Source organism: Geodermatophilus sp. SYSU D00708, from assembly GCF_054050115.1.
In genome coordinates this window covers 1-45124 of sequence record NZ_JBJGYS010000035.1, presented here as the reverse complement: position 1 = coordinate 45124, position 45124 = coordinate 1, and the positions used below count along the sequence as shown (strand labels likewise).

General features: G+C 74.3%; 38 protein-coding genes and 1 tRNA gene. 10 read left to right on the top strand and 29 right to left on the bottom strand.

What is annotated here, in order from left to right:
- Positions 1 to 341 precede the first annotated feature (341 nt).
- Positions 342 to 1802, bottom strand: a complete 1461-nt coding sequence (rpsA, locus tag ACI79D_RS21880; protein WP_456920612.1) for a 30S ribosomal protein S1 — start codon at positions 1800 to 1802, stop codon at positions 342 to 344.
- Positions 1803 to 2016: 214 nt separating this feature from the next.
- Here rpsA and ACI79D_RS21875 point away from each other — a divergent pair, with 214 nt between their 5' ends.
- Positions 2017 to 2865 (top strand): class I SAM-dependent methyltransferase, encoded by an 849-nt coding sequence (locus tag ACI79D_RS21875; protein WP_456920611.1) that lies wholly within the window; start codon positions 2017 to 2019, stop codon positions 2863 to 2865.
- A 46-nt stretch (positions 2866 to 2911) separates the two neighbouring features.
- Here ACI79D_RS21875 and ACI79D_RS21870 read toward each other — a convergent pair whose 3' ends face one another.
- Positions 2912 to 3769 carry an FAD-dependent monooxygenase gene (locus tag ACI79D_RS21870; RefSeq protein ID WP_456920610.1) on the bottom strand — a complete coding sequence of 286 codons (858 nt, stop codon included), beginning with the start codon at positions 3767 to 3769 and terminating at the stop codon, positions 2912 to 2914.
- Positions 3770 to 3892: 123 nt separating this feature from the next.
- Entirely contained in the window at positions 3893 to 6637 is a 2745-nt protein-coding gene (gene polA / locus ACI79D_RS21865) for a DNA polymerase I (protein WP_456920609.1), read from the bottom strand.
- A gap of 98 nt (positions 6638 to 6735) precedes the next feature.
- Here polA and ACI79D_RS21860 point away from each other — a divergent pair, with 98 nt between their 5' ends.
- Positions 6736 to 7152, top strand: a complete 417-nt coding sequence (locus tag ACI79D_RS21860; RefSeq protein ID WP_456920608.1) for a PaaI family thioesterase — start codon at positions 6736 to 6738, stop codon at positions 7150 to 7152.
- Positions 7153 to 7172: 20 nt separating this feature from the next.
- Here the strand turns inward: ACI79D_RS21860 and ACI79D_RS21855 are convergent, their stop codons facing one another.
- Together ACI79D_RS21855 and ACI79D_RS21850 are read right to left on the bottom strand one after the other, a co-directional pair.
- A complete protein-coding gene (locus tag ACI79D_RS21855) occupies positions 7173 to 7568 on the bottom strand; it encodes a VOC family protein (protein WP_456920607.1) in 396 nt (131 codons plus the stop codon).
- A 55-nt stretch (positions 7569 to 7623) separates the two neighbouring features.
- A complete protein-coding gene (locus ACI79D_RS21850) occupies positions 7624 to 8265 on the bottom strand; it encodes a GNAT family N-acetyltransferase (RefSeq protein WP_456920606.1) in 642 nt (213 codons plus the stop codon).
- 322 nt (positions 8266 to 8587) lie between these two features.
- Here ACI79D_RS21850 and ACI79D_RS21845 point away from each other — a divergent pair, with 322 nt between their 5' ends.
- The 5 genes from ACI79D_RS21845 to ACI79D_RS21825 all read left to right on the top strand — a co-directional run bounded on the left by ACI79D_RS21845 (position 8588) and on the right by ACI79D_RS21825 (position 13288).
- Positions 8588 to 9814 (top strand): ABC transporter permease subunit, encoded by a 1227-nt coding sequence (locus tag ACI79D_RS21845; protein WP_456920605.1) that lies wholly within the window; start codon positions 8588 to 8590, stop codon positions 9812 to 9814.
- A gap of 3 nt (positions 9815 to 9817) precedes the next feature.
- Positions 9818 to 10816, top strand: coding sequence for a branched-chain amino acid ABC transporter permease (locus ACI79D_RS21840; RefSeq protein WP_456920604.1), 999 nt, complete (start codon positions 9818 to 9820; stop codon positions 10814 to 10816).
- The gene (locus ACI79D_RS21835; RefSeq protein WP_456920603.1) at positions 10806 to 11855 is read left to right on the top strand and encodes an ABC transporter ATP-binding protein; all 1050 of its coding nucleotides are present in this window, start codon (positions 10806 to 10808) and stop codon (positions 11853 to 11855) included. The genes ACI79D_RS21840 and ACI79D_RS21835 overlap by 11 nt, the downstream gene beginning before the upstream one ends.
- Positions 11852 to 12709 (top strand): ABC transporter ATP-binding protein, encoded by an 858-nt coding sequence (locus tag ACI79D_RS21830; protein ID WP_456920602.1) that lies wholly within the window; start codon positions 11852 to 11854, stop codon positions 12707 to 12709. The genes ACI79D_RS21835 and ACI79D_RS21830 overlap by 4 nt, the downstream gene beginning before the upstream one ends.
- A 159-nt stretch (positions 12710 to 12868) precedes the next feature.
- A complete protein-coding gene (locus tag ACI79D_RS21825) occupies positions 12869 to 13288 on the top strand; it encodes a DUF7712 family protein (protein ID WP_456920601.1) in 420 nt (139 codons plus the stop codon).
- A 91-nt stretch (positions 13289 to 13379) separates the two neighbouring features.
- Here ACI79D_RS21825 and ACI79D_RS21820 read toward each other — a convergent pair whose 3' ends face one another.
- Together ACI79D_RS21820 and ACI79D_RS21815 are read right to left on the bottom strand one after the other, a co-directional pair.
- On the bottom strand, positions 13380 to 14717 hold the full coding sequence (locus tag ACI79D_RS21820) for an ABC transporter substrate-binding protein (protein WP_456920600.1): 1338 nt from the start codon (positions 14715 to 14717) through the stop codon (positions 13380 to 13382).
- A 191-nt stretch (positions 14718 to 14908) separates the two neighbouring features.
- Positions 14909 to 15508, bottom strand: a complete 600-nt coding sequence (locus ACI79D_RS21815; protein ID WP_456920599.1) for an ANTAR domain-containing response regulator — start codon at positions 15506 to 15508, stop codon at positions 14909 to 14911.
- 81 nt (positions 15509 to 15589) lie between these two features.
- On the opposite strand from ACI79D_RS21815, the gene ACI79D_RS21810 reads away from it, so the two are divergent.
- Positions 15590 to 15663: transfer RNA gene (locus ACI79D_RS21810), tRNA-Leu, on the top strand.
- 375 nt (positions 15664 to 16038) lie between these two features.
- Positions 16039 to 17742, top strand: coding sequence for a pyridoxal-dependent decarboxylase (locus ACI79D_RS21805; protein ID WP_456920598.1), 1704 nt, complete (start codon positions 16039 to 16041; stop codon positions 17740 to 17742).
- Between the two features lies 1 nt (position 17743).
- On the opposite strand, the gene ACI79D_RS21800 is transcribed toward ACI79D_RS21805, so the two are convergent.
- From ACI79D_RS21800 to ACI79D_RS21720, 17 genes are all read right to left on the bottom strand, one after another.
- Positions 17744 to 18628 carry an acyl-CoA thioesterase gene (locus tag ACI79D_RS21800; protein WP_456920597.1) on the bottom strand — a complete coding sequence of 295 codons (885 nt, stop codon included), beginning with the start codon at positions 18626 to 18628 and terminating at the stop codon, positions 17744 to 17746.
- Positions 18625 to 20040, bottom strand: coding sequence for a pyruvate kinase (pyk, locus tag ACI79D_RS21795; RefSeq protein WP_456920596.1), 1416 nt, complete (start codon positions 20038 to 20040; stop codon positions 18625 to 18627). Before pyk ends, ACI79D_RS21800 begins: the two co-directional genes overlap by 4 nt.
- A gap of 180 nt (positions 20041 to 20220) precedes the next feature.
- The gene (locus ACI79D_RS21790; RefSeq protein ID WP_456920595.1) at positions 20221 to 21708 is read right to left on the bottom strand and encodes a glutamate synthase subunit beta; all 1488 of its coding nucleotides are present in this window, start codon (positions 21706 to 21708) and stop codon (positions 20221 to 20223) included.
- Positions 21701 to 26392, bottom strand: a complete 4692-nt coding sequence (gene gltB / locus ACI79D_RS21785; RefSeq protein WP_456920594.1) for a glutamate synthase large subunit — start codon at positions 26390 to 26392, stop codon at positions 21701 to 21703. The genes ACI79D_RS21790 and gltB overlap by 8 nt, the downstream gene beginning before the upstream one ends.
- A gap of 320 nt (positions 26393 to 26712) precedes the next feature.
- On the bottom strand, positions 26713 to 27684 hold the full coding sequence (gene lgt, locus ACI79D_RS21780) for a prolipoprotein diacylglyceryl transferase (protein WP_456920593.1): 972 nt from the start codon (positions 27682 to 27684) through the stop codon (positions 26713 to 26715).
- Positions 27681 to 28481 carry a tryptophan synthase subunit alpha gene (gene trpA / locus ACI79D_RS21775; protein WP_456920592.1) on the bottom strand — a complete coding sequence of 267 codons (801 nt, stop codon included), beginning with the start codon at positions 28479 to 28481 and terminating at the stop codon, positions 27681 to 27683. Before trpA ends, lgt begins: the two co-directional genes overlap by 4 nt.
- Positions 28478 to 29827 (bottom strand): tryptophan synthase subunit beta, encoded by a 1350-nt coding sequence (trpB, locus tag ACI79D_RS21770; protein WP_456920591.1) that lies wholly within the window; start codon positions 29825 to 29827, stop codon positions 28478 to 28480. The genes trpA and trpB overlap by 4 nt, the downstream gene beginning before the upstream one ends.
- Positions 29828 to 29904: 77 nt before the next feature.
- Positions 29905 to 30714 carry an indole-3-glycerol phosphate synthase TrpC gene (gene trpC / locus ACI79D_RS21765; protein ID WP_456920590.1) on the bottom strand — a complete coding sequence of 270 codons (810 nt, stop codon included), beginning with the start codon at positions 30712 to 30714 and terminating at the stop codon, positions 29905 to 29907.
- A 128-nt stretch (positions 30715 to 30842) separates the two neighbouring features.
- Positions 30843 to 31487: a Trp biosynthesis-associated membrane protein gene (locus tag ACI79D_RS21760; protein WP_456920589.1), complete on the bottom strand. Its 645-nt coding sequence runs from the start codon at positions 31485 to 31487 to the stop codon at positions 30843 to 30845.
- Positions 31484 to 32992 carry an anthranilate synthase component I gene (locus tag ACI79D_RS21755; protein ID WP_456920588.1) on the bottom strand — a complete coding sequence of 503 codons (1509 nt, stop codon included), beginning with the start codon at positions 32990 to 32992 and terminating at the stop codon, positions 31484 to 31486. The genes ACI79D_RS21760 and ACI79D_RS21755 overlap by 4 nt, the downstream gene beginning before the upstream one ends.
- The gene (gene hisI / locus ACI79D_RS21750; protein WP_456920587.1) at positions 32979 to 33353 is read right to left on the bottom strand and encodes a phosphoribosyl-AMP cyclohydrolase; all 375 of its coding nucleotides are present in this window, start codon (positions 33351 to 33353) and stop codon (positions 32979 to 32981) included. Before hisI ends, ACI79D_RS21755 begins: the two co-directional genes overlap by 14 nt.
- 36 nt (positions 33354 to 33389) lie before the next feature.
- Positions 33390 to 34037, bottom strand: coding sequence for a hypothetical protein (locus ACI79D_RS21745; RefSeq protein WP_456920586.1), 648 nt, complete (start codon positions 34035 to 34037; stop codon positions 33390 to 33392).
- Positions 34034 to 35686, bottom strand: a complete 1653-nt coding sequence (locus tag ACI79D_RS21740; RefSeq protein WP_456920585.1) for an FAD-binding dehydrogenase — start codon at positions 35684 to 35686, stop codon at positions 34034 to 34036. The genes ACI79D_RS21745 and ACI79D_RS21740 overlap by 4 nt, the downstream gene beginning before the upstream one ends.
- A gap of 9 nt (positions 35687 to 35695) precedes the next feature.
- On the bottom strand, positions 35696 to 36205 hold the full coding sequence (locus tag ACI79D_RS21735; protein WP_456920584.1) for a hypothetical protein: 510 nt from the start codon (positions 36203 to 36205) through the stop codon (positions 35696 to 35698).
- A gap of 29 nt (positions 36206 to 36234) precedes the next feature.
- Positions 36235 to 36678, bottom strand: a complete 444-nt coding sequence (locus ACI79D_RS21730) for a hypothetical protein (RefSeq protein WP_456920583.1) — start codon at positions 36676 to 36678, stop codon at positions 36235 to 36237.
- Between the two features lie 46 nt (positions 36679 to 36724).
- Positions 36725 to 38542 carry an ABC transporter ATP-binding protein gene (locus tag ACI79D_RS21725; RefSeq protein WP_456920582.1) on the bottom strand — a complete coding sequence of 606 codons (1818 nt, stop codon included), beginning with the start codon at positions 38540 to 38542 and terminating at the stop codon, positions 36725 to 36727.
- A complete protein-coding gene (locus tag ACI79D_RS21720) occupies positions 38539 to 40314 on the bottom strand; it encodes an ABC transporter ATP-binding protein (RefSeq protein ID WP_456920581.1) in 1776 nt (591 codons plus the stop codon). The genes ACI79D_RS21725 and ACI79D_RS21720 overlap by 4 nt, the downstream gene beginning before the upstream one ends.
- A gap of 102 nt (positions 40315 to 40416) precedes the next feature.
- Between ACI79D_RS21720 and ACI79D_RS21715 the strand changes: the two genes are divergently transcribed.
- Positions 40417 to 41019, top strand: a complete 603-nt coding sequence (locus ACI79D_RS21715) for a TIGR03085 family metal-binding protein (RefSeq protein WP_456920580.1) — start codon at positions 40417 to 40419, stop codon at positions 41017 to 41019.
- A gap of 42 nt (positions 41020 to 41061) precedes the next feature.
- On the opposite strand, the gene ACI79D_RS21710 is transcribed toward ACI79D_RS21715, so the two are convergent.
- The 5 genes from ACI79D_RS21710 to ACI79D_RS21690 form a co-directional block, all read right to left on the bottom strand.
- Entirely contained in the window at positions 41062 to 41898 is an 837-nt protein-coding gene (locus tag ACI79D_RS21710) for a class II glutamine amidotransferase (protein WP_456920579.1), read from the bottom strand.
- 67 nt (positions 41899 to 41965) lie between these two features.
- Positions 41966 to 42760 carry an imidazole glycerol phosphate synthase subunit HisF gene (gene hisF / locus ACI79D_RS21705; RefSeq protein ID WP_456920578.1) on the bottom strand — a complete coding sequence of 265 codons (795 nt, stop codon included), beginning with the start codon at positions 42758 to 42760 and terminating at the stop codon, positions 41966 to 41968.
- A 79-nt stretch (positions 42761 to 42839) separates the two neighbouring features.
- A complete protein-coding gene (locus tag ACI79D_RS21700) occupies positions 42840 to 43232 on the bottom strand; it encodes a RidA family protein (protein ID WP_456920577.1) in 393 nt (130 codons plus the stop codon).
- The gene (priA, locus tag ACI79D_RS21695) at positions 43229 to 43960 is read right to left on the bottom strand and encodes a bifunctional 1-(5-phosphoribosyl)-5-((5-phosphoribosylamino)methylideneamino)imidazole-4-carboxamide isomerase/phosphoribosylanthranilate isomerase PriA (RefSeq protein ID WP_456920576.1); all 732 of its coding nucleotides are present in this window, start codon (positions 43958 to 43960) and stop codon (positions 43229 to 43231) included. Before priA ends, ACI79D_RS21700 begins: the two co-directional genes overlap by 4 nt.
- 96 nt (positions 43961 to 44056) lie before the next feature.
- Positions 44057 to 44980, bottom strand: coding sequence for an SDR family oxidoreductase (locus ACI79D_RS21690; protein WP_456920575.1), 924 nt, complete (start codon positions 44978 to 44980; stop codon positions 44057 to 44059).
- Positions 44981 to 45124 lie beyond the last annotated feature (144 nt).

The following is a 45124-nucleotide window of genomic DNA, read 5'->3' as shown; positions in this document are numbered from 1 at the left end:
GGGGGGGGGGGGGGGGGGGGGGGGGGGGGGGGGGGGGGGGGGGGGGGGGGGGGGGGGGGGGGGGGGGGGGGGGGGGGGCGGGGGGGGGGGGGGGGGGGGGGGGGGGGGGGGGGGGGGGGGGGGGGGGCGGGGGGGGGGGGGGGGGGGGGGGGGGGGCCCCTCGGGGGGGGGGGGGGGGCGGGTCCCCCGCCGGCGGCGCGCGGGGGCCCCCCCCCCCCCCCCCCCTCTCTCGCGCCTGCCGTCCGCCCCGCCTGCCGGCAGGCCTGCGGACGACGGAGGCCCGGGACCCCGCAGGGTCCCGGGCCTCCGCCTCAGGTGTCGCTCAGCTCAGCCGAGGACGGTCACTCGCCGCCGGCCAGCTTGGCGCGCAGCGCCGCGAGCGCCTCGTCGCTGGCGAGCGTGCCGCCGGAGGTGTCGCTCGGAGCGGTGTCGCCGCTGGAGTAGTTCCCACCGGCCGCAGCCTCGGCGTCGGCCGCGCGGGCGTCGGCGATCTGCTTGCGGTGCGCCTCGAAACGAGCCTGGGCCTCGGCGTACTGCCGCTCCCACTCGTCGCGCTGCGTCTCGAAGCCCTCGCGCCACTCCCCGGTCTCCGGGTCGAAGCCCTCGGGGTAGATGTAGTTGCCCTGCTCGTCGTACGACGCGGCCATGCCGTACGCCGCCGGGTCGAACTGGTCCTCGTCGCCGATGACGCCCTCGTTGGCCTGCTTGAGCGACAGCGAGATCCGGCGCCGGTCGAGGTCGATGTCGATGACCTTGACCAGGATCTCGTCGCCGACCTGCACGACCTGCTCGGGGATCTCCACGTGGCGCTCGGCCAGCTCGGAGATGTGCACCAGACCCTCGATGCCCTCGTCGACGCGGACGAACGCACCGAAGGGCACCAGCTTGGTGACCTTGCCGGGGACGACCTGGCCGATCTGGTGGGTCCGGGCGAACTGACGCCACGGGTCCTCCTGGGTCGCCTTCAGCGACAGGGAGACCCGCTCACGGTCGAGATCGACGTCGAGGACCTCGACGGTGACCTCCTGGCCCACCTCGACGACCTCGGACGGGTGGTCGATGTGCTTCCAGGACAGCTCGGAGACGTGCACCAGGCCGTCGACGCCGCCCAGGTCCACGAACGCACCGAAGTTGACGATCGAGGAGACGACGCCGGTGCGGACCTGGCCCTTGGCGAGCTTGTTGAGGAACTCGCTGCGGACCTCGGACTGGGTCTGCTCCAGCCACTGGCGGCGGGAGAGGACGACGTTGTTGCGGTTCTTGTCGAGCTCGATGATCTTGGCCTCGAGCTCGCGGCCCACGTAGGGCTGCAGGTCGCGGACGCGGCGCATCTCGACCAGCGAGGCAGGGAGGAACCCGCGCAGGCCGATGTCGAGGATGAGACCGCCCTTGACGACCTCGATGACGGTGCCGGTGACGACCTCGTCGGCTTCCTTCTTCGCCTCGATCGTGCCCCAGGCGCGCTCGTACTGGGCGCGCTTCTTGGACAGGATCAGGCGGCCTTCCTTGTCCTCCTTCTGGAGGACGAGGGCTTCCACCTCGTCGCCGACGGTCACGACCTCGTTGGGGTCGACGTCGTGCTTGATGGACAGCTCCCGCGAGGGGATGACGCCCTCGGTCTTGTAGCCGATGTCCAGCAGCACCTCGTCGCGGTCGACCTTGACGATGACGCCTTCGACGATGTCGCCGTCGTTGAAGTACTTGATCGTCTGGTCGATGGCCGCGAGGAAGTCCTCCTCGGTGCCGATGTCGTTGACGGCGACCTGGGGAGTGCTGTTCGGACGGACCTGGGTGGAGGTCATGTGGTCGAGTGCTCCGGACGGGGGTGGAGTAGGGACAGGACGACCCGCGGCCGGGTGACCGCAGGGAGCGGGGAGACCGGCGCGCGCCGACCCCCGACGGGGACAGCACTGACAGACCTCTGGCGCATTCCCCATGGTACGGACGTCCGGAGGAGTGGGTCCACCTGGGTGCGCGCCCCCTCCCGGGACCCCGGCGTGTCACGATCGGCGTGTCATGGAGATCCCGCCGCAGCCCTCCGGTCTGCCGCTCGCCGAGGACGGCTACCCGGCTCCGGGCGGCGTGACCCGGCGGCCGGCCGGTGCCGCGGAGTCGGTCCGGGCCAACCGCCGCTGGTGGGACGCCGCCGCGCCGGCCTACCTCGCCGAGCACGGCGCGGACCTCGGCGACGTCGACTTCCTCTGGTGCCCCGAGGGGCTGCGGGAGAGCGAGGCGCACCTGCTCGGCGACGTCGCGGGCCGCCGGGTGCTCGAGGTCGGCTGCGGGTCGGCGCCCTGCTCGCGATGGCTGCGCCGGGCGGGCGCCGAGGCCGTCGCGCTGGACCTCTCCGGCGGCATGCTGGCCCGCGCCGCCGAGCTCAACCGGTCCACCGGCACCCCCGTCCCGCTCGTCCAGGCCGACGTCGGCGCGCTGCCGCTGACCTCGGCGAGCGTGGACCTCGCCTGCTCGGCCTACGGCGGGCTGCCGTTCGTGGCCGACGTCGAGGGCGCCCTGGCCGAGGTGGCGCGGGTGCTCCGCCCGGGCGGGCGCTTCGTCGCGTCGGTGAACCACCCGATGCGCTGGCCCTTCCCGGACTCCCCCGACCCCGAGGACCTGCGCATCGTCTCCTCCTACTTCGACCGCACCCCGTACGTGGAGACCGACGACGACGGGCGGGCGGTGTACGTGGAGCACCACCGCACGGTCGGCGACTGGGTGCGCGCCGTCGTCGGCGCCGGCTTCGTGCTGGCGGACCTGGTCGAGCCGGAGTGGACACCGGGCCGCACCCGGTTGTGGGGGCAGTGGTCGCCGGAGCGCGGGGCGCTCGTCCCGGGCACGCTGGTCCTGGTCTGCCGCCGACCCTGACCCTGCACCTCAGCTGGAGGGGGCGGCGGGGGGGCGTCTCCGCGAGTCAGGCGGCGACCACTGCCCAGCTCTGCGCGTTGTCGGCCTCGGCGGCGAAGCCGTGCCCGTTGCCCGGAACCCCGTGCGCGGCGTCGCCGGCCAGCAGCGCCCGTCCCTCCCGGAAGCGGGCCGCGGCGCGCTGGTGCATGCGGTACGGCGCGAACTCGACCAGCTCAGGGCCGTCCCCGTCCCCGAGCACCGCGTCGAAGAAGCGCGGCATCCGGTCGCGGACGCTCTCCTCGGGCAGGGCGTCGTCCTCGCAGTACGTGTACCGCCACACCCCGCCGCCGTGCGAGCCGTCGATCTTGGCGATCACGGCGCCGAACTCGTCGTCCACGACGAAGGTGGTCTGCGCGAAGCCGCCGTCCTGGAACGGGTAGCGGACGTTGGTCGCCACGAACCGCTCCGGCCAGGTGAAGCCCTCGAAGTCGATGCCCAGGGCGCGGCGCACGCCGCTGCGGGCGCCGTCGGCCCCGATCAGCCACCCGGCCCGCAGCGATCGGCGCCCCTCCGGCGTCTCCGCGACGACGGTCACCCCGGTGTCGTCCTGGGCCACCTCGACGACGTCGTGCTGCCACAGCACCGTGGCCGAGTCGTACGCGGCGAGCTCGGCGAGCACCAGCTGCACGAGGGCGCCCTGGCCGAGGTGCAGGTTGTACGGCCGGTGGACGACGCCCTCCAGTGGCTGCAGCCCGAAGCGGACCCGCTCCCCCGTCCGGTGCGCCCGGTACTCGTAGTCCTGCTCGAGGAAGCCGCGGGCGGCGGCCTGCTCGTAGACGCCGAGCCGGTCCAGCCCCTCGAGCACCGCCCAGTGGTAGACGGCCGCGCGCGGCGACATGACGACGTCGGGCGTGCGATCGAGCACCGAGGGGGCAGCGGGGGGTCAACCCCGCCCTCCGCCCCCCGGAAGCAGCAGGACCCCGTCCTCGGCCCCGGTGCAGGGTCCCGCGCCGAGCCTGCGAGGCGCGGGGGGCACCGGGGTCCTTCATCAGTGCGCGGCGGCGTCCCAGCTGGCGCCGAAGCCGACCGAGACCTCCAGCGGCACCGAGAGCTGCGCGGCACCGGCCATCTCGCGGCGGACGAGCGCCTCCAGGGCCGCCTCCTCCCCCGCCGCCACCTCGAGCACGAGTTCGTCGTGGACCTGCAGCAGCATCCGCGAGCGCAGCCCCTCGGCGGCGATGGCCTTCTCCACGTTCAGCATGGCCACCTTGATGACGTCGGCGGCCGAGCCCTGGATGGGCGCGTTGAGCGCCATCCGCTCGGCCATCTGGCGCCGCTGCCCGTTGTCGCTGGTCAGGTCGGGCAGGTAGCGGCGCCGGCCCAGCGTCGTCTCGGTGTAGCCGGTCTGCCGGGCGTCGTCGACGACGCTGTCGAGGTAGTCGCGGATGCCGCCGAAGCGCTCGAAGTAGGCGTGCATCTGCTCGCGCGCCTCCTCGGTGGAGATGCGCAGCTGCTGGGACAGGCCGTAGGCCGACAGCCCGTAGGCCAGGCCGTAGCTCATGGCCTTGATCCGCCGGCGCATCTCCGGGTCGACGTCCTCGATCGGGATGTTGAACGCCCGGGCGGCGACGAAGGAGTGCAGGTCCTCCCCCGACGTGAAGGCCTCGATCAGGCCCGCGTCGCCGGAGAGGTGGGCCATGATCCGCATCTCGATCTGGCTGTAGTCCGCCGTCATCAGCGTCTCGTAGCCGGATCCGACGACGAACGCCTGCCGGATCCGGCGGCCCTCGGCGGTGCGGATCGGGATGTTCTGCAGGTTCGGGTCGGTGGAGGAGAGCCGCCCGGTGGCGGCGATCGTCTGCTGGAACGTGGTGTGGATGCGGCCGCCGTCGTCGACCATCGGGATCAGGCCGTCGATGACCGTGCGCAGCCGGGTGACGTCCCGGTGGCGGAGCAGGTGCTCGAGGAACGGGTGACCGGTCTGCTCGAGCAGCCAGGTGAGCGCGTCGGCGTCCGTGGTGTAGCCGGACTTGATCTTCTTCGTCTTGGGCAGGCCGAGCTCGTCGAAGAGCACCGCCTGCAACTGCTTGGGCGACCCCAGGTTCACCTCGCGGCCGATGACCGCGTAGCACTCGGCGGCCGCGGCCGCGACGCCCTCGGCGAACTCCCGCTGCAGCTCCTGCAGGAACTCCAGGTCGGCGGCGATCCCGCGCTGCTCCATGCGGGCCAGGACGAAGGTGAGCGGCAGCTCCATCGCGCCCAGCAGGTGGTCGCCGCCGCGCTGGCCGAGCACCGACTCCAGCGCGTCGGACAGGTCGTTGACCGCGACGGCCTTGAGCACGTCGGCGGTGGCCGCCTCGCGGGCGAGGTCGTCCTCCGACGGACCCATCCCGTCGAGGGTCAGCTGCGATTCCTCGGCGGCGGCGTCCTTGAGCTCCCGGCGCAGGTAGCGCACCGCCAGGTCGGCGAGGTCGAACGAGCGCTGGCCGGGCATCGCCAGGTAGGCGGCGAGCGCGGTGTCGCTGACCACGCCCTCGAGCTCCCAGCCGCGGGCCCAGACGGCCAGCAGCGGGCCCTTCACCTCGTGCACGACCTTGGGCCGGTCCGGGTCGGCGAGCCAGGCGGCGAGCGCCTGCTCGTCTGCGACGTCGAGGCCGGGGCCCAGGTCGACGAAGGTGGTGTGGTCGTCGGCGGCGGCCAGCGCGAGACCGGTGAGCTCCCCCGTGCCGCGGCCCCACGTGCCGCGGAAGATGACGCCGGTGCGCCCGGTCCGGGCGTGCTCGTCCAGCCAGGCCCCGAGCCCGCCGGCCGGCACCTCGTCGACGACGACGTCGAAGCCGCCCTCGACCTCCGGCTCGGCGCTGGTGAGCGTCGCGAACAGCCGCTCCCGCAGCACCCGGAACTGCAGGTTGTCGAAGAGGGTGTGCACCTCGTTGCGGTCCCACGGCTGGACGGCGAGGTCGGCCGGGCCGAGGTCCAGCGCCACGTTCCGGTCGAGCTCGGTCAGCCGGCGGTTCTGCAGCACCGAGGACAGGTGCTCGCGCAGCTTCTCGCCCACCTTGCCCTTGACCGTGTCGACCCGGTCGACCAGCGCGTCGAGCGAGCCGTACTCGCGCACCCACTTGGCGGCGGTCTTCTCCCCCACGCTCGGGATGCTCGGCAGGTTGTCGCTGGGGTCGCCCCGCAGCGCGGCGAAGTCCGGGTACTGGGCCGGCGTGAGGCCGTACTTGGCCTCGACCTCCTCCGGCGTGAACCGGGTGAGGTCGGAGACCCCCTTGCGCGGGTAGAGCACCGTGACGTGCTCGTTGACCAGCTGCAGCGCGTCGCGGTCGCCGGTGGCGATGAGCACGTCCATGCCCTGCTCGACCGCCTGCACCGTCAGGGTGGCGATCACGTCGTCGGCCTCGAAGCCCTCGGCGGTGATGACCGGCACGCGCAGCGCCCCGAGCACCTCCTGGATCAGGCTGACCTGGCCGCGGAAGTCCGTCGGGCTCTCGGCCCGGTTGGCCTTGTACTCCGCGTAGATCTCGCTGCGGAACGTCTTGCGGCCCACGTCGAAGGCGACCGCGAGGTGCGTCGGCTGCTCGTCGCGCAGGATGTTGATCAGCATCGACGTGAACCCGTAGACGGCGTTCGTCGGCTGGCCCGTGGTGGTGGAGAAGTTCTCCACCGGCAGGGCGAAGAAGGCGCGGTAGGCCAGGGAGTGCCCATCGAGCAGCAGCAGCCGCGGGCGCACCCCGGCATGTGTCGGAGCGGCGGGGCTGGACGCGGGGGCGGAGACCGGAGCGGACATCGGGGCCGATCCTAGGTCCGGCCACCGACGTCACCGCCGTGCCTCGCAGGCTCGGGTCGCGCCCCGGCAGCGAGGCCGCCGCCGGTTACCGTGCCGGGGTGACCCTCGCCCGCCCCGACTGGCTGCCGCCCGGGTTCTCCAGCCCGCTCGACGAGAAGATGGGCATCGAGATCACCGACTACGACCCCGACCACCTGGTCGCGACGATGCCGGTCGAGGGCAACCAGCAGCCGGCCGGGCTGCTGCACGGCGGGGCCACCTGCGCGCTGGTGGAGACGGTCGGCTCGTGGGCCGCCGCGCTGGGCGCGGGCCCGGGGCGCCGCTGCGTCGGCGTCGAGCTCAACGTCAGCTACCTGCGGGCGGCCACGAGCGGGACGGTCACCGCCGTCGCCACGCCGGTGCGGCGGGGCCGGACGCTGGCCACCTTCCGCGTCGAGGTCAGCGACGACACCGGCCGCCCCACGGCGACCGCCCGGCTGACCTGCATGCTCGGCGACGCGACGCCCTCCCGGTAGCGGCGGGCGGCACCTGGCTCCTACGGGAGGTTCAGCTGCCAGGAGACCCCGAAGCGGTCGTTCACCCAGCCGAAGCGGCGGCTGAAGCCGTAGTCGTCCAGCGGCATCAGGACGGCGCCGCCGTCGGAGAGGCCCGCGAAGAGCCGGTCGAGCTCCTCGGCCGATGCCGCGTCGACGAAGATCGAGAAGGACGGCGTGAAGGTGAAGGCGTGCACCGGGGGGCTGTCGAAGCAGCGGAACACCTGGCCGGCGATGGCGAAGGTGGCCTGCTCCACCGTCCCCTCGACGCCCTGCCCGTCGGCTCCCCAGCGGGTGAGGGTCAGGACGCGCGCGTCGTCGAACAGCGACGTGTAGAGCTCGAGGGCGCGCTCTGCCTCGCCCGTGAACATGAGGAAGGGGGTCACCTGCTCCGGCATGGCGGCAGGCTAGCGGCGGCCGCCGACAGGGCCGGCCGCGCGAGCGGTGGCCTCCTCAGCCCTCGGCGGCGTCGGCGAGCGGCACCACCCTCGCGAGCGGCCGGCGGCGCACCGGAGGACGGCGGGGCACCGGGACGGTCACCCCGCCCCGCTGCCAGGACGACAACGCCCGGGCCAGGGTCTCCCGCGGGACGATCCGCCGCGTGGTGAGCGGCGCGAACCCCATCCGCGCGAAGAACCGCTGCCGCTCGGCCTCGTGCCCGCCGACGGCGGCCACGACGTGGTCGGCCCCCGCCTCGGTCGCGTAGGCCACGGCGGCGGCCAGCAGTGCGGCGCCGGCACCGCGACGGCGGTGCTCGCGGTGGACGACGAGGTTGTCGACGGTCACCTGCGGGACACCGAGGACGACCGAGAGCGGGTCGAGCCCGAGGATCGCCAGCCCGACCACGAGCTCGCCGCGCACCCCGCCGTCGGGGGCGTTGGGACCCGGGAGCACGGCCAGCGCCACCCGGTGCCGGGGATCGGCGAGCAGCCGGCGGAAGCCGGCCGCGGCGGCCGCGCCGGGCGTCTGCCCGGTGAGCACCCCCTCGGCGTGCGCCTCGGCCCGGTGCTGGCGCACCAGGGCGAGGACGGCAGGCAGGTCGTCGGGACGCGCCGCGCGCGTCGTGACGAGGGACCGCGAACCGGATCCTGGCACCGGAGTCCTCCCCTGGACGGTGGCAGCAGAGTGCACCCCCGACGGCCCCCGGGCACGGCGGCGCGCCGCTCCGGCGGCGGGGGTGACAGGCGCGGCGTGTCGCGGAAAGGTCACGGGTCGCGGTGAGTACGGCGACTGGAAACACAGCCGGGTTAGGGTCCCCCGCACTCAGCACGCCCAGGGAGGTCGAGTGACGCACGCGCCAGGCCGTGTCCGACGGCACGGTCGACGACCGGCTCCACCCGGGGACCCCGCCGGGTCCGCGGGCCGGTCAGGTCCCCCCACCCGGCGCCGTTACCTGGTCCGGCTGCTCCTGGTCGCCGTGTTCGGCCTCGGGCTCGCCGCGGTGGTGCCCGGCATCGCCCAGGCCGAGGGCGAGCAGGTCGCCGGGACGCTGCAGACCAGCCGCAGCGGGCCCATCGAGGGCGTCGAGCTGACCGTCACCACGGCCGACGGCCAGGAGGTCGACTCCGTCGAGACCGACGAGCAGGGCCGCTGGGAGGTGGACCTGCCCGGGCCCGGCCAGTACGTCGTCACGCTCAACGCCGACGACCTGCCCGAGAACGTCCAGCTCGCCGGCGAGGACAACCGCACGGTGACCGTCGACGAGGGCCGCCGGCAGGCGGTCATCATCGGCCTCAACGACGGCAGCCGGGACGGCGGCGGCGGAACCGTCCGCGCCGTCCAGCTGCTGGTCGACGGCATCCGCTTCGGCCTGCTCATCGCCATGTGCGCGGTGGGCCTGTCGCTCATCTTCGGGACGACGGGGCTGACCAACTTCGCGCACGGCGAGCTGGTCACGATCGGCGCCGTCGTCGCCTGGTTCATCAACGTCCGGGGCGGCGTCCCGCTGATCCCCGCCGCGCTGATCGCCATGGTGGTCGGGGCGGCGGTGGGCGCCCTCAACGAGCTGGCGCTGTGGCGGCCGCTGCGCCGCCGCGGCACCGGCCTGATCGCGGCCCTGGTCGTGTCGATCGGCCTGTCCCTGGCGCTGCGCTACCTCATCCAGCTGGTCTACGGCGGCCGGTCGAACCCCTACCAAGGTGTCGGCGGGGGCCGCGCGGTCGACTACGGCCTGTTCCGGATGACCAACGCCGACCTCACCTCGATCGTCATCTCGATCGTCGTCCTGGTGCTCGTCGCGCTGATGCTGCAGCGCACCAAGATCGGCAAGGCCATGCGCGCGGTCGCGGACAACCGCGACCTGGCCGCCTCCTCCGGGATCGACGTGAACCGCGTCATCCTGGTCGTCTGGATGATGGGCGGGGGCCTCGCCGCGCTCGGCGGGGTGCTCCTGGGTCTCTCCGACCAGGTGCAGTGGGACATGGGCTTCCGGCTGCTGCTGCTGATGTTCGCCGGCGTCACGCTGGGCGGGCTGGGCACCGCCTACGGCGCCCTGATCGGGAGCCTCGTCGTGGGCGTCTTCGTCCAGATGTCGACGCTGGTCATCCCCAACGACGTCAAGTACGTCGGCGGTCTGCTGCTGCTGATCGTCATCCTCGTCATCCGGCCCCAGGGGATCCTGGGCAGCCGCGTCCGGGTGGGCTGACCCTTGAGCGAAGTCATCAACGCACTCGCCGTCGCGGGCAAGGCCGCCCTGGGCTTCCAGGCGATCTTCTTCGTCCTGCTGGCCGTCGGCATCAACGTGCAGTTCGGCTACACCGGCCTGCTGAACTTCGGCCAGATCGCCTTCGCCATGCTCGGCGGGTTCGGCATCGCCATCTCGGTGAGCAAGTGGGGGCTCGACTTCTGGGTCGGCGTCGCGATCGGCCTGCTGGCCGCGATCGTCCTCGCGCTCCTGCTCGGTCTGCCCACCCTGCGGCTGCGGGCGGACTACCTGGCGATCGTCACCATCGCCGCGGCGGAGGGGCTGCGGTTGCTCTTCCGGTCGGTCTCGGCCACGCCGTTGACCAACGGCACCCGCGGCATCTCGGCGTTCAACGGCGACTTCCTCGCGCTCGCGCCGTGGGCGACCAACGAGCGCTACCGCATCCTGGGCACCAGCTGGTCCGGCGGTGAGTTGTGGGTCGCCTTCGTGGGCTGGGTGCTGGTGCTCCTGTCCTGCCTGCTCATCTGGGCGCTCATGCGCAGCCCGTGGGGCCGCGTGGTCCGCTCCATCCGCGAGGACGAGGACGCCGTCCGCGCCCTCGGCAAGAACGTCTACGTCTACAAGATGCAGGCCCTGGTCATGGGCGGCATCCTCGGCGCCCTCGGTGGCATGGTCTACGCCGTCGGCACCGGCTCGGCGATCCCCGACCAGTACCAGAACGCCAACACCTTCCTGGCCTACGCCGCGCTGATCCTCGGCGGCGCCGCGACGGTGTTCGGTCCGGTGATCGGGGGGATGATCCTGTTGTTCATCCTGCAGTTCGCCGACGCCGGGCTGCGCGCGCTGATCGACAACGGGGTCATCCCCGAGGGCCTGCTCACCTCCACCGACGTCGCGACGATCCGCTTCGTCCTCGTGGGGCTGGGGCTCATGCTGTTGTTGGTCTTCCGGCCACAAGGCATCTTCGGTGACCGACGAGAGGTGATGCTCGATGCCCGCTGACCCCACGCCTGCTCAGCCGGGGCAGCCCGAGCCCCCCGCGGGCAGCGGAGCGCACGCCGCGTCCCTCGACCCGGCCGCCGGCGGCGCGCCGCGCCGGGTGGCCCAGGCCGCCCTACGCGACGTCCCGTGGGAGGTCGGCGTCGCCAAGCCCGACCCGATCGTCGTGGTGGACGGCGTGACCCGGACCTTCGGCGGCCTCACCGCGGTCGCGGTGGAGCACCTGGAGATCCAGCGCGGCGGCATCACCGGCCTGATCGGGCCCAACGGTGCCGGCAAGACGACGCTGTTCAACCTGCTCACCGGGTTCGACCAGCCCAACGCCGGGCGGTGGACCTTCGACGGCAAGTCGCTGTCCAACCTGCCGCCGCACCGGGTCGCCCGGCTCGGCGTCGTCCGCACCTTCCAGCTGACCAAGGCGCTGTCCCGGCTCACCGTGCTGCAGAACATGCTGCTCGGCGCCCAGGGCCAGAAGGGCGAGAGCTTCTTCGGGGCCCTGCTGCCCGGCTGGAAGTCGCAGGAGCGGGCCAACACCGAGAAGGCGATGGAGCTGCTCACCCGCTTCAAGCTCGACGCCAAGAAGGACGACTTCGCCGGCACCCTCTCCGGCGGTCAGCGCAAGCTGCTGGAGATGGCGCGGGCGCTGATGAGCGACCCGAAGGTCGTCATGCTCGACGAGCCGATGGCCGGGGTGAACCCGGCGCTGACCCAGAGCCTGCTCGGGCACGTCAAGGACCTGCGCGAGCAGGGCATGACGGTGATCTTCGTCGAGCACGACATGGACGTCGTCCGGGACATCAGCGACTGGGTGGTCGTCATGGCCGCCGGCCGGGTGATCGCCGAGGGGCCGCCGGAGTCGATCAGCCAGAACCAGGCCGTGGTCGACGCCTACCTCGGCGCCCACCACGACGCCCCGCTCACCGTCGAGGAGGAGGACCGCGTCCTCGCCCAGGCAGAGCGCGAGATCGCCCGCGAGGAGCACGTCGACGGCCACGACGTCTTCAGCTCCGACGTCACGCCCCAGGAGAGGACCGACCGATGAGCGACCCCCTGTTCGAGGTCGACGAGTCCGGCGAGGACCTCACCCGCGCCGACCAGGCCGCCTCGCCGGCCGCGACGCTGTCCCCCGCGGAGAAGGCCGCGACCCGGGAGGAGCACGTCCGGCTGGCCGAGGGCGCGCTGGTCCGGGCCGACGACCTGGTGGCCGGGTACGTGCCGGGCGTCAACATCCTCCGGGGCTGCGACTTCTACCTGCAGGACGGCGAGCTCGTCGGGATCATCGGGCCCAACGGCGCCGGCAAGTCCACGCTGCTCAAGACGCTGTTCGGGCTCATCCCCGTCCGGTCGGGCTCGGTGACGCTGCGCGGCGAGGACATCACCTCCGCTCCCGCGCACCGGCTGGTGTCGCTGGGGGTCGGCTACGTCCCGCAGAACAACAACGTGTTCCCCTCGCTGACCATCGAGGAGAACATGCAGATGGGCGTCTACCTGCGGCCGAAGACGTTCAAGGAGCGCTTCGACTACGTCATCGACCTGTTCCCGCTGCTCGGTGAGCGCCGCAAGGGCAAGGCCGGCGCGCTGTCCGGCGGCGAGCGGCAGATGGTCGCCATGGGCCGGGCGCTGATGATGGACCCGTCGGTGCTGCTGCTCGACGAGCCGTCGGCCGGCCTCTCCCCCGCCTACCAGGACGAGGTGTTCATCCGCTGCCGGCGGATCAACGCCACCGGGGTCTCGATCATCATGGTCGAGCAGAACGCCCGGCGGTGCCTGCAGATCTGCGACCGCGGGTACGTCCTCGACCAGGGCCGCAACGCCTACACCGACACCGGCGACAACCTCATGCACGACCCGAAGGTCATCGAGCTCTACCTGGGGACCCTCGCCAAGGCCCACTGAAGGAGGACCCCCCCTTCCCCCCACGCCTCGCAGGCTCAGGCGGAGGGCCCCTGAAGGGCGGCCGTTCCGGCACCTCACCACGACGGCGCCGTCCCCAGCCCGGGGACGGCGCCGTCGCGTGTCTGCAGGTCCGGCTCGCGCGGCGGGTACGGGGCGGGCATGAACTGGACCTGGAACATGCGGTCGCGGGACGGCGGCATGAACGGCCTGGAGTTCGCCCGGGCCACGACCGCCGGCGGCTTTAGCCGGGTGCTGGTGCACGCCGCGCCCGCCCAGCTGCGCGTCGAGGTGGTCGCCGACGACGACAGCGTCGTCCTGCGCGCCGACGCCGACCGCGAGGGCGACTACTCCCCCATCACGCTGCTCGAGCTCGGCGACGACGGCATCCGCCGCAGCGAGGTCTGGCCCGGACCGGAGCTGCACGGCGTCCCGGTGGTCCTGCCGGGCGGGGAGGTCGGCGTCCTGACCGCCTGGGAGCACGCCGAGGACCGCAGCTGGTGGCGGTGGTCGGTGGAGTTCTCCAACCACAAGGGCCGGCCGGCGGACTGGCAGCCGGCCGGCCAGCGCCTGCAGCGCTGAGCGGCCCGGACAGCACGGTGGCCCGGCACCTGGGTCGGTGCCGGGCCACCGTGGTGGTCCTCCGGGCGTCAGGGACGCCCGGCGTCACGGGTCAGCGCTGCGGGCCGATGCCGAGCGCGTTGAGCCCCTCGATGATCCGGGAGGACTCGTCGAACCCGATGACCGCGATGGCGTCGGGGTTGAAGTCGACCATCTGCTGCACCTCGGAGTCGAAGTTGGCAGCCTGCGGGTCGTAGATGATCGTCTGGATGTCGCCCTCGGCGAGACCGGCGGCCACCAGGTTGTTCTTCACGTTCTCCGCGAGCCCGGTGCCGTAGGGGTCGTTGAGCGCGAGGATCCCGACGGTGTTGTTGCCGTCCTCGATGATGAGGTCGGCCAGCGCCTCGGCCTGCAGGGTGTCCGGCGGCGCGGTGCGGAAGTACAGCCCGTTGTCGTTGTACGTCGTGAACTGGTCCGACGTGTTCGCCGGGGAGAACTGCAGGACGCCGGCACCGGTGATGGTGTCGATGACCGTCAGGCTCACACCGGAGGACGCCGCACCGATGATCGCGTTGGCGCCCGCCTGCAGGAGGGCGTCGACCGACTGGGTGGCGATGTCGGTGGTGGTGTCACCGGAGTCACGCTGGATGAGCTGCACCTGCTGGCCGAGGACACCGCCGGCGGCGTTGATGTCGTTGACGGCCAACTGCGCGGCGGCGATCTCGGGCGGGCCGAGGAAGGCCAGGTTGCCGGTCTCGGGCAGCAGGGTGCCGATGATCAGCGGCTCCGGGCTGGTGGTGCCGGCCGGCGCCGGGGCCGGGCTCTCCGCGGTGCTGGCGTTGGCCTCGTCGCCGGGGATGACGTACCGGGTCGCGCTGTCGTCGATCCGGTTGTCGTCACCGAACTGCTGGATGCCGATGCTCGCCTGGGCCGGCTCACCGGCGTCGGTGAAGCTCAGCGGCCCGGACTGGCCGTCGTAGTCGACGTCGCCGCCGTTGTTGACGATCTCCAGGCACGAGGTGAAGTCCTCGCACTTGTCGCCGCCGGCGGTGATCCCGTTGACGAAGTTCTTGAAGACGTTGGCGTCGTTGGTGCCGGCCAGCTGCGCGGCCAGCGCCGTGATCACCACGGCGTCGTAGGTCTCACCGGCGTAGTTGAAGTCGACCAGGTTGGGGTCGACGCCCAGCAGCCGGTCCCGGAAGTCGCCGGACAGCTCGGTGAGGGGCAGGGTGCCCTTCATGCCGGCGAGCGCGCCCTGCTCGGTGAAGTCCTCACCGAGGGCGTTGCCCATGTTGCCGTCGGACCCGTAGACGTTGACCTGCTTCTCGCCGCTGTCGCCGCCGCCGCCGCTCGCGCTGCCGCCCTCGTCGTCCCCGCCGCCACAGGCGGTCAGGACGAGCAGGGCTGCAGCGGACACGGCCGCGCTCCGGGCGAGGATGCCAGTGCGCATCAAGCCACTCCCACTGTGCTGTCGGTGGTGCACTCGGCCAGCCCGGCCCGGGCTGACCCCATCAGTGGGGGGAAGGTAACCGCTGCCCAGAGGCCTCGACGGAGGGTCGCCCGGACCGTGATGAGGTCGTGACCTCCCGGAACCGGCCCCGACACACAGCGGCACGGCGCGCCTACGAGCGGAGACGCAGCTCACTCGGCCGCCGGGGCCTCGGCCTCCTGCGGGTCGAGGATCCGCTGCGCGAGCGCCTTCATCGAGGTGCGCTCGTTCATCGCCGTCCGCTGGATCCAGCGGAACGCCTCGGCTTCGGTCATTCCCTGCTCGGCCATCAGCTTGCCCTTGGCCTTCTCCACGACCTTGCGGGCCTCCAGGCGGTCCTCCAGCGTCCGGACCTCGCCGTCCAGGGCCGAGATCTCGGCGAACCGGGCGCGAGCCACCTCGATCGCCGGCACCAGGTCGTTCTTGGAGAACGGCTTCACCAGGTAGGCCATCGCCCCGGCGTCGCGTGCCCGCTCGACCAACTCGCGCTGGCTGAAGGCGGTGAGCACGATGACCGGCGCGACCCGGGCCGTGGCGATCTGCTCGGCCGCCGAGAGGCCGTCGAGGACCGGCATCTGGATGTCGAGGATGACCAGGTCGGGCCGCAGCTCGGTGGCGCGGTCCACGGCCTGCTGCCCGTCGCCCACCTCGGCGACGACGCTGTACCCCTCCTCCTCCAGCATCTCCTTGAGGTCGAGGCGGATGAGCGCCTCGTCCTCGGCGATGAGGACCCGGATCGTCTCGCTGCTCACGCGCGGGAGCCTATCGATGCCGCTGCGTCGGTGACGCCCAAGTAGGCTGCTCGGGCAGCCCGGGACTCGCCGTCCCGGCACGCCCCCGTACCCCAATCGGCAGAGGGAGCGGATTCAAAACCCGCGCAGTGTGCGTTCGAGTCGCACCGGGGGCACTGTGACACGGCGGTCCTCCGGACCGACACCGCCCCACGGGCCGTTCCCACCCAGGTGGAGCGCCAGACCCCCGTCCCTGCTCGGGGGAGCCTCCGGCCCCCCACTCCCAGGGACCGACACCGCCCCACGGGCCGTTCCCCACCCAGGTGGAGCGCCAGACCCCCGTCCCTGCTCGGGGGAGCCTCCGGCCCCCCACTCCCAGGGACCGACACCGCCCCACGTGCCGTTCCCGGCTCCCGTAGAGCACCAGACCCCCGTCCGTGCTCGGGGGGAGCCTCCGCCCCACGGGCGTCCCGACTCCCGGGAAGTACCTCACCCCAGACCGCACCGGGGCGCCTGACACGAGCGGGCGGCGGCCGCCATACGGTGGCACCGTGAGCGAGCCGACGCCCCCGCACATGACCCCCGAGCAGTTCCGCCGGCACGGGCACGAGGTCGTCGACTGGATCGCCGACTACTGGACCCGGATCGGCTCCTTCCCGGTCCGCTCCCCCGTCGGGCCCGGCGACGTCCGCGAGTCGCTGCCCGCGTCGCCGCCGGAGCAGGGCGAGCCGTTCTCCGCCGTCCTGGCCGACCTCGACCGCGTCGTCCTGCCCGGGGTCACGCACTGGCAGCACCCCGGCTTCTTCGGCTACTTCCCGGCCAACACCTCCGGCCCGTCGGTGCTCGGCGACCTCGTCTCCGCGGGCCTCGGCGTCCAGGGCATGTCCTGGGTGACCAGCCCGGCGGCCACCGAGCTGGAGCAGCACGTCCTCGACTGGTTCGCCGAACTGCTCGGCTTGCCGGAGAGCTTCCGCTCGACCGGCACCGGCGGCGGCGTCGTCCAGGACTCCAGCTCCGGCGCCAACCTGGTCGCGCTGCTCGCCGCCCTCCACCGGGCCAGCGGCGGGGAGACCGTGCGCGGCGGCGTCCGCCCCGACGAGTACACCGTCTACGTCTCGGCCGAGACGCACTCGTCGATGGAGAAGGCCGTGCGCATCGCCGGCCTCGGCAGCGACGCCGTCCGCATCGTCGAGGTGGACGGCGACCTCGCGATGCGCCCCGCGGCGCTCGCGGCCCGCCTCGAGCGCGACACCGCCCGCGGCTTCCGGCCGGTGCTGGTCTGCGCCACGGTCGGGACGACCTCCACCACCGCCGTCGACCCGCTCGCCGAGCTCGGCCCCATCTGCCGCGACCACGGCGTCTGGCTGCACGTGGACGCCGCCTACGCGGGCGTGAGCGCCGTGGCCCCCGAGCTGCGCTCCCTCCAGGCCGGGGTGGAGTGGGCCGACAGCTACACCACCGACGCGCACAAGTGGCTGCTCACCGGCTTCGACGCGACCCTGTTCTGGGTCGCCGACCGGGCGGCCCTGACCGGCGCCCTGGCGATCCTGCCGGAGTACCTGCGCAACGCCGCGAGCGACGCCGGCGCCGTCGTCGACTACCGCGACTGGCAGATCGAGCTCGGCCGCCGGTTCCGCGCCCTCAAGCTGTGGTTCGTGCTGCGCTGGTACGGCGCGGAGGGGCTGCGGGCCCACGTCCGCTCGGGGGTGGCACTCGCCCAGGGACTGGCCGCCTGGGCGGAGGCCGACGACCGGTTCGACGTGGTGACCAAGCACCCGCTGTCGCTGGTGTGCCTGCGGCCCCGGTGGGCCGAGGACGTCGACGCCGACGTCGCCACCATGACGCTGCTGGAGCGGCTCAACGACGGCGGCGAGGTGTTCCTGACCCACACCACGGTGCGCGGGCAGGCGGTGCTGCGCGTGGCGATCGGCGCCCCGTCGACCACCCGGGCCCACGTGGCGCGCGCCTGGGAGCTGCTCTGCGAGGGCCACGACTGGCTGGCCGCCGACTTCGCCGAGTCGGCCGCCGAGCGGGCCCGCGCGGAGGCCGAGCGTCGTGCCGCGGCGCCGGAGGTCCCGGCCGCCCAGGACGAGACCACGACGCAAGCGGCGGCCCAGGAGGGCCTGGCGGACGGCCGTCAGCCCGCTCCGGCGGACGAGGTGCCCGACGAGCCCGCTGCCGCCGCCGACGCCCCGTCGTCGCCCGAGCAGGCCGCCGCGGCCGTCCCGGGGGACGGCGGGGGCACCGGCTCCTGAGTCAGCGCTGCACGGGCCGCAGCAGGCCCTCCTGGGCGGTCGTCGCCACGTGCGTGCCGTCGGCCGCCCAGATGCGGCCGAAGCACAGCGCGCGGCCGCCGCTGGCCGCCGGGCTGTCGGTCTCGTAGAGGAACCAGTCGTCGGCCCGCACCGGGGCGTGGAACCACACCGCGTGGTCCAGGCTGGCGCCGGCGTAGCGGTTCTGCCACCCGCCGACGCGGGCCAGCCCGGCACCCAGCAGCGTCAGGTCACTGACGAAGGTCAGCGCCGCCGCGTGCACCGCGGGCCGGTCGGGCAGCCGGCCGGCGACCCGCATCCAGACCCGGGTCGAGGTGTCCGGTGGCTGCTTGGCGACGCCGGCGAATGGGTCCTCGAGCAGCCGCTGCTCGACCGCCCGGCTGATCTCCAGGGCGCCCGAGGACTCCTGGCCGTGCGCGGCGGCGACGTCGGCCAGCGAGGGCAGCTCCTCCGGCCGGGGGACGTCGGGCATCGGCAGCGAGTGCTCGACCACCGGCGGCTCCCCCCCGGTGAAGTCCGCGGTCAGCGCGAAGATCGCCACGTCCTGGCCCTTGCGCCACTGGCACCCGATGACCCGGCGGGTGGTGAACGACCGGCCGTCGCGGATGCGGTCGACGCTGTAGCGGATCTCCTCGTGCGGGTCGCCCGGCCGCAGGAAGTAGGCGTGCAGGGAGTGCACCCCGCGCTCGGCCGGCACGGTCAGCCCCGCCGCCATCAGCGCCTGCCCGGCCACCTGGCCGCCGAAGATCCGCTGCAGCCGGGTGGTCGGCGTCCGGCCGACGAAGACGTCGGGCTCGCGCTCCTCGAGGTCGAGCACGTGCAGCAGCGAGGCGGCCTGGCTGGAGCCGTCCCCCGCCGGGCCGGTCACGAGTCGGTCCCCACCTCGTGCACGCGGATGAGGTTGGTCGAGCCCGGGGTGTTGGGCGGGCTGCCGGCCACGACGACCACCCGGTCGCCCTCCTTGAGCCGGCCGATGGCCAGCAGCGAGAAGTCGACCTGCCGGACCATGTCGTCGGTGTGCTGCACCTCGGGGACGAGGAAGGTCTCCACGCCCCACGACAGCGCCAGCTGGCTGCGCACGCGGGGGTCGACGGTGAAGGCCAGCAGCGGCTGGCGGGGGTGCAGCGCGGCCAGCCGGCGGGCGCTGTCCCCGGTCTGCGTGAAGGTGGCCAGCGCGTTGACCTGCAGGCTCTCGCTCACGTCGCGGGCCGCGCGGACGATCGCGCCCGACCGCGACCGGGAGCGGCGGACGAGTTCCGGGGCGGCGACGTTGTCGCTCTCGACCGCGTCGATGATCCGCTCCATCGTGCGGACGGCGGCGATCGGGTAGCGGCCGACCGAGGTCTCCCCCGACAGCATGACCGCGTCGGCCCCGTCGAGGACGGCGTTGGCGACGTCGGAGGCCTCGGCGCGGGTGGGCCGCGACGAGCTGATCATGGACTCGAGCATCTGGGTGGCGACGATGACCGGCTTGTTGCGCTCCCGGGCGGCCTGCACGGCGCGCTTCTGCACCAGCGGGACCCTCTCCAGCGGCAGCTCCACGCCCAGGTCGCCGCGGGCCACCATGATCCCGTCGAAGGCCTCGACGATCGCCTCGAGGTTCTCCACCGCCTCGGGCTTCTCGAGCTTGGCGATGACCGGGACGAAGACGTCCTCCTGGCGCATGATGTCGCGCACCAGCTCGACGTCGGCCGGAGACCGGACGAACGACAGCGCCACGAAGTCCACCGACAGGTGCAGCGCGAAGCGCAGGTCCTCGGCGTCCTTCTCCGACAGCGCGGGCACGCTCACCGCCACGCCGGGCAGCGACAGGCCCTTGTTGTTGGACACCTCGCCGCCCTCGACGACCAGGCACCACACGTCGGGGCCCTCCACGGCGACCACCGACAGCGCCAGCTTGCCGTCGTCGACCAGGAGGCGGTCGCCGACCCGGGCATCGGCCGCCAGGCCCTTGTACGTCGTCGAGACCCGCTCGGCGGTGCCCTCGACGTCGTCCACGGTGATGCACACGCGGCTGCCGGTCTGCCACTGGACCGGGCCGTCGGCGAAGGTGCCGAGGCGGATCTTGGGGCCCTGCAGGTCGGCGAGGACGGCGACGGCGTGGCCGGTGCGGTCCGACGCCTCGCGGACCAGCTTGTAGGCGCGCTCGTGGTCGGCGTGCGCACCGTGGCTGAAGTTCAGCCGTGCGACGTCCATCCCGGACTCGACGAGGGCGGTGACCTGCTCCTGCGAGGAGGTCGCCGGCCCCAGCGTGCAGACGATCTTGGCGCGACGCGACATGGCTCAAACGCTATAGGGCCCGCCCCGGTCCCGTGCGATGGACCCATGTGAGCGCTCACACCAGCCCCAGGGAGCACGAGGGCCGGGCCCCGCGTGGAGCGGGACCCGGCCCTCAGCGCCGAGAGAGGACCCTGTCCTCCTCACCCCTCGCACGCTCGGGGTGAGCCTCGGGACGGGCCCTCAGCGCAGCGCCACCGCGGTGGGGGTGATCGGCCGCGGCAGCATCGAGGCCCCGGTCAGCCAGGTGTCGACGGCGCCGGCGGCGGCGCGCCCCTCGGCGATCGCCCACACGATCAGCGACTGGCCGCGGCCCATGTCACCGGCGACGAACACGCCCGGGACGGTGGACATGAACTCGCCGTCGCGGGCGACGTTGCCGCGCCCGTCGATCTCCACGCCCAGGGCGTCGAGCAGGCCCTCGCGCTGCGCGCCGGTGAAACCCATGGCGAGGAACACCAGGTCGGCCGGGAGCTCCCGCTCGGTGCCCTCGACCTTCTGGAACCGCCCGTCGACCCGCTCCACCTCGTGGATCAGCAGCGCGCGCAGGTTGCCCTCGTCGTCGCCGACGAAGCGCTCGGTGTTGACGCTGTAGAGCCGCTCCCCGCCCTCCTCGTGGGCGCTGGAGACCCGCATGACCATCGGGTAGGTCGGCCACGGGTTGCCCGCCGCCCGCCGGTCCGGCGGCGCGGGCATGATCTCCAGCTGGGTGACCGAGAGCGCGCCCTGCCGGTGCGCGGTGCCCAGGCAGTCCGCGCCGGTGTCGCCACCGCCGATGATCACGACGTGCTTGCCGTGGGCGTTGATCGGCGGCTCGTCGAGCTCGCCGAGCGCCTGCCGGTTGCCGAAGGGCAGGTACTCCATCGCCAGGTGGATGCCGCGCAGCTCCCGGCCCGGCGCCGGCAGGTCGCGGCCGATGGTGGCGCCACCGGAGAGGACGACGGCGTCGTACTCGGCCCGCAGCTGGTCGGCCGACAGGTCGTTCTCCCCGCTGCCGCCGACCTCGACCCCGGTGACGAACCGGGTGCCCTCGGCGCGCATCTGGTCCAGCCGCCGGTCGAGGACGGCCTTCTCCATCTTGAACTCGGGGATGCCGTAGCGGAGCAGCCCGCCGACGCGGTCGGCCCGCTCGTAGACGGTCACCTCGTGCCCGGCACGGGTCAGCTGCTGGGCGGCGGCCAGCCCGGCCGGCCCCGAGCCGATCACGGCGACCTTCTTGCCGGTCCGCTCCTGCGGCGGGACGGGCTTGACCAGGTCGCGCTGGAACGCCTGGTCGATGATCTCCCACTCGATCTGCTTGATCGTGACCGGGGACTCCTGCAGGTTGAGCACGCAGGAGCCCTCGCACGGCGCCGGGCACAGCTTCCCGGTGAACTCCGGGAAGTTGTTGGTGGCGTGCAGCCGCTCGATCGCCTCGGTCCAGTCGTCGCGGCGGGCGAGGTCGTTCCACTCCGGGATCAGGTTGCCCAGCGGGCAACCGTGGTGGCAGAACGGGATGCCGCAGTCCATGCACCGGGCGGCCTGCTGGCGCACCGCGGCCACGGGGAAGACGGCGTCCTCACCGCTGGTCCGGGAGAGGTAGACGTCCTTCCAGTCCAGGATCCGGACGTCGACCGGACGGCGCGGCGGCAGCGCCCGGTCGTGCTTGAGGAAACCGGTCGAGTCAGCCACGTGCGGCCTCCATCAGTGCCTTGTCCACATCCGTGCCGGCGGCCTCCGCGGCCCGCCGGGCCTCGAGCGCGCGACGGTAGTCGCGCGGCATGATCACGCTGAACCGCTCCGACCAGCGGCCCCAGTCGGCCAGCAGCGCGACGGCGACCGGCGACTCGGTGTCCGCGGCGTAGCGGACCAGGACGTCGCGCAGCCACTGCGCGGACTCGCCGTCCAGCGGCTCGACGTCGACCATCTCGCTGTTGACCCGGTGGCGGGGCAGGTCGAGGACGTAGGCGATGCCCCCGGACATGCCGGCCGCGATGTTGCGGCCGGTCGGGCCGAGGATCACCGCGCGCCCGCCGGTCATGTACTCCAGCGCGTGGTCGCCGACGCCCTCGACGACGGCCAGCGCGCCCGAGTTGCGCACGCAGAACCGCTCGCCGACCCGCCCGCGCAGGAAGATCTCCCCCGCGGTCGCGCCGTAGGCGATGACGTTGCCGGCGATGACGTTGTCCTCGGCGGCGAAGGTCGCCTCACGGCCCGGCCGGACGACGACCCGCCCGCCGGAGAGGCCCTTGCCGACGTAGTCGTTGGCGTCACCGAACAGTCGCATGGTGATGCCGCGTGGCAGGAACGCGCCGAACGACTGGCCGGCCGACCCGGTGAAGGTCAGGTCGATCGTGCCGTCGGGCAGCCCCTCGCCGCCGAAGCGCCGGGTGACCATCGACCCGAGCATCGTGCCGACGGTGCGGTTGACGTTGCGCACCGGCAGCTCCAGGCTGACCGGTCGCGCGTCGAGCAGCGCGCCCTCGCACAGCTGGATGAGGGTCTGGTCCAGCGCGACGTCCAGGCCGTGGTCCTGCTCCCGGACCCGGTGCAGCGGCGCGCCCTCGGGCAGCTCGGGCACGGCCAGCACCGGGGTGAGGTCGAGGCCCGCGGCCTTCCAGTGGTCGACCGCCTTCCGGGTGTCGAGCAGCTCGGCGTGCCCGATCGCCTCGTCGAGGGAGCGGAAGCCCAGCTCGGCGAGGTACTGGCGCACCTGCTCGGCGAGGAACTCGAAGAAGGTGACCACGAACTCCGGCCGCCCGGTGAACCGCTTGCGCAGCTCGGGGTTCTGGGTGGCGACGCCGACCGGGCAGGTGTCGAGGTGGCAGACGCGCATCATCACGCAGCCGGAGACGACCAGCGGAGCGGTGGCGAAGCCGTACTCCTCGGCGCCCAGCAGCGCGGCGATGACCACGTCGCGGCCGGTCTTCATCTGCCCGTCGCACTGCACGACGATGCGGTCGCGCAGGCCGTTGGCCAGCAGCGTCTGCTGCGTCTCGGCCAGGCCCAGCTCCCACGGCGAGCCGGCGTGCTTGAGCGAGGTCAGCGGCGCCGCGCCCGTCCCGCCGTCGTGCCCGGAGATCAGGACGACGTCGGCGTGCGCCTTGCTCACGCCGGCCGCGACCGTCCCGACGCCGACCTCGCTGACCAGCTTGACGTGGACCCGTGCCGCGTTGTTCGCGTTCTTCAGGTCGTGGATGAGCTGCTTGAGGTCCTCGATCGAGTAGATGTCGTGGTGCGGCGGCGGGCTGATCAGGCCGACGCCCGGCGTGGAGTGCCGGGTGCGGGCCACCCAGGGGTAGACCTTCTGGCCGGGCAGCTGGCCGCCCTCGCCGGGCTTGGCGCCCTGCGCCATCTTGATCTGGATGTCGTCGGCGTTGACCAGGTACTCGCTGGTGACGCCGAAGCGGCCGCTGGCCACCTGCTTGATCGCCGAGCGGCGCAGGTCGCCGTTCGGGTCGGGCTGGAAGCGGTCGGGGTCCTCGCCGCCCTCACCGGTGTTGGACTTGCCGCCCAGCCGGTTCATGGCGATCGCGAGGGTCTCGTGGGCCTCCTGCGAGATCGAGCCGTAGCTCATCGCGCCGGTGGAGAACCGCTTGACGATCTCGCTGACCGGCTCGACCTCCTCCAGCGGCACGGGCGGGCGCGCACCGGTGCGGAGGGTGAAGAGCCCGCGCAGCGTCGCGGCCTCCTCGGAGAGCTTGTCGACGGTGTCGGTGTAGCGCTGGAACACGTCGTACTGCCGCGCGCGGGTGGCGTGCTGGAGCAGGAACACCGTCTCGGGGTTGAACAGGTGCACCTCGCCCTCGCGGCGCCACTGGTACTCGCCCCCGGTCTCCAGCCGGCGGTGCGCCCGCTCGGTCGGGTTCTCCGGGTAGGCGCGGCGGTGGCGCATGGCCACCTCCTCGGCGAGGACGTCGATGCCGACACCGCCCAGCGGGCAGGAGGTGCCGGTGAAGTACTCGTCGACGACCTCCTGGGACAGGCCGACCGCCTCGAAGATCTGCGCCATCGTGTACGAGCCGACGGTGCTGATGCCCATCTTGCTCATGACCTTCAGGACGCCCTTGCCCAGCGCCTTGACGACGTTGCGGTTGGCCTGGGCGGCCTCGATGCCGGTGAGGTCCCCGGCGCGGATGAGGTCCTCGATGGACTCGAAGGCCAGGTACGGGTTGACCGCGGCGGCGCCGTAGCCGAGCAGCAGCGCGACGTGGTGCACCTCGCGGCAGTCGCCGGACTCGACGACCAGCCCGACCTCCATGCGGGTCTTCTGCCGCACCAGGTGGTGGTGGACGGCCGCGGTCATCAGCAGCGACGGGATCGGCGCGCGCTTCTCGTCGCAGTCCCGGTCCGAGAGCACGATGACGCGGGCGCCCGCGGCGATCGCCTTGCTGACCTTGGTGCGCAGCTGCTCGACCGCCTCGGCCAGGGCCTTGCCGCCGCCGTTGACGTCGAAGTGGCCGGTGATCCGGACGGCGGCGTAGCCGGGCAGGTCGCCGTCGTCGTCGATGTGCAGGATCTTGGCCAGCTCGTCGTTGTCGATGACCGGGTAGGGCAGGAAGACCTGCCGGCAGGACGCCGGGGTGGCGTGCAGCAGGTTCTGCTCCGGGCCGAAGGTGCGGCCCAGGCTGGTCACCAGCTCCTCGCGGATGGCGTCGAGCGGCGGGTTGGTCACCTGGGCGAACAGCTGCCCGAAGTAGTCGTAGAGCAGCCGCGAGCGGTCCGACAGCGCCGCGACCGGGGTGTCGGTGCCCATCGAGCCGATCGGCTCGGCGCCGGAGGAGGCCATCGGGGTCAGCAGGACCCGCAGGTCCTCCTCGGTGTAGCCGAACAGCTGCTGCCGGCGGACGACCGACTCGTGGCTGGGCCGGGCACGGCGGCGCTCGGGCAGCTGCGGCAGGTGCACCAGGCCGGCGTGCAGCCAGTCCTCGTACGGGTGCTCGGCCGCCAGCGCGCCCTTGACCTCCTCGTCGGAGACGATCTTCCCCGCTGCGGTGTCGACCAGGAACATCCGGCCCGGCTGCAGCCGGCCCTTGGCCACGACCTCGGCGTCGGGGACCTCGAGGACGCCGACCTCGCTGGCGAGCACGACCAGGTCGTCCTTGGTGTGCCACCAGCGGCCCGGGCGCAGCCCGTTGCGGTCGAGGACGGCGCCGATGAGCGTGCCGTCGGTGAAGGCGACCGCGGCCGGCCCGTCCCACGGCTCCATGATCGAGGAGTGGAACCGGTAGAAGGCCCGGCGGGCCGGGTCCATCTCGTCGTGGTTCTCCCACGCCTCCGGGATCATCATCAGCACCGCGTGCGGCAGCGACCGGCCGGACAGGTGCAGCAGCTCGAGCACCTCGTCGAACGTGGCCGAGTCGCTGAAGTCGCTGGCGGTGACGGGGAAGATCCGGTCCAGCCCCAGCTCGGACGCCGGGCCGGCGGGGCCGTCGAACAGCGTCGTCTCGAGCTTGGCCTCGCGGGCCCGCATCCGGTTGCGGTTGCCCTTGATCGTGTTGATCTCGCCGTTGTGCGCGATCACGCGGAACGGGTGGGCCAGCGGCCAGCTCGGGAAGGTGTTGGTGGAGAACCGGCTGTGCACCAGCGCGATCGCCGACTCGTAGCGCTCGTCGCGCAGGTCGGGGAAGAACGCGGGCAGCTGGTCGGTGGTCAGCATGCCCTTGTAGGTGATCGTCCGGGACGACAGCGAGGCGATGTAGAGGGAGCTGCCCGCCTCGGTCGCGGCGCGCTCGGCCCGCTTGCGCAGCACGAAGGCGCGCCGCTCCAGCCGGGTGACCCCGTAGGGGGCGGCGTTACCGCCGAACGCGGCGGCGTCGGCGCGGGCGCCCATGGTCTCGGCCACGAACAGCTGGGCGAAGTGCGGCATGACCGCGCGGGCGGTCGGGCCGACGTCGGCGCCGTCCGGGTCGACCGGGAGCTCGCGCCAGCCGAGGACGGCGAGGCCCTCCTCGGCGGCGAGCCGGGCGACGTCCTCGACCCGCGCGGCCCGCTCGGCCTCGTCGACGGGGAGGAAGGCGATGCCCACGGCGTACTCGCCGAGCGGGGGCAGGTCGAAGTCGACCTCGGCGCGCAGCAGCGCGTCGGGGACCTGGGTGAGGATCCCGGCGCCGTCGCCGGAGTTGGGCTCGGAGCCGGCGGCGCCCCGGTGGTCGAGGTTGTGCAGCGCGGTGAGACCGGCGGCGACGATCTTCCGGGAGCGGCGTCCCTGCACGTCGGCGACGAAGGCGACGCCACAGGCGTCCTTGTCGTTGGCCGGGTCGTACAGGCCCGCGGCGGCCGGGACGGCCGAGAACGGGACGGCGGTCCCGCGGGGAGCGGGGGTCACCGTGCCGGAGGCGGGAGAACCGGTGGCGGGGGCGGAGTTCTCGGGCATGTCACTCCCGTCGTCGGCGCGCCGTCCGGACTCCGTCGGCGGTGACGGGACGGACGGGGGGCTGAGGGCCCGGGGCCGGTGGTCAGAGGGCGGAGGGGCACTGCGGGAGAGCCGGGAGCGGTGGTGATCCGTGGATCGACCGGTCCAGCTCAGGCTCGCGAGCCTCGGGGGTGGTGCCCTCGGGGCTGTCGTCCGCGGGGCGGCGCTGGCCCGGTTCCGACGCAGATGACCCCGCCAGGATCTCTGGGAGGTCAGGTTGGAGGGTACACAGAGGTAACAGGAGCCTCACTCGGGCAAACCCCCGCAACGGCGCGTCTTCCTCAGGATCGTTCGTGTCGCAGCGGGCCATCCCCACCTGCGCCTTCGCCGTCCGTGCCGTCGCCGCTGCCCGGCGTGGCCGCCGGGGCTGCGCCGGCCGGGCTCCCCGGGGCGGTGGCGGTGTCGGACATCTCACGTCCGTGGGTGATCACCTCGCGGGGACGGCCGCGCTGCCACACCAGGTAGGCCACCGCGAGCAGGCCGACGACCACCGCGGTGAAGACGTTGAGCCGGACGCCGAAGAAGTGCTCGGCGGGGTCGCTGCGCAGCATCTCGACCCACAGCCGCCCGGCGCAGTAGCTGGCCACGTACAGGGCGAACGCGCGGCCGTGGCCGAGCCGGAAGCGCCGGTCGGCCCAGATGACCAGCCCGGCCGCGGCGAGGTTCCACAGCAGCTCGTAGAGGAACGTCGGGTGGAAGGTGCCCAGCACGACCGGCTGCCCGTCGGGGCCGACGACGGCCTGGGTGCCGTCCCACTCGTAGATGGTCAGCGCCCACGGCAGGTCGGTCGGCCCGCCGTAGAGCTCGTTGTTGAACCAGTTGCCGAGCCGGCCGATCGCCTGGGCGACCAGCAGCCCGGGGGCGAGGGCGTCGGCGAAGGCCGGCAGCGGGATGCCCTTGCGCCGGCAGGCGATCCACGCGCCGACCCCGCCGAGGGCGATGGCGCCCCAGATGCCCAGGCCGCCCTCCCAGATGGCGAAGGCCCGGACCGGGTCGCCACCCTCGCCGAAGTAGGCCCGCGGACTGGTGATGACGTGGTACAGCCGGCCGCCGACGATGCCGAAGGGCACCGCCCAGACGGCGATGTCGAGGACGTCGCCCTCCGCTCCCCCGCGCGCCCGCCACCGCCGGTCGGTCAGCCAGACCGCGGCGACGATGCCGGCGATGATGCACAGCGCGTAGGCCCGGATGGGCAGCGGGCCGAGCTCCCAGACGCCCTGCGTGGGGCTCGGGATGGCCGCCAGGGCGGTCATGCACGCCCCCGTCGGCGGACGCCGTCGGACAGCTCGGCGGCCAGCGCGCGGACGCCGTCCGGACCGTGGCCGTCGAGCAGCGTGCGGACGAACGCCGACCCGACGATGACCCCGTCGGCGAAGGCGGCGACCTCGGCGGCCTGGTCGGCGTTCGAGACGCCGAGGCCCACGCACACCGCGAGGTCGGGCGCCGCGGCCCGGGTCCGGGCGACCAGCTGCTCCGCGGCGTCGCCGACCGTGGCGCGGGTGCCGGTCACCCCCATGGTGGACGCGGCGTAGACGAAGCCGCGGCAGGCGGCGGTGGTCATGGCCAGCCGGGTGTCGGTGGACGACGGCGCGACCAGGAAGACCCGGTCGAGGTCGGCTGCCTCGGCGGCGGCGATCCACTCGGCCGCCTCGTCGGGGATGAGGTCGGGGGTGATCGCGCCCGCTCCCCCGGCCGCGGCCAGGTCGGTGGCGAACCGCTCGACGCCGTAGCGCTCGATCGGGTTCCAGTAGCTCATCACCACCGGTACCGCGCCCGCCGCGGCGACCGCCTCGACCGCGCGCAGCACGTCGCGCATGCCCACGCCGGCACGCACCGCCGGGTCGACGGCCCGCTGGATCACCGGTCCGTCCATGCCGGGGTCGCTGTAGGGGACGCCGACCTCGACGACGTCGGCGCCGCCCTCGACGGCGGCGACCATCGCCGCGATCGACGCGTCCACGCTCGGGTAGCCGACCGGCAGGTAGGCGACCAGCGCCGATCTCCCCTCGGCCGTGGCCTTGCCGATCACGTCGGCCAGCTGTGAGGTCACGCCGTCTCTCCTGCTTCCTGGCCGGGGACGGCCTCGCCGGACGTCACGGCTCCCTCGGTGGGCTGCTGGTCGGTGTCCAGGCCCGGTCCCGGGTCGACGTCCTCGCGGTCGCCGAGACCGAACCAGCGCGACGCCGTCTCGACGTCCTTGTCGCCGCGGCCGGAGAGGTTGACCAGCAGCAGCGCGTCCCGCCCCAGCTCCTCGCCGAGCTGCAGCGCCCCGGCCAGCGCGTGCGCCGACTCGATCGCCGGGATGATCCCCTCAGTGCGGCACAGCAGCGCGAACGCCTCCATGGCCTCGGCGTCGGTGACCGCCCGGTACTCGGCGCGGCCGATGTCGTGCAGGTGGGAGTGCTCGGGCCCGACGCCGGGGTAGTCCAGCCCGGCGCTGATCGAGTGCGACTCGATGGTCTGGCCGTTCTCGTCCTGCAGCAGGTAGGAGCGGGCGCCGTGCAGCACCCCCGGCGTCCCGCCGGTGATCGTGGCCGCGTGCCGCCCGGTGTCGACGCCGTCCCCGCCGGCCTCCAGGCCGATCAGCCGCACGCCCTCGTCGGGGACGAAGGCGGTGAAGATGCCGATGGCGTTGGAGCCGCCGCCCACGCAGGCCAGGACGGCGTCGGGCAGCCGGCCCTCCCGCAAGAGCACCTGGGCGCGCGCCTCGTCGCCGATGACCCGCTGGAAGTCGCGGACCATCTCCGGGAACGGGTGCGGCCCGGCGACGGTGCCGAACACGTAGTTGGTGGTCTCGACGTTGGTGACCCAGTCGCGGAAGGCCTCGTTGATCGCGTCCTTGAGCGTCCGGGAGCCGGTGGTGACCGGGATGACCTCGGCGCCGAGCAGCCGCATCCGGGCGACGTTGAGCGCCTGGCGGCGGGTGTCCTCCTCGCCCATGTAGACGGTGCACGACAGGCCCATCAGCGCCGCGGCGGTCGCGGTTGCCACCCCGTGCTGCCCGGCGCCGGTCTCGGCGATGACCCGGGTCTTGCCGATGCGCTTGGTGAGCAGCGCCTGGCCCAGCACGTTGTTGATCTTGTGTGACCCGGTGTGGTTGAGGTCCTCGCGCTTGAGCAGCACCCGGGCCCCGCCGGCGTGCTCGGCGAACTTCGGCACCTCGGTGATCGGGCTGGGCCGGCCGGTGTAGTCGCGCTGGAGCCGGGCGAACTCCTCCTGGAAGGCCGGGTCCACCCGCATGGCGGCGTAGGCCTCGGTGAGCTCGTCGAGCGCCGCGATCAGCGCCTCGGGCACGAAGCGGCCGCCGAAGACCCCGAAGTGGCCGGTGGCGTCGGGCCAGCCCGGGCGCGCCGGCAGGAGCTCTTCTCCGGGCTGCGGTGGGCTGGTCGTCGTCATGCCCCTAGTCTCCCGCGCCGAGAGCCCCTGACGGGACAGGGGGTCGGCGTCGGGGTGGCGGGCGTGGGAGCCCTCTCTCAGCGGCTGGTGCGCGGGGTCGCGGGGTGCGATCCGGCGGTGACCAGGTCGGCCACCGCCTGGCGGGCGTCGCCGGCGGTGACCAGGCCCTCGCCGACCAGCACGGCGTCGGCACCGGCCGCGGCGTAGGAGATGAGGTCGTGCGGCCCGCGGACGCCGGACTCGGCGACCTTGACCACCTCCGACGGCAGCCCCGGGGCGATCCGCTCGAAGGTCGACCGGTCGACCGACAGCGTCGTGAGGTCGCGGGCGTTGACGCCGATGACGGCGGCGCCGGCGGCCAGCGCCCGGTCGGCCTCGGCCTCGGTGTGCACCTCGACCAGGGCGGTCATCCCGAGCGATTCCACCCGCTCGAGCAGCCCCACCAGCACGTTCTGCTCGAGCGCGGCGACGATCAGCAGGACGACGTCGGCACCGTGCGCCCGGGCCTCGTGCACCTGGTAGCTGGTGACCACGAAGTCCTTGCACAGGATCGGCACGTCGACGGCGGCGCGGACGGCGGCGAGGTCGGCGTGCGAGCCCCCGAACCTTCGGCGCTCGGTGAGCACGCTGATCACCCGGGCGCCGCCGTCGGCGTACTGCCGGGCCAGGACGGCCGGGTCGGGGATGTCGGCGAGCGCGCCCTTGGACGGGCTCTGCCGCTTCACCTCGGCGATGACGCCGACGCCGGGGGCGCGCAGCGCGGCCAGGGCGTCGAGAGCCGGCCGGGTGTCCCCGGCGATGGCCTTGACCTCGGCCAGCGGCGTGACCGCCTCGCGCGCGGCCAGGTCCTCGCGGACCCCGGCGACGATCTCGTCGAGCACGGACACGCGTCCTCCCCGCTGGGAATCCTCGGCTCGCCGTTCGCGGCCCGGTCGTGGAACCACTCTAGAGGCGACCGCGGTCCCGGCCTCCCGCGGGGCTGCGCCGCGCGGTTCGCCTGTCGAGGGTCGGGTAGTCAGCGGGGTTCGGTCTCGCCGGACGCCAGTTCGGTGGGGTCCTCGCCGCGGTCGAGGGCCCGCCAGGCGTCCAGGGCGCGGTCCTCGTCGGTCCGCGGCCGGGCCCCGGTCCGAGCCGTCGCGGCGCCGGCCGGCCGCTCGTATCGGCGGCCCATGCCCGGCCAGCCGCGGCCGCGCAGGACCGTGAGCAGCCCCGCCGCGACCGCGAGCACCCCGGCGACGACCGCCAGGACCGGCCAGGCCGGGTGCACCTCGACGGCGAGCCCGCCGGAGCGCCCGGCCCCGACCGCACCGGCCACGACCGACTCGACCCCGCCGACGAACGGCCGCAGCCCGGACCAGCCCAGGACACCACCGGCGACGGCGACGAGCAGCCCCACGACGACCCGCCCGCCGGCGCGGACGGCGAGCACGGCGACCGCCGCGGCCAGCAGCAGCAGCCCGGCGGCCGGCACGAGCGGCGCCAGCGCGGACCCGGTGACCTCCTCGGTGGCCGGAGGCAGCGGTGCCGGGCGCTGCAGCGTCGCGGTCACCCAGGTCTGCCCGCCGGTGGATAGCGCCAGCCCGCCGGCCAGCGCCGCGCCGACGACGGCGGCGCCCAGCTCCCGCCGGGCGGTCACGGGGCCGACGGCAGAGCCGCTCACGGCAGCTCCCGCATCCCCTCGGCGGTCGCGATCGCCGACAGCACCGCCCGGGCCTTGTGCCGGGTCTCGGCCTCCTCGGTGGCGGCGTCGCTGTCGGCGACGACGCCCGCGCCGGCCTGCACGTAGGCCCGGCCCTGGTGCAGCACCGCCGTCCGGATGGCGATGGCCATGTCGAGGTCGCCGCTGGCGTCGACGTAGCCCACGGTGCCGGCGTACAGCGCCCGGCGGGTCGGCTCCAGCGACTCGATGATCTCCATCGCCCGCGGCTTGGGGGCGCCGGACACCGTGCCGGCGGGGAACGTGGCGTCGAAGACGTCCAGCGCGTCCCACTCCGGCGCCACCTCGCCGGCGACGGTGGAGACCAGGTGCATGACGTGGCTGTAGTGCTCGATCCGCATGAAGTCGGGCACCTCGACGGTGCCGGGCACGCAGACCCGGCCCAGGTCGTTGCGCGCCAGGTCGACGAGCATGACGTGCTCGGCGCGCTCCTTGGGGTCGGCGAGCAGCCCCTCGGCCAGCCGCACGTCCTCGTCGGGCGTGGCGCCGCGGGGCCGGGTGCCGGCCGGCGGGTGGACGACGGCCGAGCTGCCGGTCACCGTCACCAGCGCCTCCGGCGAGGAGCCGACGACGTCGAACGGCGTCTCCCGGCCCGCGAAGCGCAGCAGGTACATGTACGGGGAGGGGTTGGTGGCGCGCAGCACCCGGTAGAGGTCCAGCGCGTCGACCTCGGTCGGCACCGCGAAGCGCTGCGACAGCACCACCTGGAAGGCGTCACCGGCGCGGATGTGCTCGCGCACCCGCTCGACGCCGTCCTCGAAGACGCCCGGCGCCATGTTGCTGACCACCGGCGGCGGCTCGGCGGTCGCGAACGTGGCGACCCCGGGCGGCACCGCCTTGGTGAGGTCGGCGGCCATCGCGTCGAGCCGCGCCACGGCGTCGTCCCAGCCAGTGCCGGACTCTCCCGCTCCGCGCACGGCGTTGGCGATGAGCAGCACCGACCCGTCGGTGTGGTCGAGCACGGCGAGGTCGGTGACCAGCATGAGCGACAGCTCGGGCATGCCGAGGTCGTCGACGCTGGTGACCGGCAGCCGCTCCAGCCGACGGACCACGTCGTAGCCGAGGTAGCCGACCAGGCCACCGGTCAGCCGCGGCAGGCCGGGGGTCCGCGGCGACCGCAGCCGCCGGGCGAGGGTGCGGACGGCGTCCAGCGGGTCGGCCGGCAGGTCGTCGGTCAGGCCCGGCAGCTCCTCCCCCAGCCACTGGGTGGCGCCGTCGCGCTCGGTGAGCACGCCCGCGCTGCGCACGCCGACGAAGCTGTACCGGCTCCACTGCTTGCCCTGCTCGGCGGACTCCAGCAGCACCGTGCCGGGCCGGTTGCCGGCGAGCTTGCGGTAGATGCCGACGGCGGTCTCGGCGTCGGCGAGCAGCCGCCGGGTCACCGGCACCACCGCCTGGTCGAGGGCGGCGAACTCCTCCCGCGACGGGGACGTCTCACCGAGCCGCACGGGACACCTCCAGCTCCCGGTGGAAGCAGCTGCGCTCGCCGGTGTGGCAGGCCGGCCCCTCCTGGTCGACGAGCACCAGCAGGGCGTCGCCGTCGCAGTCCAGCCGGACGTCGCGCACCCACTGCCGGTGACCGGAGGTCTCGCCCTTCACCCAGTACTCCTGCCGGCTGCGCGACCAGTAGGTGGCCCGGCCGGTGGTGAGGGTGCGGCGCAGCGCCTCGTCGTCCATCCAGGCGACCATGAGCACCTCGCCGGTGTCGTGCTGCTGGACGACGGCGGCGACCAGACCCGCGGCGTCACGGCGCAGCAGCGCGGCGACGGCGGGGTCCAGGGCGGACTCGGCGGCGGGGACGGCGGACATGCGCCCGATCGTCCCATCCGGCGGCGGCCGCCAGGCTCACCGGTCGGGCGCCGTCCCCTCCCGCGAGGCGAACCACTCCCGCGCCGGGCGGCTGCTGACCAGGCCCAGCGCCACGGCCGGACCGGCGGCGAAGCAGGCGACCCCGAACAGCGCCACGGCCGACGGGTCGGGCCCGACCGCCTCGGACAGGCCGTCGAGCCGCGCCCACCAGTACGCGGCGAGGGCGAGCTGCAGGGCCAGCGCGGCCACGAGCGCCCAGCGCGCCACCGCACCCCGCCGGTTGAGCGCGACGATGCCGGTGACGACGAGGGCGACGACCGACCCGATCTGCACGGCGGCGACGGCGGTGGCCTCGGTCGCCAGCGCGTCGGCGTCCGCGGGGAAGCCGGGCTCCCCCTCGGCCAGGCTGAACACCGAGGCCAGGAGGAAGACGTAGGCCGACGCGAAGGCCACCACGCCCGCCTGGACGAAGGCGAGCACGGCGGCGGCGATCACCTGACCGGGCCGCCGCGGCCCGCGCGGGACCACCGGCCACGGCGGGCCGTAGGCCACGGGCCAGCCGTAGGCGGGGGCGCCGTACCCCGGCGGCACCCAGGCGGGGGCGGTCGGCGGCGGGCCGGCGTACGGCGCGCCCGGCTCGGTCTCCGTGGCCGGGTCCGACCACGGGTCGCGGGGAGTGCTCACAGCTGACCCGCCAGGGCCCGGCCGGCCACCCGCCCGGAGAACAGGCAGCCACCCAGGAAGGTCCCCTCCAGCGACCGGTAGCCGTGCATGCCGCCCCCACCGAACCCGGCGACCTCCCCCGCCGCGTACAGGCCGGGGAAGACCTCGCCGCCGGGGCGCAGCACGCGGCCGGACAGGTCGGTCTCCAGGCCGCCGAGCGTCTTGCGGGTGAGCAGGTTGAGCCGGACGGCGATGAGCGGCCCGGCCTCGGGGTCGAGCAGCCGGTGCGGCGGGGCGACCCGGATGAGCTTGTCGCCGAGGTAGCTGCGGGCGCCGCGGATCGCGGTGATCTGCAGGTCCTTGGTGAACGGGTGGCCGACCTCTCGGTCCCGGGCGACGATCTCGGCCTGCACGGTGGCGAGGTCCAGCTCCGGCGTCGCCCCGGTGACCCGGTTCATGCCGGCGACCAGCTCCGGCAGGGTGCGGGCGACGACGAAGTCCTCGCCGCGGTCGAGGAATGCCTGCACCGGCCCGGCCACCCCGGCCTTCACCCGGTTGAGCAGGAGCTTGACGTCCTTGCCGGTGAGGTCGGGGTTCTGCTCGGACCCCGACAGCGCGAACTCCTTCTCGACGATCTTCTTCGTGGCGACGAACCAGGTGTGCTCGTACCCGGTCTGCCCGATGTGGGCCAGCGTGCCCAGGGTGTCGAAGCCGGGGAACAGCGGCACCGGCAGCCGCCGGCCGGTGGCGTCCAGCCACAGGGACGACGGGCCGGGGAGGATCCGGATGCCGTGCCGCGCCCACACCGGCGAGTGGTTGGCGATGCCCTCGGTGTAGTGCCACATCCGGTCGCGGTTGACCAGGTGCGCGCCGGCGGCCTCGGTGGCCTGCAGCATCCGGCCGTCGACGTGCGCGGGGACGCCGGAGAGCAGCCGCCGCGGCGCCGGGCCCAGCCGCGCGGGCCAGTTCTCGCGGACCAGGTCGGGGTTGCCCCCGATCCCGCCGGAGGTGACGACGACGGCCTGCGCGGCGATCTCGAACGGCGCCACCTCGGTGCGGGAGCTGGCCTCGCCGCGGGCGGCGCCGCTGGCCTCGAGGACGGCGCCCCGCACCCCGGTGACCGCCCCGCCGCTGACGACGAGCTCGTCGACCCGGTGCCGGAAGCGCAGGTCCACCAGTCCGCGCTCGGCGGCGGCGCGGACCCGGCGGGCGAACGGCTCCACCAGGCCGGGCCCGGTCCCCCAGACGATGTGGAAGCGCGGCACCGAGTTGCCGTGCCCGGTGGCGGTGTAGCCGCCCCGCTCGGCCCAGCCGACGACGGGGAAGAACCGCACCCCCTGGGCGCGCAGCCAGGCGCGCTTCTCCCCCGCGGCGAACTGCAGGTAGGCCTCGGCCCAGCGGCGGGGCCAGTGGTCCTCCGCGCGGTCGAAGCCGGCGGTGCCGAACCAGTCCTGGCGGGCCAGCTCGAGGGAGTCGTGGACGCGCAGCCGGCGCTGCTCCGGGGAGTCGACGAGGAACAGCCCGCCGAAGGACCACCAGGCCTGCCCGCCGAAGGACGCCTCCGGCTCCTGCTCGAGGAGCACCACCCGCTTGCCGGCGTCGGCCAGCTCCGCGGCGGCGACCAGCCCGGCCAGCCCCGCACCCACCACCACGACGTCCGTCTGCGTCACGGGGGCACGCTAGCGGGGGCGGACCGCCCGTCGGTGCTGGTCGGGCGGGTGCGTCGCCCGCCCGGGTCGGGTCCACTCCCGGATCGGGCGGCGCAGGGTCAGTGCCAGGCAGCCGATCGGGCCGACCAGGAGCAGCACCGCCCACCACATCGCCTGCCCGCCGCCGAGGACGCCGAAGAGGACCACCAGCCCCACCATCGCCAGCAGCGGCACCACCGCCGCCGCGGCCAGGACCAGCCAGCCGCGCCCGCGGCCGAGCCACACCATCGCCGCCCCGGCGACCGCCCAGACCGCCAGCACGACCGGCACGAGCACGTACCAGTGCCAGCCGCGGTCGGGTTCCCACAGCAGGTAGGCCAGGTAGATGTCCTCGGCGGCCACCAGCACCCCGAACACCGCGGCGAACGGCGCGAGCAGCGGGCGGACGGCCGGCCCCGCGGTCCGGGCTGCCGGCAGGCGGGGCGCCGGACGGGGCGAGCGCCGCGTCGCCGCCCGGCCGCGTGAGGAGGACGACGGCATGGGGCGAGGGTAGGACCGGTGGCTGGGGCTCAGCGGGCGGCCGCGGCCGCGCGCCCGGGCCGCCCGGCGGTCCACCGGCGCACCCGCGGCGTCAGCGCCAGCGCCGCCGCGAGCAGGGGCAGGACCACGAGCACCAGCGGCCAGGCCGGGCTCCCGGCGTCCTCCCGCGCGGCGACCACGACCACCGCCCCGGTCAGCACGGCCACCGGCAGGACCGAGAGCACCAGCGGCAGCCAGCCCCGGCGCAGCAGCAGCCAGACGGCGCCGGCCAGCTGGACGACCGGGGCGAGCAGCAGCAGGTAGGTCCACGGGTCGGGGCCGGTGTCGGCGTTCAGCCCGCCCAGCATCACGGCGAGGACGGCGACGAACAGCGGCGGCACCGCGCCGAGGATGCCGAGGGCGCCGGCGGCCAGGGCCAGACCGGGCATCCGCGGGTCCGCGGGCGGGGCGGCGTCCGCCGGGGTGGGAGGCACGTCCGCAGGCTAGGACGCGCGGCCGTGCCGCGGTGGCCCGGCGCGCTCAGCCGGCCGGCTGCGGCTCCCCGGTCGACGAGCGCCGCCAGGAGGCGTGCAGCCGGGCGTAGGGCCCGTCGGCGTCGACCAGCTCGGCGTGCGTGCCGCGCTGCACCACCCGGCCGGCGTCGACCACCAGCACCTCGTCGGCCCGCTCGGCGGTGGACAGCCGGTGGGCGATGGTCAGCGTCGTCCGCCCCTCGGTGAGCGTGTCGAGCGCGTGGGTGAGCCGCCGCTCGGTCGCCGGGTCGACGGCGCTGGTGGCCTCGTCGAGGACGAGCAGGTCGGGGTCGGCGACGTAGGCGCGGGCAACGGCGACCAGCTGCCGCTCGCCGGCCGAGAGCGACTCCCCGCGCTGCCCCACGGGGGTGGTCACGCCGCCGGGCAGGCCGGCCACCCACTCCCCCAGGCCCAGCTCGGTGAAGGCGGCGAGGACGTCGTCGTCGGTGAGCCCCGGGCGGCCGTAGCGGACGTTCTCGGCGACGGTCGCGTCGAACAGGAACCCGTCCTGCGGCACCATGACCACCCGCTGCCGCAGCGAGGAGAAGGAGACCTCGGCCAGGGGGACGCCGCCGAGCAACACCCGGCCCTCGGTGGGGTCCATCAGCCGGGTGACCAGCTTGGCGAACGTGGTCTTCCCCGAGCCGGTCTCGCCGACGATGGCGACCCGGCGGCGTGGGGCGATCTCCAGGTCGACGTCCTCGAGGGCGGGGCGCGCCCCCGGCGCGTACCGGAAGCTGACGTGCTCGAATCGCACGCCCAGCGGGGTGTGCGGCAGCTGCCGGGCCGTCGTCGGGTCGACGACCGCGGGGTCGCGGACGTCGGGCTCGGTCTCCAGCACGTCGAGGACGCGGCGGAACCCGGCGACGGCGTTCTGCGCCTCGTTGAGCACCTCGCTGGCGGTCTGCACCGGCGCGACGAACAGCGTGACCAGGAACAGGAACGCCACCAGGGTGCCGGCGGTCAGGTGCCCGCCCAGGCCGAGCAGGACGCCGACGACGACCACCGCGGCGTTGGCCACCGCGGCGACGAACTCGCCGCTGACGAAGACCGCGGCGGTGGTCCGCTGCGCCCGCACCTGCGCCCGGTAGTGCCGGTCGATGGCGCGGTCGATGCGGGCGGCGGTGCGCTCCCGGATGCCGTAGGCCCGCACGGTGGGCGCCCCGACGACCGACTCGGAGACCGCGGCCAGGACGTCGCCGACCCGCTCCCGGACCACCCCGTACACGACGGCCAGGCGCGCGGCGAACCAGCGGACCGCGATCGCCAGCGGCACGAAGCAGACCAGCACCAGCAGGGTCAGCTGCCAGGAGTAGACGGCCATGACCACGGTGGCGATCAGCAGCTGTCCCAGGCTGACCACCCCGAGCACGCCACCCCACTGCATGAACGTGGAGAGCTGGTCGACGTCGCTGGTGACCCGGGAGACCAGCGACCCGCGCCGCTGGCCCTGCTGGTGCAGCACCGAGAGGTCGTGGACGTGCCGGAAGGCCCGCGACCGCAGCCCGGCCAGCGCGGTCTCCGTCGTCCGGAACAGGCGGACGTTCATCCGGTAGACCGCGACCGCCGTGAGCGCGACGACCACGGCGCACACCAGGACCAGGTCGCGGACGAGGTCGAGGTCGGGGCCGCCGGAGCCGGACAGGCCGCGGTCGATCACCTGCTGGACGGCGATCGGCACGACCACCCGCCCGGCGGTGGCGACCAGCGCGAGGGCGAAGGTGGCCGGGAGCCCGCGGCGGAACTCCGGCATCATCCGCAGGCCCCGGCGCAGCGTGGCCAGCGCTCCCTCGTCCCGGTGCTCGGCGAGCACGGCGGTGCTCATGCGGCCACCTCCGTCTGGGCGTAGGCGCGCACCAGCGCGGCGTAGCCGGGAACCGACGCGAGCAGCTCCTCGTGGCTGCCGCGGGCGAGCACCCGGCCGTTCTCCAGCCAGACCACCTCGTCGGCCAGCGCGATCGTGGCCTGCCGGTAGGCGACCACGACGACGGTGGAGGGCCGGTCGGCGGCGCGCAGCGCGTCGAGGATGCGGGCCTCCACGGCCGGGTCGACGGCGCTCGTGGCGTCGTCGAGGACCAGCAGGCGGGGACGGCGGACCACGGCGCGGGCCAGCGCGATCCGCTGCCGTTGGCCGCCGGACAGCGTGGCGCCCCGCTCGCCGACGCGGGTGTCGAGGCCGTCGGGCAGCCGCTGGACGAAGTCCTCGGCGGCGGCCACCCGCAGCGCGGCGCGGACCTCGTCGTCGGACACGTCGGCGCCCAGGGTCACGTTGCCGCGGACGGTGTCGTCGAAGAGGAAGGTGCCCTGTGGCACGAACGCCGCCTGCGCGCTGACCTCGCCCTCGCGCAGGGCGCGCAGGTCCACCCCGTCGAGGAGCACCGCGCCGCTGCCGGGGTCGACCAGCCGCACCAGCAGGCCGGCCAGGGTGGACTTGCCCGACCCGGTGGGCCCGACGACGGCGACCGTGCTGCCGGCCGCGACGTCGAAGGTGATCCCGGAGAGGGTGGGCCGCTCGGCGCCGTCGAAGCCGAAGCCGACGTCCCGCAGCGCCAGGGCCGCGCCGCCGGTGCCGCTCGGGGCGCGGTCGTCGCCGTGCGGGATCTCCCCGGTGGCGTCGAGGACCGGGGTGACCCGGTCGAAGCCGGCCAGCGCGCGGGGCAGGTCGGCCAGCACCCAGCCGATCGCGCGGATCGGCAGCGCGAGCAGGGTGAACAGGTAGGCGATGGACACCAGGTCGCCGGCGTCGGCGGCGCCGTCGGCCACCCGCCCGGCCCCGATGAGCAGCACCGCGAGGGTGCCCAGGCTGGGCAGCGCCTCCATGAGCGGGTCGAACAGGCCGCGCACCCTGCCCACGGCGACCAGCCCGTCGCGCAGTTCCTCGGCGCGGGCGGTGAACCGGGCGGTCTCGACGTCCTCCCGGCCGAGGGTCTTCACCACCAGCGCGGCGTCGAAGCTCTCGTGCGCGATCTCGCTGACCTCGGCCCGCAGCTGCTGGGCCCGCGCCATCCGCGGGCTCATCACCTGCGAGTACACGGCGTTGACCAGGAAGACCAGCGGGAAGACGACCAGGCCGACCAGCGCCAGCCACGGGTCGGTGGCCACCAGCGCGACCACGGTGATCGCGATCATCACCACCGCGCCGCAGGCGAAGGGCAGCGGCGCGACGAAGTACCAGGACGCCTCGACGTCGGAGTTGGCGTTGGACAGCAGCTGCCCGGTCGGGTGCCGCTGGTGCCACGACAGCGGCAGCCGCAGGTACTGGCCGGTCACCCGGCGGCGGTAGTCGGCCTGCAGCCGGTAGCCCATGATCCCGGCGAACAGCCGCCGGCCGAGGATGCCGAGGATCTTCAGGACGGCGACGGCGAGGATGGCGACGGCGGCCAGCGTGAGCGCGGCCCCGGTGGTCGCCCCCGCGGCGAACGCCGGGAGGACCACCCGCTGGGTGACCTCGCCGATGACGTAGGCGCTGGCCACGGTCATCCCGCCGTAGAGGCTGCTGGCGAGGAAGGCCAGCGTGAACATGCCGGGCTGCTCGGCGATCGCGCGCCCGACGTGGCGCATCCCTCGCCGGACCACGGCGTCTCGGCGGCGGGGCACAGTTCTCCTCGGTGCTCGTGCGGGCGGTGCCCACGACTGTACTTAGGGGAGCTAAGGGACGCTCCCCGTTTCCCGGGCCCGCCTCGTCGGTAACCGGGCAGGGTGACCGCCTCTTCCCGTCCGCTGGCCGCCCGCGAGCGCGCCGCCCTCGCGGACCTCCTCGACGAGCTCGGCCCCGGCGCGCCGACCTGCTGCGCGGGGTGGACGACGGCCCACCTGGCGGCGCACGTCGTCGTCCGGGACCGCCGTCCCGACGCCCTCCCGGGCTTCGGTGTCGAGCAGCTGGGCGTGGCCCGGCCGCTGTCGGCCTGGTCCCACCGGCTGGAGGACCGGCTGCGCGCCTCGACGCCCTACGCCGAGCTGGTGGCGCGGGTGCGGTCCGGTGCGCCGGCGTGGGCGCCGATGGGGTGGCCGGTCGTCGGCGACGCGGTCAACACCGCCGAGTTCGCCATCCACCACGAGGACGTCCGCCGGGCGCAGCAGGGCTGGGTGCCGCGGGTGCTCGACCGGGCCGACCAGGACCGGCTGTGGGGGGCCGTGCGGTTCTTCGCCCGGCGGACGCCGGGCGGGGTCGTGCTCCGGCGCACCGACACCGGGGCGGAGCACCGGGTGGGCGCCGGGGGGACGACGGTGGCCGGCGAGCCGCTGGAGCTGCTGCTGTGGACCGCCGGCCGCCGCGACGTCGCCCGCGTCGGGCAGTCCTAGACGGAGTGCGGCAGCGCAGGATCCCTGCGCCCCCGCACTCCGCTACGCGGCCACGGGCAGGCGCGGGCGGAACGGCCGCTCCTCCACCGTCCGGCCCACGACCAGCGCGGTGGCCACCGGCACCTCCCGCCACACCCCCGGCAGGTCCACCAGCGGCTCGGAGACGACCGCCCGGGCGTTGTCCGGGAAGTGGGCGAACCGCTCCCGCTCCGGGTACAGCGCACGCAGCGACTCGACGTCCTCGCTGACGTACAGGGAGTTGACCACCGGGCCGCTGGCGTACCGGGCGGCGTAGAGGGTGCTGCCGTCGGTCAGCCCGACGGTCATCTGCAGCGGCTCGGGGATGCCCGCGGCCCCGGCGGCGGCCTCGACGAAGCCGGCCATCGCCTCCAGCCCGCCGATCGGGTCCTCGGTCAGCCCGAACGTCAGCGCCAGGTGGAACAGCAGCTCGGAGTCGGTGGTCCCCGCGATGTTGCCGAACAGGTCGGGACGGACGGCCAGCAGCAGCTCCCGCCGCAGCCGCGGGTACTCGTTGATGAACCCGTTGTGCACGAACAGCCAGTTGCCGCACCGGAACGGGTGGCAGTTGGTCTGCTGCACCGGCGCGCCCGTGCCGGCCCGCACGTGCGCCAGGAACATCCGCGAGGAGATCTCGGTCGCCAGCTCGAGCAGGTTCTCGTCACCCCAGGCGGGCGCGGTGGTGCGGAACAGCGCCGGGGTCTCCCGGCGCCCGTACCAGCCCAGGCCCGACCCGTCGCCGTTGGGCAGCGGCATGTCCGGCGCGTGCCGGCGGCTCTGCTCGATCAGCGACCGGTCGGGGTCGTACAACAGCTCCCGCGGGGTGATCGGGTCCCCGACGTAGCCCAGCCATCGACACACGGCGCCTCCCCGGGCCCAGGTGCTCCCGAGGGTGCCACCACCGCGCCGCCGGGTCGACGGTCGTCGGTCACCGCAGCGGGGAGTCGGCCTCCCGCCGCACCGGCACGCCGGCGCCGTCCAGCGCGGCCTTGACCTCGCCGATCCGCAGCTTGCCGAAGTGGAAGACGCTCGCGGCCAGGACGGCGTCGGCCCCCGCCTCCACCGCGGGCGGGAAGTGCTCCGGCTCCCCCGCTCCCCCGCTGGCGATCAGCGGCACGGTGACCTCGCGGCGCACCGCCCGGATCAGCTCGAGGTCGAACCCGGCCTGCGTGCCGTCGGCGTCCATGGAGTTGAGCAGCACCTCGCCGACCCCGAGCTCGGCGGCCTGCGCCACCCACTCGACGGCGTCCCGGCCGGTGCCGCGCCGCCCGCCGTGGGTGGTGATCTCGAAGCCGGAGTCGGTGCGCGCCCCGTCCCGGCAGCGCCGGGCGTCGAGGGAGAGTACCAGCACCTGGTTGCCGAACCGGTCGGTGATCTCGCTGATCACCTCGGGACGGGCCACGGCGGCGGTGTTGACCGCCACCTTGTCCGCGCCGGCCCGCAGCAGCCGGTCGACGTCGTCCACGCTGCGCACCCCGCCGCCCACGGTGAGCGGGATGAACACGCTCTCGGCCGTCCGGCGGACGACGTCGTAGGTGGTCTCCCGGTTGCCGGAGCTGGCGGTGATGTCGAGGAAGGTCAGCTCGTCGGCGCCCTCGGCGTCGTAGACCCGCGCCATCTCGACCGGGTCGCCGGCGTCGCGCAGGTCGACGAAGTTGACGCCCTTGACCACCCGGCCGGCGTCGACGTCCAGGCACGGGATGACCCGCACGGCCAGGCTCACTCGTCCTCCTCGCTGGCGCTCGTCGTCCCCGCTCGCCTGGGACGGGCTGTGCCCATGGACGAGCTCGCACGCTCGCTCGTCATGCCCCGGCCCTCCGGACCGCGTCGGCCTCGATCTCCACCAGCATCTCCGGGTCGATCAGCGCGGCCACCTGCACCATGGACGTCGCCGGCCGGACGTCGCCGAACACCTCGCCGTGCGCCCGGCCGACCTCCTCCCACCGGGAGATGTCGGTGACGTACATGCGGGTGCGGACGACGTCGGCCACGGTGAACCCGGCCCGTTCCAGCGCGGCGGCGATGGTGGCCAGCGCCTGGCGGGTCTGCGCGGCGGCGTCCCCGGGGTGCACGACCTCGCCGTCGACGATCGCGGTCGTACCGCTCACCCAGGCCATGTCGCCGTGCACCAGCACGCGGCTGTACCCGACGACCGCCTCCCAGGGCGCGTCGGAGCCGAACCGGACGACACTCACGCCGCCTCCTCGGTGACCCGCAGGGCCTCGGGCAGCGTGAACGCGCCGGCGTACAGCGCCTTCCCGACGATCGCGCCCTCGACCCCGACCGCGGTCAGGCCGGCCAGCGCGCGGATGTCCTCCAGCGAGCTGACCCCGCCGGAGGCGACCACCGGGCGGGGCGTCGCGGCGCAGACCTCGCGCAGCAGCTCCAGGTTCGGGCCGCGCAGGGTGCCGTCCTTGGTGATGTCGGTGACCACGTAGCGGGCGCAGCCCTCGGCGTCCAGGCGCGCCAGGGTCTCGTAGAGCTCGCCGCCCTCGCGGGTCCAGCCACGGGCGGCCAGCCGGGTGCCGCGCACGTCCAGGCCGACGGCGATCCGGTCGCCGTGCTCGGCGATCGCGCGGGCGCACCACTCGGGCGACTCCAGCGCCGCGGTGCCGAGGTTGACCCGCCGGCAGCCGGTGGACAGGGCCGCGGCGAGCGACTCGTCGTCCCGGATGCCGCCGGAGAGTTCGACGTCGACGTCCAGCGAGCCGACGACCCGGGCGAGCAGCTCGCGGTTGCCGCCGCGGCCGAAGGCGGCGTCGAGGTCGACCAGGTGCACCCACTCCGCGCCGTCGCGCTGCCACTGCAGCGCGGCCTCCAGCGGGTCGCCGTAGCCGGTCTCGCTGCCGGCCTCCCCCTGCACGAGACGGACGGCCTGACCGTCGGCGACGTCGACGGCGGGGAGCAGCTGCAGCTTCGGCACGCTCCCAGGTTAGTGAGCCGCGGATCCGGCCCTCCTCGCCGGCGCTCGTCGGCGGCTCCGCGGGCCCCGCTGCGCCGTCAGGGGGAGCCCGCGAGCTCACCGGTAGCCCTCGTCACCGGCGGGTCGGCCGGCGTCCTGCACCTCGACGACGTAGCGCCAGCAGTCCGGCTGGGTGCCGTCGACGTCGGGGAAGCCGTAGACGCGGGCCAGCTCGCCGCTGGAGGTGGACCGGCCCGACCAGCGAGCACGGTCGGGGTCGGCGGCCAGCGCGGCGACCGCCCGGCCGACGAACGCCGGGCTCTCGGAGATGCAGAAGTGCGGCTCGACCGCCGTTCCGTCCCGCCAGTTCTCCTCGGTCACGCCGTAGTGCTCGAGCATCATCTCCGAGCGCAACCAGCCCGGGGTGAGCGCGACCGCGGTGCCGGCCACCGCGCGCAGCTCCGCGGCCTGGGAGAACGCCAGCCGGGTCACGGCGACCTTGACCAGGTCGTAGAAGACCGACAGCCGGACGTGGGTGGCGTTGTAGGCGGCCGTGCCGTCGGTCATCTCGACGACCAGCCCGCCGGGGCGGCGGGTGAGCAGGCGCAGCGCGTGGGCACTGGTGACCAGGTGGGTCTCCAGCCCGAGGCGGACCAGCCGCAGGCCGCGGTCGAGGTCGGAGGCCCAGATCGGGACGTCCGCCTCGAAGAGGGTCTCGCCGCCCCAGATGTCGTTGACCAGCACGTCGAGTCGGCCGGACTCGGCGTCGATGCGCGCCACCAGTGCGGCCACTTGCGCCGGGTCGAGGTGGTCGCAGACGACCGGGATTCCCCGGCCGCCGGCGGCGGTGACCAGCTCGGCGGTCTCCTCGATCGTCTCGGGGCGGTCGTACTCCGAGCGGCGCCCCGCGGTGCTGCGGCCGGTGCACCAGACCGTGGCGCCGGCCGCGCCCAGCGCGACGGCGATGCCCCGGCCCGCGCCGCGGGTGGCGCCCGCGACGAGGGCGACGGTGCCGGAGAGGTCGGGCGGGGTGTGGTCCACGGACGCACTGTGCACCCGCCCACCGACAGCGCAGTGGGGGGGGGGGGGGGGGGGGGGGGGGGGGGGGGGGGGGGGGGGGGGGGGGGGGGGGGGGGGGGGGGGGGGGGGGGGGGGGGGGGGGGGGGGGGGGGGGGGCGGGCCGGG

Coding starts and splice junctions, on each gene's coding strand:
- rpsA (WP_456920612.1), bottom strand. CDS start 1,802: ATGACCTCCACCCAGGTCCGTCCGAACAGCACTCCCCAGGTCGCCGTC.
- ACI79D_RS21875 (WP_456920611.1), top strand. CDS start 2,017: ATGGAGATCCCGCCGCAGCCCTCCGGTCTGCCGCTCGCCGAGGACGGC.
- polA (WP_456920609.1), bottom strand. CDS start 6,637: ATGTCCGCTCCGGTCTCCGCCCCCGCGTCCAGCCCCGCCGCTCCGACA.
- ACI79D_RS21855 (WP_456920607.1), bottom strand. CDS start 7,568: ATGCCGGAGCAGGTGACCCCCTTCCTCATGTTCACGGGCGAGGCAGAG.
- ACI79D_RS21835 (WP_456920603.1), top strand. CDS start 10,806: ATGCCCGCTGACCCCACGCCTGCTCAGCCGGGGCAGCCCGAGCCCCCC.
- ACI79D_RS21830 (WP_456920602.1), top strand. CDS start 11,852: ATGAGCGACCCCCTGTTCGAGGTCGACGAGTCCGGCGAGGACCTCACC.
- ACI79D_RS21825 (WP_456920601.1), top strand. CDS start 12,869: ATGAACTGGACCTGGAACATGCGGTCGCGGGACGGCGGCATGAACGGC.
- ACI79D_RS21820 (WP_456920600.1), bottom strand. CDS start 14,717: ATGCGCACTGGCATCCTCGCCCGGAGCGCGGCCGTGTCCGCTGCAGCC.
- pyk (WP_456920596.1), bottom strand. CDS start 20,040: ATGTCGCGTCGCGCCAAGATCGTCTGCACGCTGGGGCCGGCGACCTCC.
- gltB (WP_456920594.1), bottom strand. CDS start 26,392: ATGCCCGAGAACTCCGCCCCCGCCACCGGTTCTCCCGCCTCCGGCACG.
- lgt (WP_456920593.1), bottom strand. CDS start 27,684: ATGACCGCCCTGGCGGCCATCCCGAGCCCCACGCAGGGCGTCTGGGAG.
- trpB (WP_456920591.1), bottom strand. CDS start 29,827: ATGACGACGACCAGCCCACCGCAGCCCGGAGAAGAGCTCCTGCCGGCG.
- hisI (WP_456920587.1), bottom strand. CDS start 33,353: ATGTCCGCCGTCCCCGCCGCCGAGTCCGCCCTGGACCCCGCCGTCGCC.
- ACI79D_RS21735 (WP_456920584.1), bottom strand. CDS start 36,205: ATGCCGTCGTCCTCCTCACGCGGCCGGGCGGCGACGCGGCGCTCGCCC.
- ACI79D_RS21725 (WP_456920582.1), bottom strand. CDS start 38,542: ATGAGCACCGCCGTGCTCGCCGAGCACCGGGACGAGGGAGCGCTGGCC.